Below are 57,671 nucleotides of genomic sequence, written 5' to 3'. Positions count from 1 at the left end.
GAGTATATTCCGGGTATGAAAAGATTAACAGATGCAATCCATGCAGAAGGTGGTAAGGCCGGCGTTCAGTTGTGGCTTGGAGCTCTGGCAGTTTCTTCTGACCGTGCAGCGCAGATCATTATCCCAAGTGATATGCCGATCAGTGCAGAAATCACAATTCCGGGAATGCCTAAAGAATTGATTCCGGTTGTAGTAGATGCCTATGGAAAGGCTGCAAACCGCGCAGTTCAGGCAGGATATGACTGTATTGAATTCCATTGTGCACATACCTACCTGCCACACTCTTTCTTGTCCGGTGGAATTAACAGACGAACAGATGAGTATGGCGGATCTTTTGAAAACCGTGCAAAATTCCCATTAGAGTGTATTCGTGCAATCCGTGCTAATATGCCGGAGGGTATGCCATTGTTAATGAGAATCGATGCACATGATGATTATCTTGAAGGTGGACTTACAATCGAAGAAGTAATCAAATTCTGTAAACTTGCACAGGAAGCAGGTGTTGACGTTCTGGATGTTTCCAGAGGAAATATTTTGTCAAATGGATTGAAATTCGAAGTTCCTCCTGTAGATCTTCCACAGGGATTTAATGTTGACAATGCAGCTAAAATCCGCGAGGAAACAGGAATGTTGACAATTGGGGTTGGACGAATTAATACACCTGAACTTGCAGAAAAGATTCTGGAAGAAGACAAAGTAGATATGGTTGTTATGGGACGTGCACAGCTTGCAGACCCTGACTTCTGTAAGAAGGCAGAAGCAGGACAGACAGACGATATTGATTATTGTATCGGATGCAATCAGGGCTGTTATGATGGCTTTGAAAATATGGATATGGAATGTATTACCTGTCTTCGTAACCCGGCTCTTGGACGCGAAAAAGAATGTGAGATCCATCTGACAGAAAAACCAGAGACAGTACTTGTAGCCGGTGGAGGTATTGCAGGACTGGAAGCTGCAATTATCCTGAAGAAGAGAGGACATGATCCGATTCTCTGCGAAGCGACAGACACACTTGGTGGTCAGTTCTTAACAGCAGGTGAGGCACCGCGTAAGAAAGAAATGAAAGCGGCGGCAATCTCAATGGCTAAGAAGGCGGAACGACTGGGCGTTGATATTCGTATGAATACAAAAGTTACACCGGAAATGATTGAAGAAATCAAACCTCATACTGTTATGAACGCAATCGGTGCAGAGTCAATCATTCCTCCGATTCCGGGCGTAGATAAGGCATTTGTAAAAGATTCTCATGATGTATTAGACGGTAAAGCAGAAGCTACAGGAAATGTTGTTGTGATCGGTGGCGGTATGGTCGGCATGGAAACAGCAGAATATCTGGCAGAAAAGGGAGCGAAAGTAAGCGTTCTCGAAATGCTTCCGGATATCTGTTCTGATATGGGAACAACAAGAAAAATATGTATGGGTGAAGAAATCCAGAAATCCGGCATTATCCCGGTTACATCCGTAAAAGTAACTGAAATCGGTGACAATGTTGTGATCGGCGAAAAAGACGGAGAAAAAGTTGAATTCCCATGTGATACGGCAGTACTTGCAATCGGTGCTAAGAAACGTGACGGAAGTGCTCTTGCAGAGACATGTTATAAAAACGGAATTGGCTACTTTGAGATTGGTGATGCAGCAATGGCAAGACGTGCAATTAATGCAACCAGAGAAGCAATGGATGCAGCACTTACATTTGACCGTGAAGATGTGCACAGAGATGTATCAAAACCGAAAAAACTTGTTTTCATAACAGGTGCGAGCGGAATGATGGGAGGCCAGACACTGAAACAGTTGCTGGCAAGACCAAACAGATTCAAAGTACGTGCGCTGCTCAGACCATCCGATAAGAATCGTGTATTTGCAAAGAAACATATGTGTCCTGCACTTGAAGTTGTATGGGGAGACATGTCAGATTACGACACAATCAAAAAATGCGTAGATGGTTGTGATTATGTATTACATATTGGCGCAATGGTATCTCCGGCAGCGGATAAATATCCGGAAGAGACATTGTATACAAATATCGGATCAACATTAAATATCATAAAAGCAATTAAAGAGCAGCCAGATCCGGATAAAGTTCATTTGGCATATGTCGGAACAGTTGCTATGACAGGAAGCAGACTGGAACCTGTACATTTTGGTAGAGTTGGAGATCCGATGAACCCGTCTATTCACGATTACTATGCATTGTCAAAAGTATTTACTGAGGCAGCATTGTATGATTGCGGATTAAAATACTGGGTATCCATTCGCCAGACTGGTCAGCATCCAAGTGCAGAGACGGCAGCTCAGGAACCAATCATGTTCCATCAGCCACCGAACAATGTATTGGAGTGGAGCACACAGATTGAGTCTGGTATCTGTATGGCAAACTTATGTGAAGACTGGGTAGATGAAAGCTTTTGGAGAAAAGCATATAACTTAAGTAGTGGAAAAGAATTCCGTAAGACTACATGGGAATTCATGAATCTTAATCTGAATCCGATGGGTTATAATTTTGAAGATATTTATGAACCACAGCAGATGGCAAGATTTAACTTCCATGGACAGTACTATACAGATGCAGATGTTTTGGAAAATTATCTCCACTTCCGCTGCATTTCCGGAAAAGAGTATTGGGAAAAAGTTGAAAACACAGCAAGACGTCTCTTCAAGAACCCAATGGTTGCGGCAATGCTTCCGAATATTGAGCAGTTAAAGGAAAAAAATAAAGCGATAGCTTCAAAAGAAATGGGACCAAGATGGGCAGAAGAAAATAATAAAACCGAATGGATTCAGGCATTCTACGGATCTTTGGAAGAAAAACACAAATTGATCGGAACAAAATTCGAACTTCATCGTCCAAGCGAAGAAGAAACATTCCTTGATCACGGATATGATGAAAGCAAAGATCTTGAGAATCTGACAGCTGAAGATCTGCAGAAAGCGGCAGAATTCAGAGGAGGCGAGTATCTTGGCGGAGAAATCGAAGATATCTATACTCCTGTAAAATGGAAGTGTGCGTTCGGACACGAATTTGATTTATCTGTAAATGCGGCTCTTCAGGGAGGACACTGGTGTCCAGAATGTATGAAGAAGAGTTGGGCTTATCCAAAGATTGCAAGAAAGAACCCATTCTATGCACAGGTATGGGATCCACAGCACAGTAAAGATGAGACTTACGAAATTCCAATGAGATTCAGCGCATATGAGATTCGTGAAGAATTGAAGAAAAAACTTGATTTATAAACACAATAATAATCTTTTCTGATGAAAGGGCTGTCGTATGACAGCTCTTTTAATTTACGCGGGCAACGAGCCAAAGTCCGTGCTTGCACGAGACCTTGGCGACTGCCGCGATAACTTGAGAAACTCGCGGAGCGTGTTTCTCATAGTTGGTAAGAGCATTAGGGAAGAATATTATGCAATATGACAGAAAGAAGAGTCCATCCCTTTTTCAAGCAATCCACTTTCAGTAATTGTTTTATAAACAGCATCCGCAAGTGCTGCATGACCGGATTCATCCAGATGTTCCCGGTCAATTTCACTTGGAAGAGCGATTTTTGAAGCGTCCAGAAAACCGGCGTGATAATGAGTGGCAACTTTCCGATATTCCTGTGCAAGCTGTCTGGAAACCTGTTCAGACGCAAGATCGAATTCAGGATCAAAGCCGTCATCTCCGACTCCATTGCCAAGATGGATCGGAGAGATGATCAAGAGTTCAAAGGGCTGAGAACTATATTTCTTCGCCTTTTCAATAACCTGAATCAATCCTTTGGCAATCGTTTTGGAAGAAGCGTTAAAGCGCGTTTTACAGTCATTTGTTCCTAACATGAGAACCAGAAGATCTATAGGAGTGTGAGTCTCTATTGTGATTCCAATCTGGTCTAATCCGCGGCGGCCTTCGCGAAAAGCGTCCGAAAAAATAGTTGTGCGGCCGCACAATCCTTCTTCGATAATGCGATGTCCGTTGCCGAATTTCTTCTGAAGCAGGCAGGTCCATCTTGTTTTTTCATCAAAGCGTCCGGTTCCATCCGGGCGGTATCCGTAAGTATTCGAATCTCCAAAGCATAAGATATTCATAAGCAAATTCCTCACTCAAACAAAATAACATATTAAACAAGTATGAAAAGTATGATAAAGTATTTCAATGAGAAAGTCAATAGAAAAACCCAATAAACATATAAAAGTAGTAGGAAAATAGAAGACGATAGGGGAATGCTCGGGTTATTGGCATATTCATGCCAAAACACCTCGCGGGATAGTGGTGTGTGAACAGTAACTATTGTTCAGTAGTGAGATGTCACAGGCAGGAAGTAAGCATTGTTTTTGAGAAAATAATTTTGTATAATGAAGTGCAAAGCTGGTTACGATAAGAGATAGCAGTAAGAATGTCGAGGCATTCTTGAATATACGACTTGGGAAGTGAAAGACAAACTATGAAATGTAAATGGATAAAGAAGTTAACAGCAGGAATTATATTTCTTGCGGCAGTTGGAAGTCTGAGTGGCTGTCAGAAAGCAGCGACATCGGAGAATCTGTTCCGCGATATTGAGGTTAATATGACATCAGTAGAATCGGCAGAAGAGAATCAGATCGTAAAACTGCAGATGGGTGATGGTGACAGTGCGATCAGCCAGGAGAGCAATCTGGATATCGAGATGACACGGGATCCGGCAGCAGTACACAGAAAAGGTCAGCAGAAGACGAATATGGCCGGAACGAAAGAGACACAGGAGATGGAATCTTATCAGGTGGAAGAAGACGGGAAGACTGTGATCTATAGTGGAACGGATGAAGCCTGGGAGAAGAACGCTGTTGAGGAGAAAGAGACATCTTCACAGCAGACGGCATTGTTCGATGGACTTCAGAATCTGTCCGGAGCATTCAGCGTTTCACAGGATCTTGCGACCGTGAATAAGGAAGAGTGTTTTGAGCTGACAGGAACGATCAGTGGAACACAGTTCCAGGAGACATTTGCAGATACGCTGAAAGCTTTACTCGGAGAAGATTCCTCTGATCTGTCAGGCTGGAATCTACAGGCTTCCGAGGATGAGGAAAACAACGAGGAGCTTCAGCAGAAATTGAACAACATAAAAGTGGACTGTGTGATTGATATTTATAGAAGTAATATACTTCCGGCAAAGATTACCTTTGATCTGACAGATTATTTGAAGACAGCAGGAGAAGAGAATGCACAGGTGACATCCTATACACTGGAAGTGACATTTGTGTCCTATAATGATACAAAGAAGATTAAAGTGCCAAAGGCTGTAAAGGAATCTGCGAAGGATAATGGTGAGGACGAAGCGGAGAATAATACAGATGAAATGCTGGAAGAAGAGAATCAGGAAGCAGCGGCAGAAGCAGAAGCCACTAAGGGAATCCAGTCGGATATAGAAGGTGCCGCACCACAAAGTGAAGAACTTGGAGCAAGCTGGAATTCTTATACCGTTCAGATTAACGGTAAGGTACTGACGCTTCCGTGTACAATCGCAGACCTGGAAAGCACTGGACTTACACTGGATGAAAAAAGCCTTCCGCAGGAGTATGAGATTGAAGCAGGAGATTATCAGAATGCCTGGTTTAAAGATGCTTCCAAGAATACGATCATGGTGGATTTGATCAATACAGGGAATGCTGTAAAAGAAGCGAAGGATTGTCTGGTCGGAGGAATCTATGTGGAACAGTATTCACTGAGAAACGAAGACCTGACAGTAATATTCCCGGGAGGGATCCAGTTAGGAACGGCAATTGATGTCGTTCAGGCAGCATATGGAGAAGCATCCCAACATACAGAATCCGAGCTTGTAAATGTATATAACTGGTATGAAGACGGAAGTTTTTATAATAGTTGCGAGATCGATACGAACAGCACGGATGGAACAGTGAGCATGATGGGAATCAGCAGATTTGAAGTAAAAAATGGTGAGTAACTGTTGTGTTTTGAAGTGTGATGAAAAAAAGGTGAAAAAAATAAAAGAAAATTTGTAAAAACACTTGCATTCCACAAAAACATATGATATTATATAAAACGGTCACGCGAGAAAGTGATCGTTGAGGCCCCGTGGTCAAGCGGTTAAGACATCGCCCTTTCACGGCGGTAACACGGGTTCGATTCCCGTCGGGGTCATTTTACAGAAAGCATTGCTGGCTGTAATAAAATTTAAGATATGGCGCAGTAGCCAAGCGGTAAGGCGTGGGTCTGCAACACCCTGATTCACCGGTTCAAATCCGGTCTGCGCCTCTTAGAAAGTCTGGAAATGATTGTTTCCAGACTTTTTTCTTTATGTGAAAATAAGTATTAGATACAACAAAATCCCCCATGAGAAGAAGTAAAGATTCTGTCTTCCCATGGGGAATTTTGCGTGCAATATTATAGGGCTTATCAGTTAATAAACAAACTTATGAATTCGCAAGTGCTGTCTGTTTTACATCCGGAATTGCAATCAAAATCGGATAAAGCACTGCAGACAGAACCAGTCCACCGATTCCCTGGACCAGGTTCGCCGGAACGCTTGCGAATGCGCCGGCTCCGTAGATAAAGTACTCGCACAGGCAGTAACCGCCGGCAACGAGAATGATATCAGCAACACCGCCGAGGATGACTGCTGTGTAACGGCTCTTGGAATTCTTACCTACTTTACGGTAAAGAAGGGCGGAGCAAAGGGATACCAGTCCTTTGATCACAAATGTGATCGGAACATAGACAAAATATCCTCCGAGCAGGTCTGCCATAGCAGATCCGATACCGCCTGCGAGAAATCCCCATGTAGGTCCGAGAACAACACCAGCAAGGATAACAATCGCATCACCCGGGTGAATATATCCGCTTGTTCCGGGAGTAGGAATCTTGATTGACATCGTAGCAACACAGGCAAGCGCTGCGAACAGTGCAGCCATGACAAGTTTCTTTAATGTTACTGTTGACTTAGAATTCATAACAAAAACCTCTTTCCTTTAAGATTTACCATACTATACAACAGAAGTGGACTATAAAAAAGAGCCACTTTTACAAAAATAAACCATACCAGTTTTAAACGAAAAATAAATTTATAAAATCTTAAGAAATGTAGAGAGTATGCTTTAAGATGTTGATGAAATAATAAAAGAGATTTAAATCAGAACCGTTTGTACCTGTATAGATACGTTGCCAGGGAACACAGTTCACAAAAGAAGGAGAACTACAAAAGATGGGATATCATTCGATCATATATATCTTCTTATTTCTTCCGGTCTGTCTGTTCGTCTATCAGCTTGCACCGGAGAAATGGAGAGGAAGAGTCCTGCTGGGATTCAGCTGGATTTTCTTTTATCTGCTAAGTGGGAAATTACTGGTTTATCTTTTAGGAACAACGCTTCTGACCCATTGTATCGGCATCTGGCTGACTGTGATCCGGATGCAGGAAGCGAAGGCTGTAGAAGGTCTGGAACGGAAACAAAAGAAAGCAGTGAAGATGGAATATCAGAAAAAAGGACGAAGAGTTCTTGCACTTGGCATCTTCATTTTACTTGGAATTCTCGGCTATCTGAAATATTTTGATTTCTTTACGGTGAATTTAAGTCATCTGTTTGGACATCCGGTTCTGGAAGGATGGAGACCGGAAAATCTATTAATGCCAATTGGAATATCATTTTATACATTGCAGGCTATTGGTTATATGACAGATGTGTACTGGGGAACCATACAGGCAGAGACAGAAATCTGGAGAACCGCATTGTTTCTTGGATTCTTCCCACAGATCATGGAAGGACCAATCGCAAGATATTCTGATGTGGCAGACACATTGTATACAGGAAAATCATTGGAATATAGAAATGTGGTCGATGGTTATGTAAGAATCTTCTGGGGACTCTTTAAAAAGATGGTGATAGCTGACCGTATGGCACTGATGGTAAATCAGGTATTTGACCATTATGCAGACTATCATGGTGCAGTGATTCTTGCAGCAGCGATTGGTTACGTGATTCAGCTTTATATGGAATTCTCCGGCTGTATGGACATCATTATAGGAAGTGGAAAGTTGTTTGGTATCTGCCTTCCGGAAAACTTCCGACAGCCGTTCTGTGCGAAGAATCCTTCGGAATTCTGGCGCAGATGGCATATTACACTCGGCGCGTGGTTCAAGGCATATATTTTCTATCCGGTATCGGTATCCGGATTGGTTAAGAAATGGAACCAGTATGGAAGAAAGCATTGCGGAAAGCATATTACAAGACTGGTGACTTCTGCAATCGCCCTGTTCCCAGTGTGGGTTGCGAACGGAGTCTGGCATGGTGCGCAGTGGAATTATATTTTTTATGGAATGTATTACTTTGTTCTGATCATGCTTGGGATTGCTGTAGAACCGGTTCGAGACTGCATTTTGGAAACATGTCATATCAATCCAGAGACGAGGGTTTGGAGAATGATTCAGATCGCAAAGACGTTGGTGATCATTGTGGTCGGAGAATTATTTTTCCGTGCAAATGGATTGAAGGCCGGATGGTATATGTTCTGCAATATGATAAAACATTTTGATGCTGGACAATTAACAGATGGGACACTGTATACACTCGGGCTCGAGCGGGCAGATTATCTGGCAGTGATAGTGGGATGCCTGATCGTCGGAATTGTGGGTTCTATGAAAGAGCACGGAATCCCTGTGCAGAAGAAAATGGGAGAACTGGCTGTACCGGTGCGTTGGGGATTGTATTATGCTTTGATTATAAGTATTTTAATCTTCGCAGCGTATGGGGATGGATATCAGATTCAAGATCTGATCTACGCCGGTTTCTGAGGTGATAAGAATGAGTAAGATAAAAAGAGGAGTTCTCTTTATTGTAATACTGGCAGTATTTCTGTTGGCAAGTTCTGTCGGGATGGAATATTATGTGGTGCATCAGCTGAATGGAGAAGTGACCGGAAGAAACCGTCCGTTTGCGGCTCTTACAGTTGAGCCGGAAGGTACACTGGATCTGCTGGTGGCCGGTGACAGCGAAAGCTATAATTCCGTATCAACAATGCGATTGTGGGACGATAAAGGGATTACAACGTATGACTGTGGACAGGGAGCACAGAGAATTCCAGAGACTTATTACATGCTGAAACATGCATTTAAGAAACAGTCTCCAAAGATTGTGATACTTGAGACAAATACATTGTTCCGTGATATTGGAGCAGTAAAAAGTACACAGGAGATATTAACGCAGGCAGGACAGTATTATCTGCCGGTTTTCCGTTATCATAATCTGTGGAAGACAGTAGTAGATGAGCCGGAAATGCATACGAATTACAAGGGGTTTGTGATCAGGGATGAGGTTGATCCATATGAAGGAAAACCGGATTATATGAAGAAAAAGAAAAAATGTGAAACAATGCCTGAGTATGTAAAGGTTTATCTGGAGAAAATTGAAGAACTGTGTGAAAAGAATAATGCGCAGTTATTGCTTGTAAGTATGCCATCACCAAAGAACTGGAATCATAAACGGCATGCAGAGATACAGAAATATGCGGATGGAAAAGGAATCACATATCTGGATCTAAATAAGAAGGTGGAAGAATTAGGGCTGAACTGGACAGAAGATACACAGGATAAGGGCGATCATCTGAATGTTTATGGGGCAGAGAAGGTGACTTCGTATCTTGGAAATTATTTAGAAGAGAATTATGAACTGGAAGATCATAGAAATGATCCGACGTATGAAGCATGGAATCAGCTGGCCGAACAGTATAAGCAGAACCTTGCAAGAATACAAGGAAAAATAGAAGTGGCAAAAGAAACGGGTGTGGGAAAATGATAGCAAAAGAAGAGTTGAATATTTTGTGGAGCCTGGAGCAGACAGCGGAAAAGTATGAAGACAGGGTTGCTGTTTCGGATGTAAATCAGGAGATGACTTGGAAAGGACTTGTGAAGAAAGCTCAGGTGATAGGTGCAGAATTAAGTAAAAAAGTTCAACCGGGAAATCCGATTCCGGTTCTTTTAGAGAAAAGTTCAGAAACACTGGCAGTGATGCTTGGAATCGTTTATGCAGGATGTTTTTATGTTCCGGTGAATCCGATGAACCCGGCGGAACGTCTGCGAAAGATTATGGAGAAGCTGGAGCCGGAAGTGATCATTTCTGATGAGAAGGGAAAAGCGCAGCTGGCAGTAGTCGGAGTAGGACTCGAAGAGAAAGTGATCGGACCGGAGACACTTCTGCCGACAACAGGAACGGATTTGTCAGAAGAACAGCGCAGTAAACTTGAACAGATCCAGGGACAATGGAAAGAGACAGATGCTTTGTATGGAATTTTCACTTCTGGGTCTACAGGAACTCCGAAGGCGATTGTAGTAAGTCATGGTGCTGTTAGCCGGTTTGTCCGTCATTTTACAGAAATCTTTGAGATTACATCAGAAGATGTGATTGGAAATCAGGCACCATTTGATTTTGACGTGTCTGTGAAAGATATTTATTCCAGCATCATGACAGGGGCACAGCTTGTTTTGATACCGAAAGAATACTTCTCGACACCGCCGAGACTTCTGGATTATCTTTGCGATAAGAAAGTGACAAATCTGACCTGGGCTGTTTCTGCATTGACACTTGTTTCTGCACTGAAAGGACTGAATTACAGAGTGCCGGAATCAGTGAAAAGAGTTATGTTCAGCGGAGAAGCAATGCCGCCAAAACAGCTGCGTATCTGGCAGGAAAAGCTGCCGGATGCAAAATTTGTAAATTTATATGGACCAACTGAGATTACTTGTAACTGTACCTATTTCCCGATTGAGCGACAGTATGAGGACAGTGAGAAAATACCGGCCGGTAAGGCATTCCCGGGAAGAAGAGTAATCCTTGTAGACGAGGAAGGCAAACAGGTGACAGAACCTGGTGTACAGGGGGAAATCTGCTCGGCAGGAGAATCTCTGGCGAATGGCTATTATAAAGAACCTGAGCAGACAGCGGAGAAGTTTGTGCTGTATCCTGTAGATGGAATAGAACAGAGAATGTATCGAACCGGAGATCTTGGAAGTTATGACGAAGAAGGAAATATCGTATTTGCAGGAAGAAAAGATTTCCAGATCAAACATATGGGACACCGGATTGAGCTGGAGGAAATTGAGCGTTCTATGACAGCACTTGATGGAGTGGAGAAGAGCTGCTGTGTCTTTGATATGGAGAAAAATCGTATTATGGGATTTTATCTTGGAGAGAAAGAAGCCGCAGATGTCAGAAAACAGATGAAGGAAAAACTTCCGGTCTATATGGTTCCGACAAAATTGATTCAGGTAGATGAGATGCCGTTGAACAAGAATGGCAAGACAGACCGTAATTATTTTAAGAATTACGGAAAGAAATAGAGTGTGATGTCTTAAAATTAATCACAGGAAAAAGAATAAGGGGAAAGGATAAATGTTATGAGAGAAGAACTGCTTCAAGAGGCGTTTAGAAAGTATGGAACGCCCCTTTATGTGTTTGATCTGGATATCTTGAAAGAACAGACAGAGCGTATTCGTGCAGGCTTTGGTCCGGGGATCAGCCTTTGTTATGCGATGAAGGCGAATCCATTTCTGACAGGATATATGGCTCAGTGGGCAGACCGCATCGAAGTCTGCTCCATGGGAGAATTCCGGATCTGCCGGAGACTGCAGGTACCATTGGAAAAATTATTTATTTCAGGTGTTATGAAAAAACGGGATGATATCCGGGAGATACTTTCATATTGCGGAAATAAATGTGCATATACAGTGGAATCTCCACTGCATTTCCAATATTTTGCAGAATGGAGCGAGGAACATCCGGAGGATGGTGTGCTCCGGTTATACCCGCGGCTTACGAGTGGAAATCAGTTTGGAATGGACGAAGATACGGTATTAGAAATTCTGAAAAAGGCAAAGGAACTTCCGGGAATCGAGGCAGAAGGAATTCACTATTTCTCAGGAACACAAAAGAAGAATCTGAAGCGCCATCAGAAGGAACTGGCATATCTGGATGAATTTTTAAAGAAAGCGGCAGAAGAGCAGATCGATGTGAGATGTCTGGAATACGGCTCTGGAACGGCAGTTCCGTATTTCCGCGATAAAACGGCAGAGACCTTTGAAGAAGCTGGATTAAAGGGACTTCAGGACGCTGTGAAGGGCATGCAGTGGAAGGGACATGTAACAGTAGAGCTGGGACGCGCGCTGGCGGCGATGTGTGGCTACTATTTGACCAAAGTGGAAGATACAAAGACAAGTGATGGAATTCATTATTGTATTGTTGATGGAGGCTGTCATCAGCTCAATTATGACGGGCAAATCAAGGGAATGTATGAACCGTATGTGAAGGTACTTCCAAAGGAAGTTTCAGTGAAGGTTGCGGAAGTTTCCGAAAATAAGAATACAGAAGAAAAGACCTGGAAAGTCTGTGGATCCTTATGTACACTGAATGATGTTCTCTGCAATGAAATCACCCTGAAAGGTTTGGAAAAAGGCGCCATCCTTGTATTCGAGAGAACCGGTGCGTATTCAGCAATGGAAGGAATGGCATTGTTCTTGAGCCATGAACTTCCTGGGGTTGTACTTTACAGCGAGGAAGAGGGATGGATCCAGGCAAGAGTACAGCAGGAAACATACAAATTGAACATGGTAGAATAGTTACAGATTCAAAATGATAGGAAAAGAGGAAGAAAAAATGGAAGAATTATTAGAGATTTTAAATGAGATTGATGATAGTATTGACTATGAGAACGAGACAGCTCTGATCGATGATCAGCTTCTTGATTCTTTCGCGATCATCACACTTGTATCAGAGCTGGAGGATGCATTTGATATCAGCATTGAAGCCTCTGAGATGATGCCGGTGAACTTCAATTCAGCAAAGGCAATCTGGGCAATGGTACAGAGACTTCAGGAAGATTAAGATTTCAAAAGTCTGTCAATGATTCGGGAGGCTTCGCTTCTTGTCAGCGTAGCTGCATCCCAGTCAGGTATCAGTTCTTTCTGTTCCGTCAGACGTTCTAAGAGTGCAATCTGCTTTGGTGTGGCAGGCTGCACTTTTTTAATTTTATATTGAAGTTGGAGAGGCTGGAACACTTTCGGATCCTGTGGTTCAAAATAGTGTGCCAGTGTCTGATAAAGCTTTGCGGTTGCGAGTGCATCATAGTATGCGCGGTGAGCAGCAGGATTCTCAATATGGTAATAGTCGCATAACGCACCGAGACTTTTAGACTCAAAGTCTTTATGTACTTTGCGGGCAATTTTTAAAGTATCGATCCCCATTTTTTCAAATGTAAGACCTTCTCTGACTGCACTGCATTTTACAAAGCTATAGTCAAACATGACGTTGTGTCCGATCAGCACGTCATCTTCACAAAAGGAGAGAAAATCGTGGATGACTTCCGGGCAGGATCTTGCTCCTGCAACCATATCATTTGTGATATGTGTGATGTTGGTGATCATCGGTGTGATCGGTTTGTCTGGATGGACGAATTCCATAAAACGGTCAACGACCTTTCCTTCCCGGACTTTGAGGGCACCAATCTCTATAATTTCATGTTCCTGAGGACTTAGCCCGGTTGTCTCCAGGTCAAATGCAATATATGATTTCAGCATAGAATGCTCCTTATCTGTAATGTTAATAACTTAATATCACTATACTAACATTACAGATAAGAGAAAGCAAATTTTATAAAAATGATTCTAATTCTCGTATCATTTCTTCTTCTGTTTTGATAATTTTTCTTGCCAGCGCATCGGCAGATTTGTCAGCCCTGTTCAATGTATTGGCACGTTCTCCGAGTGTTTTAATTCCCATGCTGCATCCATCAATCAGAAGTTTTGCAATTTTGGAGTTATCATCATTCAGATTCAGTTTAAGTTCTGTGCTGAACCAGGAAAATGCGGAAGCCATCATTCCCGGAGCTTTAACTTCATTTCCCGAATCAATCAGGTGGTCTTTTGCATTACCGCCTAATCGAGAATGACGATCAATGTATTTTTCAATTAATTGGAATAAGGTTGTATCTTGGGTGAAATCTTTGATTTGCTGCATACTTTCGATTGCCATCTGACATCCTGTGTTGCATTCTTCATATAGTTTTCGTGTTTGTTCATCCATGATGAAATCCTCCTTTTTATGGTGCGTTATTTGTTACGAAATAATATCAAAGATGGAATACGTGCATCAGTTATAAGAAAAGAATGTGGGTTTCTTTATATAGAATGTGGATAAAATACAAAATTATACGGTATTTTGTGAAAAACATAACGGTAAAGGACTTTTCTAAGAATATTTGTTGTGCTAAACTAAAAAAGAGTTTAACAGAAAGGAAAAATGTACTCATGTTAAAGGGAAAAACTGTACTTCTTGGAGTGACAGGAAGTATTGCAGCATATAAAATTGCGTCACTTGCAAGTGCGCTGAAGAAATTGCATGCAGATGTGCATGTGCTTATGACAGAAAATGCGACAAATTTTATTAATCCGATCACATTTGAGACACTGACGGGAAATAAGTGTCTTGTAGATACATTTGACCGGAATTTTCAATATAGTGTAGAACACGTATCATTAGCGAAGAAAGCGGACGTAGTTATGTTGGCACCGGCAAGTGCGAATGTAATCGGGAAGATTGCTCATGGCATTGCGGATGACATGCTGACAACAACAATCATGGCGTGCAAATGTAAGAAGATCGTTGCTCCTGCAATGAATACGAATATGTTTGAGAATCCAATCGTTCAGGATAACCTGAAGGTACTGGAGCATTATAATTATGAAGTGATCAGCCCTGCGGTTGGTTATCTTGCCTGTGGAGATACAGGAGCAGGAAAAATGCCGGAACCGGAGCTTTTGCTTGAATATATTTTGCGGGAAATCGCAAGAGAAAAGGATATGAAAGGACTGCATGTTCTGGTTACAGCAGGTCCTACACAGGAGTCCGTTGATCCTGTACGCTATATTACGAATCATTCTACCGGAAAGATGGGGTATGCGATTGCAAAGGTATGTATGCAGCGTGGAGCGGATGTTACACTTGTCACAGGACCGACCTCTATTGAGAAGCCACATTTTGTAAATGTTGTTCCAATCACAACGGCGAGAGAAATGTTTGAAGAAGTGACAGGACGGGCCGAAGAACAGGATATTATTATTAAGGCAGCAGCAGTTGCGGATTATAGACCTCGCTATGTCAGTGATGAAAAGGTGAAGAAAAAGGATGACGATCTGGCACTTGAAATGGAACGCACAGATGATATTCTTGCGTATCTTGGAGCGCATAAAACAAAAGATCAATTTCTCTGTGGATTTTCTATGGAAACAGAAAATATGCTCGAGAATTCCAGAAAGAAGCTGAAGAAAAAGAACCTGGACATGATTATAGCAAACAGTTTGAAAATGGAAGGCGCCGGGTTTGGCGGGAATACGAATGTGGTTACAGTGATCACAGAAGATTTTGAAAAAGAGCTCGGCAAGCTGACAAAAGAGGAAACAGCAGATCGAATCCTCGATCAGATTCTTGCACAGAGAGGGGAAGTTTAAAAGATGATACTGACAATAGACATTGGAAATACAAATATTGTATTGGGCTGTATTGATGGAGATAAAACTCTTTTTGTAGAACGTTTGTCAACTGTTCGTACGAAGACAGAGTTAGAGTATGCAATCGATATTAAGAATGTACTTGATATTTATCATATTCATAGAGATGAAATCGAAGGCGGAATCATTTCTTCTGTCGTGCCGCAGATTACAACCATCGTGAAGCTGGCGGTAGAGAAGATCCTGAAGAAGAATGTTCTTGTTGTGGGAGCCGGAATTAAGACAGGATTGAACATTCGAATCGATAACCCTGCACAGTTGGGAAGTGATCTGGTGGTCGATTCTGTTGCGGCAATTGTTGAGTATCCGGCTCCACTTCTAATCTTTGATCTTGGGACAGCAAATACAGTCTGTGTGATTGATAAAAATAAGAATTATATCGGAGGCATGATTTATCCTGGAATCGGAGTTTCTCTGGATTCTCTGACAGCTCATGCATCTCAGCTTGGCGGAATCAGTATTGAAGCACCGGAGCATATGATTGGAAAGAATACTACAGAGTGTATGAAGAGCGGTCTGATCTACAGTAGCGCTGCCGCAATGGATGGAATTATTGATCGTCTGCAGGAACAGCTTGGCGGAGAGGCAACTGTGATCGCGACAGGCGGACTGGCGAAGAAGATTGTTTCTCATTGTAGAAGAGAGATTATCCTGGACGATGATCTGCTCCTGAAAGGACTTGCAATTATTTACAAAAAGAACCGTAAGTAAAAGATGACACAAATAAAAATGTAAATCAAATTTGAGTATAAACTGAAAAACCGGAAAGTAAAAGAATTTAAATTTATCTTTTACTTTCCGGTTTTTTATGTATATGTATTAACGACACATATTTATGGAAAAATTATTTTCCTATAAGATTCTGTAAAAATGATTTTAAGCTTACAGTCTGTCACCACGTTTGATGTATCCCGGTTTATCAGGGGATGCGATAATACGCTTACCACGAATCAGGCGTGCATGTTTGTCGATCACAAGGTTTTCAGCATGAACACCTTTTCCGATAACCACGTCTGCACCGATGACACAATTCTTAACAACTGCCCCTTCTTTGATTGTACAGCCACGTCCGATAACAGAATTCTCAACAGCACCTTCAATCAGGCATCCGTTAGAAATTACGGAGGATGTTACCTTGCTGCCTTCAAAATACTGTGTCGGGCAGGAGTCATTTGTACGTGTATAAATTGGCCAGTTATCATGGAACAGATCTGTTGCTTTTTTCAGGTCGATCAGTTCAAGGTTTGCTTCATAGTAACTATTGAAGTCTGAGATTGTTGCAAAGTATCCACGATGTGGATATGCGCGAACATCAAGTTCCTCACAAGACTCATTCACGATATCAGCCAGTGTGTACATGGAGGAAAGTTTGTGTGCCTTCTGAACCAGGTCAAGGAACAGATCTTTCTTCATTACATAAGTATCCATGAAGATGTTTCTGTTCTTAGCATTTCCAAGGTTTGGCTCCATGGAGAGAACACCTTTCTGTTTGTTGATGTTCAGTGTCTGACAGTTCGGGAAATGATCCTTCGCATTGTCAACAGAGTGATACATCAGAGTGATGTCTGCACCTGATTCAATATGTGTCTTGAGAAATGCACTGTAATCAGCTGTGTAAACCATGTAGCTAGGCGCGATCACAACATACTCAGAGTTGATCTCATCGAAGCAGTCAAGGTTTTCCATGTAAGCAGCGATATCTGTGTTGTAAATACCGTTGTCAATGTTGCTCTCCTGGAAGAGAGTAATCAGTTTACCACGTTTGGAGTTGATATTGTAATGACGTCCTGTTCCGATGTGTTCTACGAGAGAACGGGGTTTTCTGCGAACATAAACCTGCATTACATCAATTCCACTGTTACTCATGTTAGAAATCGGAAAGTCGATCACACGATATCTTCCGAGGAAGGAGAAGGCACCGATCGGACGGTATGCCTGCATGTCATTTACCTGTATGTTGTTTCCTGCAAAGTTGATAATTCCAAAAGCTTTACTCATTTTATTCGTCCCCCTTTACTCGTTTTGCAACGAGCTCGATATTCTCGCTGGCTGCGTCTCCGACAACAGCGTTCTTTCCAATCTTAATGCCATCGGCAACAAGGGCACGTGTAACAACGGCACCTTCTGCAACCTCAGCACCCGGCATGAGGACACTATCAATGACTTTTGCACCGGCAGCAACTTTCGCACCAGTGAACAGAACAGAATTCTTAACTGTACCATTAACGACACATCCCTGTGTAATGAAGGCTCTTTCTACAACTGCATCAGCTCCGATATACTGTGGAAGTGCAGTTGCATCTTCTGTATAGATCTTCCAGTTTGGGTCATTCAGATCAAGCTTATTGTTCTTATCAAGAAGGTCCATATTAGCTTCCCAGAGTGAATCAATTGTTCCAACATCTTTCCAATATCCTTTGAACTTGTATGCATACAGACTCTTTCCGTCATTAAGCATAGTAGGAATGATATCTTTACCAAAGTCATGGCTGGAATCTGCATTCTTCATATCTGCGAGAAGCATCTTACGAAGAAGTTTCCAGTTAAAGATATAAATACCCATGGAAGCGAGGTTGCTCTTTGGATGCTCAGGCTTCTCTTCAAATTCAACGATATGTCCTGTCTCATCTGTATTCATAATGCCAAAACGGCTTGCTTCCTTCATAGGAACTTCGATAACGGCAATCGTTGCATCTGCGTTGTTCTGTTTATGATATTCGAGCATCTTGTCGTAATTCATCTTATAAATGTGGTCTCCAGAGAGGATCAGCAGATAGTCTGGGGAGTATGTATCTATAAAGTCAATATTCTGGGAAATAGCGTCAGCTGTTCCTCTGTATACATCAAGGTTCGCATCAGCTTTCTCACGTGGTGGGAGCACATAAACTCCACTGTCCTTCGCATCAAGTCCCCATCTTCTTCCTGCTGCTGCATAGCTGTTCAGAAGTACGGATTCGTACTGTGTCAGAACACCTACAATGTCAATTCCGCTGTTTGCGCAGTTACTAAGTGGGAAATCAATAATGCGGTATTTTCCGCCATATGAAACGGCTGGTTTAGCCACTTTTTTTGTCAAATCATGGAGGCGGGTTCCTCGACCTCCGGCTAAGATCATAGCCAACATATTATCGTGTTTCATAAAAAGCCCTCTCTTTCATAATACTACTTCTTTAGTATACTCTTTTTTGTGCGATATTGCTAGGATTTTACATAGAAAAAATAAAAAAATAGCAAAAATAATGGAAAAATTTATCGAAAATCATTTGTCATTTTTCACAAAAAAAGAAAATAAGGAAAATCAGACAGATTTTTAGGCATTATTATATACAAGTGAAAAGGAACATTAAAAAAATTCCTTTAATATAGAAAGAATTGATTGATTTCAAAGCAGGAGTGTGGCAAAATACAAATCACAGTATTCATGAAAATGGTAGGTGTGAGATGAAAGCAAATGTGAAATCAGTTTTAATGAAAAAATATTGCAGAGTATATCAGGCGGGGGCGAAGCTTTTGATGGCTGCACTTCCGTGGCGTTCACCGAAAATGCTCAGTGGATCAGGAGCAGTGAAGAAGCTGCCAGAGGCGGTTCGAGATAGAGGATTTCATAAAGTATTAATTGTAACAGGACCGAAGATCCGTGCGAGGGGGCTTCTTAATGAACTGCTGGAAGAGATGAAAGAGAAGAAGTTGAAATATGTTATCTTTGATGGCATTTCTCAGAATCCTACGGATGAAGAAGTTGAAAATGGAGTAGGAATATTTCTTGGAGAAAAGTGTGACTGCATGATCGCATTTGGTGGCGGAAGTGTGATGGATTGTGCAAAAGGGATCGGAGCCAGAGTTGCGAGACCGAAGAAAGCAGTTCGGAACTTACAGGGACTTTTCCGTGTGCTACGTCCGATTCCTGTAATCTTTGCCGTGCCTACAACTTCAGGCAGCGGGTCTGAGGCAACGATTGCAGCGGTGATCACCGAGGTTCAGACACATCATAAAGCATCAATCAATGATTTGCAATTGATGCCACGCTTTGCAGTACTTGATCCGCGCCTTACAGTAGGACTGCCACCACAGGTAACAGCACAGACAGGAATGGATGCGCTGTGTCATGCAGTGGAAGCATACACGAATGATACATATAACAGTGATTTTGAGCGTCTGATGTGTAGTAAGGCAGTACGATTGATTCATGAAAGTCTTCTGACAGCATATGAAGACGGGACAAATCTGCAAGCGAGACAGGATATGCAGGAGGCTGCATTTCATGCGGGACGCGCATTTACAAGAGGGAGTGTGGGTTATGTTCATGCAATTGGCCATGCGCTCAGCGGGCTCTATGGAGTGCCTCACGGGCTTGTGATGGCAATTCTGCTTCCGCATGTGATGCGTGCCTATGGATCTTCTGTGTATGATAAGCTTGCGGATTTGTGTGATATCTGTGCGATGGAAGTAGATACACCGGACGGTATGATCTCAGCCGAAGTTCGTGCCGAAACATTTCTCCAGTGGATGGAAGAGTTAAAAGAGAAACTTGGAATTCCGAAATATCCGGATATGATCCGGGAAGAAGACGTGAACCAGATTGTAAAATGGGCACAGAAAGAGGCGAATCCGGTTTATCCGGTTCCGGAGATCTGGGATGCGCAGGAGATGAAAGAGTTTGTTCTGGCCATGATGGAAGGTGCGAGACTTGAAGGTGCAGAAAAGAATGAATAACCGACAAAAATCGGTGATGGATGTAATGAATTGGAGGAAATAATGACAGTATGAGTGACAATGCAACAATGAAAAACACAACGATTCATGACATGACGACCGGAAGTCCGGCCCGCCTGATCATGCAGTTTATGATACCAATGTTTTTGGGAAATATATTTCAGCAGTTTTACAACATTGCTGATTCAATCATAGCAGGACAGTTTCTTGGTGTAAGAGCACTGGCTGCAATTGGAAGTACGGGATCCTTGATGTTCTTTGTGACAGGCTGGCTGAACGGTCTGAGTAGTGGATTTGCTATTTTGGTGTCACAGTGGTTTGGCGCGAAAGAATATGAGAGGATGCGGCATTATGTGGCGATGTCTATTTACCTTTCTGCTGGCTGGGCTGTGCTTATGACGATTGGTCTTGGAATTGCAAATGAGCCAATCTTACGTTTGATGAATTATAAGGATAGCATTATGCCGGACGTAAAGGCATATATGGGAATTATTTATGCGGGTCTGATTGTAACGGCAGCGTATAATGCGCTGGCTGCATTTCTGCGTGCACTGGGTGATTCGAAATCCCCATTGTATTTTTTGATCATTTCAGCAGTAATCAATGTAGGACTTGATGTGGCGTTCATTATTTATGGCGGCATGGGTGTAGAAGGATGTGCCTATGCGACAGTTATCGCACAGGGAATCTCAGCAGTACTCTGCTTTATATATATCGTGAAGAAGTTCCCTATTCTGCATCTTAAAAAAGAGAATTTCAGATTTTCTCTTCCAGCTTGCGGAAAATTGATGGCTCTTGGAGTTCCGATGGCATTACAGTTTTCTATTACAGCGATCGGAACAATTATTGTACAGGGTGCTGTAAATGTTTACGGGGAAGATTATATGGCAGGTTTCTCTGCGGCAGCAAAGATTCAGAATGTAATCTGCACAGTATTCGTTGCTTTCGGTGCAACGATTGCAACTTATGTGGGACAGAACTGGGGAGCTGGAAAAGTAGACCGTGTACGACAAGGTGTGCGCTGTACACAGATTATGATTCTGGCTTACAGTGTAATTGCGATGATATTGGTGTTTTTCTTTAGTAAATATCTGACCTACCTTTTTATCAGCCCATCAGAGACGAAAGTTATTGAAGTATCAGTGCTGTATTTCCATACAGTATTCTGGTGTTATCCATTCCTGGGAAGTATCTTCCTATATAGGAATACCCTGCAAGGACTTGGATATGGACTTGTGCCGATGCTCGGAGGAGTGTTTGAACTTGCGGCGAGATCTGCAATTGTAGTTCTTGTGGCAGGAAAAGCAAGCTTTGCAGGAGTGTGTCTGTCAGACCCGGCAGCATGGATCTCCGCATTGATTCCACTGATCCCGTATTATATCTATGTGACACGGAAGTGGAAGAAACAAGGGAAGATAGCGATGTAAAAGTGAAAGCAAAAAACAGGCGCAGGGAATCAATTATGAAGCTCTGCGCCTGTCGCTTGTTAAGTTAAAATTATTCTGCGGCTTCTTCTTCCTCTTCATCTGAAGTAAGATCAGAAGCTTTTACGTGTACTTCTGTGATAGTAACTACTGTTGCATCAAGATCTGTCATAAGATCAACATCTTTGTCTTTAGCAATTGGAAGATCAGCAACACGAATTGTGTCCCCGATTTTCAGAGGTCCAACATCAACTTCGACTTTCTCTACCAATGCGGCAGGAAGAGCCTTGAAGGAAATCTCCTGAAGCATCTGCTGTGGTACTCCTGAAGACAGTTTCTCGAGGTTTACAAGGTGAATCTCTGCTACAGAGTGAACCTTCTCATTGCTTACCAGTGCCTGGAAATCTATTTCATCTATATACCCCTTCAAAGGATTGTAATCAACTTCCTTGATCAGAGCGTCATAAGTCTCACCGGCAACTTCCAGCATAACCTGGCCACCTTTGTTTTCGACTTTCAGAAGTCTTTCTATTTCAGCTTTATCAAATTTCAGTGGAATAGAATCTTCCAGTTCACGACCAAACAGGTTTCCTGTTACAAATCCTTCGCGTCTTAATTTTTTTGCTTTGATTGACATGTCTCTTTTTTCAGCTTTTAAAGTATTCATTTATCTTTTCCTCCAAATTACTGAATTCGCTTAGCAGCCTTCAACTTGTCAAAATAATAAGTAGGTTTTGTTAAGTGTTCTTTTTCTTTGCTACAGTTACACTATAGCACCCGGTGTCAAGGGGAAGGAAAAAGCAGGGAGAATTGTAGGGTGAAAAATTAAGGTTTTGAAAGTTTAAAAAGGTGTGATAAATGAAAAAATTAAGGTTGTATAACGGAAATATTCAGAGAATTATTGTGAAAATGGCTGAAATGTATGGGACGGGATATTTATTTAGAAGAAAAGTGACGAAATTAAAAAGGAATCAAAACATGTGTAACATTATTGAAAATGCAAATCCTTTATGATAAAATTTCAAACAGAAACTACTGATATTAGTCGAAATATCGGTATAGAAATGGGGAAGAAACAATATGGATTTACAGACATTGATCGTTTTGATCATCGAGTTGATCGGAACGATCGCATTTTCAATTTCGGGGGCAATGGTTGGTATCCGGCGAAAGATGGATATTTTCGGTGTGTTGGTGCTTGGTGTGGTGACCGCGGTAGGAGGTGGAATGATGCGTGATGTGATTTTGGGGAAGACACCGAGCGCATTTGTGAAGCCGATTTATGTAGAAGTGGCAGTGATTTCTGCATTAGCGCCATTTCTCTTACTTTCTATTAATAAGAGACTGTTGCATAGTAAATACCAGGCACTCTATGCAGGACTAATGTTCCTGATGGATTCGGTCGGACTTGGGATTTTTACAGCAGTCGGAGTATCCACAGGATGGACAGCAGGATATCATGATAATATGTTTTTCTTAAGTTTCCTTGGAGTGCTGACCGGTGTTGGAGGAGGACTTCTACGAGATGTGATGGCAGGGGTTCCACCATATATTTTTGTAAAGCATGTGTATGCCTGTGCATCGATCGCGGGGGCAATCTGTTGTGTACTGGCATATAGAAGCTGGGGACAGATTCCGGCGCTTGTGATCGGAACAGTAGTTGTGCTTGTGATTCGTATCGGAGCAGCGCATTACAGATGGAATCTGCCGTGCGTGAAGCTGGAGGATGAAGAATAACGAATAGGAAAATTCAATTTGGTGACAAGACACTGATAGAAGTAGTGGTATAGTGTAATAATTTAGAGACACCCGTTATTTTATCTTGAGAAGGATGAAAATAGCGGGTGTTTTTATAGTCTTATTTATAAAAACAGTTCATTTTCTTTTCGTCCGGAACAAGCTTTTTTTAACTTCTGGGAAGCAGCAGCCAGCATTAGTGGATTCAGCTTGCGGGAATGCGTTGGACAGACGCTGATACAGCGCATACAGGAAATACATTTGTCCTTATCAGTCTGCGTAGGATTGTCAGATGGAATTGCTCCTGACGGGCATTTCGCTGCACACAATCCACAGGAACCACAGGTATGTGAAGCACCAGGGATAAGCGGAATCGTACCGTATTCGCGGTAAGGTCTGTTACCCGGAACATGTACTGGCGGAAAATCAGTTTTTACAGTGTTGTTTGTTTTCTCTTTTATCTTCTGTGCAAAGGAAGCGAGTTCTGTAAGATCATTCTGATCAGGTCTTCCAGTTGCAAACTGATGCATGATGGAATGTTCTGCGATAGCCGCAATAGCTGCCTGGCAGGTGAAGTTCTTTTCAATCAGAGTATCTTCAAGTTCGATCAATGTATCTTCATAAGCACGGTTTCCGTAAACGGTGATTAGAATCGCAGTTGCATTATTTCCGCTCAGGGCTTTGATTCTCTCTAATGCAATGGCAGGAACACGTCCACCGAAGGAAGGAACTCCGATGATACAGAGATCTTCTTCGGAAAAATTATTTGTTAGATCAGAAGTCTTTTCGCATAAATCAATGCTCTGATATTCACCAAATTGTTCAGCTATAAATGTAACTATTTTTTCAGTTCCCCCGGTTGGACTGAAGTAAATTGCGTATATACTCATAAATTTTCTCCCTTAATTAAATGTTTTGGCAGATACAATAATTTTAGAGGTTTTAGAGTTATTTTGCAAGTGCCTGGTTGATATTAAAAGATAAAAGTGATATGATTCAAATAGATAAAATATTATCTAAAAATGCATAAAATAGTTAAAAATAGATAAAATATTATCCATAGAGTGAGGTGTATGAATGCAACAGTTAGTATGGGAAACAGCAGAAGAACTGGATCAAAAGCTTGCGCAAAGAGTGCGCAATATTAGAAAGAGACGTTCAATTTCACAGGAAAAATTAGCATCTATGAGTGGTGTGAGTTATGGTTCGATTAAAAGGTTTGAGACGACAGGAATGATTTCATTACTTTCCTTAACGAAGATTGCGATGGCATTGGATATGGCAGATGAACTTAGAGATATTTTTACAAGTGTGCCGTATAGGGATATCCAAGAAGTTATAAATGAGACAAGGTCTCAAAGTAAAAGAAGAGATAGATTTAGATGAGAGTTTATGGAATTATATTAAAGAGAGTAGGAGTTTATTATGAGTTACATCACAACATACACAGGAAACCATTTTGATCCGATCAATCCAGATCCGGAGCTGATCAACATCGTAGATATCGCCCATGCACTTCCGATGATCTGCCGAGGAAACGGTCAGGTCAGTACGTTCTGGTCGGTGGGAGAACATTGCATTCTGTGTGCGAAGGAAGCCGTAGCCAGAGGATACAGCAATCGTGTGATCGAGGGTGCACTTTTGCATGATGCAAGTGAGTGTTACATGTCAGACGTGCCGCGTCCGCTGAAGCAATTTATGACAGTATATAAAGAGCAGGAGAATCATTTGCTTGATGTTTTGTATACCAAGTTCCTGGGTTCACCACTTGATGAGCAGGAAGAGAAGCTGATCAAAGAGATTGATGATGCGGTATTGTGGTATGATATGAAATATTTACTGGGTGAAGACTCAGAAGGAGACAAGTCGGAGACGTGTATGGTACCTGATTATACGGTGAGAGCATTCAAGGATGTTGAGCAGGAGTACTTGGAAATATTTGAAAAATATAAGGTCTTATAAATGCTAAAATGGTGAAAAGGGGCGGGGAGTTCTGATTGAAAAAATGTCAGAACTCTCCGTTTTTGTAGATATCAGTATTGTGATCTTCGTTGCGTATTGTTTAGAACCATAGAGAGGTGTAGTGTTCCCAAAACTATTATCCATTTATTTTACAACAGCTGTCGCGTTCAATCAGCTGGTGCGGCACGATGATCTTTGTTGCAACAAGATTCGGATTCTCAATATGATTGATCATCTGTGATGCCGCCTCGATACCCAGCTGCTTGGAATTAATATCAATTGAAGTAAGCTGTGGAGATGTCGATCTTGCAAACAGAGAGTTGTTGAAAGAGATGATCGACAAATCTTCAGGGATGGAAACATGATTCTGTAGACACACTCTTTCAAGTGAAACGGCAAGAATATCATCACTTACAACGATTGCAGTTGGCGGTTCATCCTGCAGTAACAGAGAAGAAATTGCGTCTATGTTATCTCCTGATACATTCAGAACTTCCGCGCAGTATTCCGGACGGAAAGGGATTCCGTGTTTAGTCAATGCCATCTGGTAACCGGTTTTTCTGTCTGCGGCAAAAGTCAGTGAACTGTCGGAACCCAGATAAGCAATCTTGCGATGACCGAGCTGATAGAGATATTCGGTCGCGTCCTCTCCGGCAAGAAGATTATCATTGTCAATATATAATGTCTGATTTGTGTACTGTGTTGCTTTTCCAACCAAGATATAAAGAAGTCCTTCGCTGAAGAGATAATCAATAATCGGATCGTCCTTTCGAGAATAAAGAACGATGAACCCATCTACTTTTCCACTTCGTGACATAGACTGAATCGCTTTTAAGATCTCATCTTCATCTTGACCTGTCACAACAGTAGACATGTATTGTCTCTGGTTACAGTAGTGGCTGATGCCGCGAATTGCTTCAAGATAGAAAGCATTCTCATATACTTCACGGGCAGATGCCGGAAGGATAATCCCGATCGTGCGGGAATACTGAGAAGCAAGATTGCTGGCCTGAAAGTTTACTTCGTAACCAAGTTCGATCATCGCTTTACGAACTTTTTCTTTTGTTTCTGTGCTGATGGATGGGTTATTCTTACAAGTTCTGGAGACAGTGGAAGGTGATACACCTGCCAAAGCGGCCACATCTTTAATTGTTACTGCCATATTTTCCCTCCTGTGAGGAAATGAGGATGTCAGGAGTCTGATACCTATTTCCCTTTATTTTCACGTAACTGTTCAGAGCCAACCTCCAAAATGCTACGCATTTCGTCACCTACTATTTTAGTGAAAGAACGCAATGATGTCAAATCTGTTGCATAGTTTTTTGCATAGAAACTGTTGTGAGAATGTACAAAAACAGAGCATATAAATTGTGCAAAAGGCAGAAATAGAAAATAGATCTATAAATAGAATTGCATTTCGTACAAAACGTACATATAATTAATGCAAACGGTTGCATGGAATAATGCAACGAACAGAGGCGTGCCACAGGATGTGATGGTATGCAGGGAGATCTAAAGGAGAAATTATTTACAATAAATATTATAATTACCGCAAATTACCGGATGCATTATCTTTCTTCAATGGAAAACGCTTCGTACCAATGGTATGTATCGCATGGTCAGTAATTATTTCTCTGATCCTTGCAGTTGTATGGCCGGTTGTACAGTCAGGAATTAATGCCGGAAAGCAGGTATTTGGACAGGATCCGCTGTGGCTTGCATGGGTAACTGATCTGATCAATTACAAAGATGCAGGAAATATGGAAGCTTATAAAACTCTGCTCACAACAGTAACACCGGCCCGTTTCAAAGTCGGACAGATGATTGGAGCAACCGGCCTTCTGCTTGGTGTTGCACTTGCAATGTATAGAAGAGTTGATGCAGAACAGAAAGATTCCGGTGTTACAGTGGAAGAAGAAATCGATGGATGGCGCGATGGAGAAGGCGGTGGAGCAGTGAAAGATGCCAAACGTCTGGATTACATTTTCTGTAATACGCAGAAAAAAGTAAAGTCATCGAAAGTGGTATGTAATGGTAAGAATTACCCGGTAGTATCCGATCATTATGGAGTAATGATCGAGGTAGAAGATTAAGAGGAGGAAGATAAAATGAGCGAAAGAGCAGCAGGTATTTTAATGCCGATCAGTAGTTTACCGTCCGAGTATGGAATCGGTTGTTTTTCAAAAAGCGCATATGAATTTGTAGATTGGCTCAAAGGAGCAGGCCAGAGTTATTGGCAGATTCTCCCGCTTGGACCGACCAGTTATGGGGATTCTCCGTATCAGTCTTTTTCTACATTTGCAGGAAATCCGTACTTTATCAGTCTTGATGAACTGATTGAGGAAGGGGTCCTGACACGTGCAGAATGTGAGAAGGTAAACTGGGGAAAAGTAAAGGGTTCTATTGATTACGAGAAGATTTATAAAGGACGCTATCCACTGCTTCGAAAGGCTTATGAGAGAAGTAAGATCAGTGAGAATCCGGAGTATCAGAAATTCGTGAATGAGAATAGCTGGTGGCTGTCAGATTATGCACTGTTCATGGCTGTAAAAGGACGATTTGACAATGTAGAGTGGACAAAATGGGCAGAAGATATCCGTCTCCGTTGGAAATGGGCAATGGATTATTACAGAGAGGAACTGTATTATGATATTGAATTCCAGCAGTACATGCAGTTTAAATTCCACGAGCAATGGATGAAATTAAAGGCATATGCAAATGAAAAGGGAATCAAGATCATTGGAGATATCCCGATCTATGTTGCAATGGACAGTGCGGATACCTGGGCGCATCCAGAACTGTTTCAGTTAGATGAGGAAAATGTTCCGACAGCTGTAGCCGGATGCCCGCCGGATGGATTCTCTGCGACAGGACAGCTGTGGGGAAATCCGCTGTACCGTTGGGACTATCATAGAGAGACAGGATATTCATGGTGGATTTCAAGACTGCATTATGTATTCCAGATGTATGATGTTGTCAGAATCGATCATTTCCGTGGATTTGATGAATACTTTTCAATTCCGTATGGGGCAGAGAATGCGATCGGAGGACATTGGGAGAAAGGTCCTGGAATCGATCTGTTCCGCAAAGTGGAACAGGCACTTGGATGGAAGCAGGTTATTGCCGAAGATCTTGGTTATGTGACAGATTCTGTTCGTGAGCTGGTCCGCGAGAGTGGTTTTCCGGGAATGAAGGTTCTGGAATTTGCATTTGATTCCCGTGACTCAGGTTGTGCGAATGATTATCTTCCACATAACTACCCGGTGAACAGTGTGGCTTATACAGGAACTCATGACAACGAGACAATCGTTGGATGGTGGAGCAGTATCACAAAAGAGGAGCAGAAACTGGCGAGAGATTACATGTGTGACCAGTACACACCGGAAAGGGAACTGTATAAATCTCTGATCAGCCTGATTATGCGAAGCAGTGCAAAGCTGTGTGTTATTCCGATGCAGGACTATTTAGGGTTAGGAAATAATTGTCGTATCAACACTCCGTCTACGGTAGGAAAGAACTGGAAGTGGAGAGTGAATACAAGACAGTTGTCATTGAAATTGCAGAAGGAAATCCAGGAGATGACACTTAGATATGGAAGAATGAACTGGGAGACAGTCGAGTAGGATTCTAAAAGATAAAATTTCATGAAAAAGAGACGGAGGTTTCTAATTACAAAATGTCAGAAACCTCCGTCTTTTAGTCTTCTTTAACATAGTTGGGTTAAACTACTGTCTTTTTTCTCAACGTCCAAAGAGCAACAATCAGTGTCAATATCTCAGCTGCCGGTACTGCCAGCCAGATTCCATTTAATTCCAAGAACCTCGGAAGAACTGTCAGGAAAAGAAGTAGCAGAGCAAAGGAACGAAGGAAAGTAATCATACCTGAGATATATCCTTTGCCATATGTCATCATACGGATTGCTGCGAAGATATTGATTCCTGAAAATAAGAATCCGAGTCCATATAAGCGCAGTCCGGAAACTGCCATGTCGAAGACTGTGCTGTCGGGAGATGCAAAGAAACGTACCCCAATTGGTGACAGCAGATAAGTGCATCCGTAGAGAATGATCGGTGCAATCGCAAAGAAGCGATAAGCGTACTTTTCTAAAACACGACAGACAGAGAAATTTCTGTCTCCGTAAGCATATCCTAGTGGCGTTGATAGTCCCATAGAAAATCCAAAATAAATTCCGATACATAAGAACTGTAAATACATGATGATTGAAACAGCAGCAACGCCGTCTTCTCCGGCGAAAAGTAGGGTACTTCGGTTAAAGACAACGGTTGTGATCGCAATTGCAAGCTGGTTTACGAATTCAGAAGTTCCGTTGATCATGCTATGAAATGCTTCCTTTATGGACAGTCCGCGGAATGTAAAATGAAGGAAGTTTGGATGTGTTACAAAGTAAACCACTCCCATTACGAAAGAAAGCAGAAGGCCGAGGAAGGTTGCAAGTGCGGCACCTGTAATTCCCATATGGAGCTGTCCGATAAAAATGTAATCGAAAACAATATTAAAAATCCCTCCGGAAAGTGCTGTCAGAAAACTGTACGTTGGAGAACCGTCAACACGGATGAAATAAGTGAACATCTCTTTTCCAACCACGATCGGAGCACCGAACAGCCACCAGTAGATATAAGCTTTACAATCTGCCATCAGCAGTGAGGTTGCACCAAGCATCTGCAGGATGACCGGCAACCGGAAAAGAATAAGTGCAGAAACAAGAGCGCCAATGACAATGGCAGCAGTCATGCTTATAGAGAAAGTCCGGCTGGCTTCATCATTTCTCTTTCCACCGATATGAAGAGCGGCAAGTGTACTTCCTCCTGTAGCGAAAGCAAGTGCAATACCATATAGAATATTTACAAGTGGATAGACAACATTGATCGCGGCAAGTGCATTTGTTCCAACATAAGCAGAAACAAAGATTCCATCAACGATCGTATAAACTGTAGTAAATAATGAGGTCAGATAAGTTGGAATGATAAAGCGTAATAATTTCTTTAATCGAATCTCATCTACCGAACGAAATATAAGAGTTTTTTCCATAAGGAAGCCTCCTTGTTAAAAAAATATCTTAGTATAGGATAAACCTTAAAGGTACTTGAAGGTCAATAAAAAGATTGCTAAAATACCAGTAGCAAGATGTCGGTATCTTCATGAACGATGAAGAGAAAAAGATCATCTAATCATCAAGAGGAGGTGGAAAATATAGCTTTGGAATTTCAAATAGGAGAGATATCCCATTTCTTTGACATTCCCGCATCTACATTGCGCTATTGGGAAGAGATGCAGGTTCTATCTCCGAACAAAGGGGAGACAAGTCATTATCGGGAGTATGCGGTAGAAGATCTGATGACAATTTCTGATGTGATCTTTTATAAAAATCTCGGATTTCAGTTAAAGCAGATCCGAGAGATGAAATCCAATACACCGAAACAACAGGCAAATCTGTTTGAACAGAAGTTATCGGAGCTTGAACAGGAACAGGAATTGATAAGACTTCGGATGAAAAAATTACAAAGGCATATTGAGGCGGTGAAGACGTTGGAAGAACTGAGAAGAATGCCTTATCAGGAAACAGAGATCGATACGGAGTGCATTGTCTCTTTTGAGTTGATTGAGCAGGAGAAGTTACTTCAATATATTGAAGATCCGTATCTTTATTCCCGCGTACAGCATACGGACACGCTGCAGCAGGAACAACGTGGTCTGACTGTCTTGCCGGACGCGAGCAATGTGTTTGACGAGTCACATATTATCTGGCGTAAGCATGGCGGCAGATATATGACATTTCTTATGAAAGAAGAAGTTGCCGAGAATTATCCAAATGACTTGCAGAAACATATAGAATATCTACAGCAATATCATAAAACAGGGGATGTGATCAGTCGATTCCTACTCTGCGCACAGGAAGACGGTAAGGTATATGATTTCTATAAGACTTTTGTAGAGATTTACTGATCATTATGAATAAGAAGAAACGATACTAGCGTGGAAAAATATGCAAAACATAGAATTCACAAATAAATCAAAAAATGGGATTGATATTCGCAGAAACAGTGACTATAATTTTTTAATTGGTAAGAGAAGTAATGAGTGGATGAAAGATGTCTAAGGAGGAGTTAGATATGAGCAATCAGGAGAATGTATTTGAAACAATTTTAGCACCTATGACCGGTACAGCAGTAGCAATCACAGAAGTGCCGGATCCTATTTTTATAGAGAAGATTCTTGGAGATGGAATCGCAATCGTTCCGACAGAAGGTAAGGTTGTAAGCCCGGTTGATGGAACTGTATCAAAAGTAGCAGAGACAGGTCACATTTATGCTGTTACTTCCGATAACGGAGTAGAAGTTGTGATACATGTCGGACTTGAGACAGTCGCACTGAATGGAAAATGTTTCCAGATCCATGTAAAAGAAGGAGACAAGGTAAAAGCAGGAGATCTTCTTGCAGATGCAGACCTTGAGTTTATCAAAGAAACAGGACGTAATTCCATCACACCGATCGTCATCGGTTCAAGCCTTGAAGGGAAAGAGCTTGTATGTGAAGAGGGAGAAGTTCAGGCCGGAAAAACTGTTATTATGGAAATCAAGCAGAAATAAGAAGTCTGAAGATATTGTTCCAGAATTGGTTTAGCTTAGAAGGAAGGTTATAGTATGAAGGAAGAAAGATACTCAATCATATTCAGCAGCAAAACAGGAAATACAGCAGAGCTGGCAAATGCGATCCGTGATGCATTGCCGCAGGAGAATTGTGATTATTTCGGAACAAGCGAAATCGAAGAAACGATATCAGAAATGCTTTATATTGGTTTCTGGACAGATCAGGGAAATGCAGATAAGTCCGCATTGGAATTATTGCAGAAGATAAAGAATAAAAAAGTCTTTCTGTTTGGAACAGCCGGGTTTGGTGAGAATGAAGCATATTTCCAGAAGGTTCTGAATAACGTTAAGAGTTCTATGGATAAAAGCAATCAGGTGGTTGGTGAATATATGTGTCAGGGAAAGATGCCGCAAGCGGTGAGAGACCGTTATGTGAAAATGAAAGAGCAGCCGGATCATATGCCAAATCTTGATCTGCTGATCGCAAACTTTGACCGTGCTTTATCACATCCGGATAAGGAAGATCTGGATAAACTCAGAGAGTTGGTTAGAGGGTAGAAAAGTAAAGAAAATTTTGTTTGACTTTTAATAAAACAGGAAATATAATAACTACAAACGAGTAGCAAGTAAGCGTAAATCCAGTTTACCGGCTGCTCGTTTTCTTATTAAAATAGAAGTAACTGTTCAGAGGCAACCTCCAAAATGCTACGCATTTCGTCGGTGTGGCGTATCCGCCAAATAAAATTTCAAAAACAGTCTTAAAAATGCAAGCATTTTACACCTGTTTTATGAAATTTTGCTTGGCTCTGAACAGTTACAAATAGAATATCGCCATGAAAAAGTGTGTAGCCTGTCAGCGTAAGTCCAGCTTATAAGACAAGGTGCGCACTTTTTTTGTGCAGAAAAGAGAGGAGTTAAAACAAAATGGTGGAAAGCAACAAAATGAAGGATATGCCGGTGAATAAGCTGATGGTCCAGATGGGAATCCCGATGATCTTATCTATGGCATTGCAGGCGGTCTACAATATTGTAGACAGTGCATTTGTAGGAAATATGAGAGTGGGCAGTGAGGCAGCATTAAATGCATTGACACTGGTATTCCCGGTTCAGATGCTTATGGTAGCAGTGGGAATCGGAACAGGTGTCGGAACCAATGCACTTCTGGCAAGAACGCTTGGCCAGGGGAATAGTAAAAAAGCAGCAAAGGTGGCCGGAAACAGTCTGTTCCTGGGAGTGATCATTTATGTGGTTTGTTTATTGTTTGGCATCTTTGAAGTGAAAGCATACATTTCATCCCAGACAGTAGATGCAGAAGTTTTTCAGATGGGTGTCAGTTATCTGCGGATATGCTGCGTGATTTCTTTTGGAATTATTTTCTTCTCTTTATTCGAAAAGTTATTACAGGCAACAGGACGATCCCTTTATTCCACAATCGGTCAGGTGGTCGGAGCAGTTGTAAATATTATTCTTGATCCGATCATGATCTATGGTATTGGACCTTGCCCGGAAATGGGAGTGAAAGGCGCGGCCTATGCAACGGTAATTGGTCAGGTAGCGTCCGCAGTATTGCTGTTCATTTTCCATATAAAATTGAATAAAGAGTTTGAGCATGGGGTGAAATATATGAAGCCGGATGGCGGTGTTATAAAAGAAATCTATGCAATCGGACTTCCGGCGATCATTGCACAGGCATTGATGTCGATTATGGTTTATGTAATGAATCTGATCCTGAAGTTCAATCCGTCAGCACAGACAGCATATGGTTTGTTCTATAAGGTGCAGCAGTTTGTTCTCTTCCTTGCATTTGGTCTGCGTGACGCGATCACTCCGATCCTTGCATTTGCTTATGGAATGAGAAGTAAGAAGAGAATAAAGGATGGAATCAAATATGGTCTGATCTATACGATTGCATTAATGATTCTTGGAATTGCTATTACAGAGATTTTCCCTGGGGCGTTCGCGACACTGTTTAATGCAGGACAGTCAAGAGAATATTTTATCGGAGCAATGAGGGTAATCTCAGTCAGCTTTCTGTTTGCCGGAATTAATGTTGCTTATCAGGGTATTTATCAGGCATTGGACGGTGGTGTGGAATCATTGGTAATTTCGCTTTTGAGACAGCTTATCATTATTCTGCCACTGGCCGGAATTTTTTCGATATTTGTCAGAAATGGCCAGATGGGAGTTACATTAATCTGGTGGGCATTTCCGATTACTGAAATAGTGTCATGTTTTGTGGGATATATGTTCTTAAAGAAAATCAGAAAAAATAAAGTTGATGTTTTAAGTTAAGGAGGAAGCGGAGATGAAAAAAAGAATTATTACAATCAGCAGAGAATTCGGAAGCGGCGGACGTTTTATCGGAGAAGAAGTAGCAAAGAAACTTGGAATTGCTTATTATGATAAAAATATCATTAATGACATTGCAGAGAAGTCCGGTTTGTCACCGGAGTATGTTCAGAAAAATGCGGAATTATCTCCGAAAAAAGGCTTGTTTGCATATGCATTTGCTGGACGTGATATCACAGGAAAATCAGTAGAAGACATGGTGTATGAGGCACAGAGGAAAGTTATTTTAGAACTGGCTGAAAAGGAGCCTTGCGTGATCATTGGAAGAAATGCAGATTATATTCTGAAAGACCGGGATGATGTACTGAATGTATTTATCCATGGGGATATGCCGGAAAAAACACAGCGAATTATGGGGTTATATAATGTAGAAGAAAAGGAAGCTGTCAAAATGATGGCAGATACAGATAAAAGGCGTATGGCGAATTACAATTTTTATACGGATCAGAAATGGGGAAAAGCCAGCAATTATACGTTGTGTCTGAATAGTTCCAAGCTTGGGTACGACAGATGCGAGAAGATAATTATGGAATGTATATGACTGTGAAAATACATTCCGAAAATAGTTTGTTATAAAAAGGTAAAACATGAGCAAGAAAGGATGTGAGTCATAGAAATGTGACTTACGTCTTTTCTTATATTGTGCTGGAGAGGAATTTTTGAAAAAGCTTACTATTTGTGAAATGGGAAATACATTTTATGAAATAAAAAAATGACATTACATATTTTGTGATAAGATGTGTTCAGTAAAGAAACTATAATATAATGATACAAGGAGATGATAGGAATGAAACAGCAGGTATTTAATCCATATCTGCCAAGCTGGGAATATATCCCGGATGGAGAACCCTATGTGTTTGGAGATCGAGTATATGTCTATGGCTCTCATGATTCCTTTGGAGCGCCGATTTTCTGTGTGAAGGATTATGTTTGTTGGTCTGCACCTGTGACAGATCTTTCTGATTGGAGATATGAAGGTGTTATATACAGAAAAAATCAGGATCCTTCTAATAAATTAGGAATTCGCTGTTTGTATGCACCAGATGTTACACAGGGACCAGATGGAAGATACTATCTCTATTATGCCTTCGACTTCATGGGTGAGATGGGAGTTGCTGTCTGTGATACTCCGGCAGGCAAGTACGAATTTTACGGACATGTTCATTTTAAAGATGGACATGTATGGGGAAAAAAGAGTGGGGAACCATTTCCGTTTGATCCGGGGATATTGGTAGATGATGATAAGCGAGTATATCTTTATTCCGGATTTGCTACTAAGGTTCCGGCTGTTGCTTCCAGAGGACGTAATCTGACCAATGAAGGCGGAGTTGTTCTGGAACTGGAACAGGATATGATTACAATCAAATCCGGCCCAGAACTTCTATTTCCTACAAAAGGAAAAAAGGGTGCTTTTCAGGATCATGCTTTTTTTGAAGCAAGTTCTATACGAAAAGTGGATGGAAAATATTGTTTTGTATATTCATCAGAACACAATCATGATCTTTGCTACGCAATGGCAGATTCACCTAAAGGTCCATTTACTTATGGAGGCGTTCTGGTAGATATTGGTGATCTTTATTTGAATGGAAATGAAGATGAGACACATGCCTCTAATTATTTAGGAAATACACATGGGGGAATGCTTCAGATAGAAGATCAATGGTATATCTTTTATCATCGACAGACAAATCGTAGTTCTTATGCAAGACAGGCATGTGCAGAAAAACTGGAACGTAGAAATGACGGAGGCTTTCAGCAGGCAGAAATTACAAGCTGTGGCTTAAATCAAGGAGCGTTGAAAGGGATAGGAGCTTATGAAGCAAGAATAGCTTGCAATTTGTGGTCGATAAATGGAACAGGACGATATGATGGAAAGTCATCGAAACAAAAATTGAAAGATCATCCTTATTTCACGCAGAGTGGAAAAGATCGAGAAAATAATGGAGATCAGTACATTGCAAATATGAAGAATGGGTCGGTCGCTGGTTTTAAATATTTCGAAATGGGAGAGGCAAATCAGATCGGAATTACTATACAGGGGAATGCAAAGGGAACAATGCAGGTTTCTGACAAATCTGATTTTGAAAATATTTGTGCAGAGATTGAAGTGAGTAACAGAGAGAAAGAAATGCATACTTATAAAGGTGCCTTAAACATCCCAAGAGGAAAAAGAGCATTATTCTCCAGATTTCAGGGAAAAGGTACAGTAGACTTTCATTTTTTTGAACTGATGAAAGATTAAAACTGGAAGAAGGAGAAATGACATGAAGAAGTGGATAGAAAAACATCCGGATTTATCTTTAAAGCTTTAAGCAATAGACCATTTAAATTTTTTGTAAGTATCGGTATTCCGACAGGATTGAATAAATAAAAGGGCATGAATCTATAGGTGGATTCATGCCCTTTTATTTTAGCAATTTATGTGACATACAATAACTGTAAATACATGCAATGATTTCTGCAATCTAGAAGGCATACCAGCCATGTGAAATGCCAGAGATTTTTATAAAAATCCAAAGGCATGGAACCAGTAAAATAAGCTGACGGATGGCAGCACCAACCATGTTAATAATGCCATTTCCAAGCCCGGAGGAAAAGTATCCGCAAAGAATCGTAATTGCAGACATCACAAAGGAAATGGAAATAATCCTCAGTGCCGGAATGCCGAGCAGCAGCATTTCTGAACTTGCAGAAAATAATTGCAGCAACTGTCCGGGGAAACACCAGAATATAACAGTTCCGCGCAAGGCAATGATTGCTCCGGTAGGAAGTAGAAAAAGTTTTCAGCATTTTCTGAATGCGCAGAGTGTATATCAGGTTGTGAAGGAACCGGGGCCTGTAAAGCAGGATAATCAGGAGAGTATGGAGACAAAAGAATATATTTCCCGATCAGAGGCAGCGGCTCTTGCAGGAGTTACAAGCGGAACAATCACAAAATGGATGCAGATGGCATGGAGCACCAGAAGTCGGAAGGCTATACCACGCTGAAAGAAGCCGAAAAGCGAAAAAAGGAGATTGAGTATAAGCAGTCCCTGGGAACATTTGTTGTACCAAAATGCACCAAGGTAAAAGAACTTATAAAGGAATATGTCAGAATCTACGGACATAATGAGTGGGGAGTTGCTACTTATGATGGAAATATAGGACTGATCAATAACTATATTATTCCCACGATCGGAGAGGTGCAGCTGTCTGAGATCAACAACCATTTTATGGAGAAGTATTATACGGATCTTCTGAAAATGCCGGCTGTAAAGAGTTCAAGGAATCCGGATGGGGACAAGCTGATCACAGCTGCGACAGTTCATCAGATACATAAGGTACTAAGGAGCTGTTTCAGGCGGTAAAGTGGGATATGATGGACAAGAATCCGGCAACAGATGCGACACTGCCGAAGTATAAAGCTGAGGAGCGTGAAATCTGGACTGCGGAAATGCTGATGCAGGCAATCGATGCGTGTGAGAATAAATGGCTCAAAGTAGCATTTCATCTGGCATTCGCAGCAACGGTCCGAATAGGAGAGCTGCTTGGGCTGACATGGGACTGTGTGGATATATCAGAAGAAGCTATTTCAGAGAACAGGGCATATGTCTTTATTAACAAACAGGTGGAGCGTGTATCAAAGGAAGCTGTTGAGGAGCTGGATTCAAAAGAAGTCTTCTGATCTTCCCATCCCAAAGGAAGAATAATAAGACGGTCAGGGTGCTGAAAACACCAAAGACCGATGCCAGCGAGCGCAAAGTCTATATACTAGGGTTTGTTGCACAGTGCCTTATTGATATAAAAAAGGAACAGGATGAGATAAAGGAGGCACTTGGCAGTGAGTATACCGATTACAACCTGATAATGGCGACTACTTTTGGAATGCCGATCAATGGCAGCTATATTCGGGATCAGATGCAGAAAGTAATTGATAAAGAAGGTCTTCCGGATGTGGTTTTTCATAGTCTGCGCCATACAAGTGTCACATACAAACTGAAACTGAGCGGTGGAGATATCAAAGCAGTCCAGGGGGATTCCAGACATGCACAGGCGGACATGGTAACGGAAGTGTATGGTCATATCATTGATGAGGACCGGCGGAAGAATGCAGAGAGAATGGAGAATGCCTTTTATAATAAGGAAAATCTTAATCCGCAGATGAAGGGTGCAGATGCTGATCAGGCAGCAAACATGATGGCTGTTCCGGAAGGTGTGGACGCCGAACTTTTGATGAAAGTTCTGGGAAATCCGGAGATGGCGGCTTTGCTGACTAGCCTGGCAAGACAATAAAAGTATAATGAAGAAAATATGGGTATCGCGTGGATAAGATATATCTGTGCGATATCTTTTTTGTGGTATTCTATATTATAGCAATAAATAAAAAAAGGTGGAATGAAAGATAGTGATTGAGTTAATTCGTAAAAGATGTGTAGCAATAGACAGTGTAATCATGGATTTAAACATGGAATACCATGCAATTAAAAGTAAAATATTAAGAGAAGAATATAAAAAGTGGAAAAAGGAACTTACAAGAGAAGAAGTTAAGGAAATACGAAAATATAGGATAGGAACAGTTACTCCGGGAAAGAGGAATATCAATGCATATTTAAGAAATAGTACACAAAATGATTGCAAAAAAAATGATAAAGTTAAAATACTGAAAAATGCAATTTCCAGAGCAAAAATAAATAATAACATTGTAACGTACAGAACAATTAACAGGATAGAATGTGATTATATAAAAAAATTTAGTAAAAATGAAATTTTTGAAAATAAGGATTTTAAGGGAACTCATGTGTCAAAATATATATTCAAAAATACAACTACAGCATATGTAATATATCTAATTCCAAAAGGATATGCATGCGCATATATAAATTATTGGGTTCCTATTTTTATGCATGAAAAAGAGCTATTATTAAATTGTGGTTCAAAATGCAGAATAGTAGATGTGAAAAAAGTATTTGAAAAGGACTGCTATGTAGTTGAAGTATTAAATTAACTATATGATAAGAGAACAGTGAAAAATACGAGCTGATGCAGCTACATCACGCATTGCAATTAGTAGCGGATGATAATGTATCGCAGAAGGCAACAAGGTCAGATGTTTCATCATGGTAGAATTGCTATAGAAAATATTGTAATTGGCAAGGTAGACGAATTGATAGTATTTGTTGAAAATCGCTATCCTAAGAATATTTTTGGCAGTAAGTTTAATTTGGGAAGCATTACAAATAATAGGCTTTGGTAGTTAGATGATCTAGTAATCATTGGGTTATAGTAAATATGATTTTTCATGCAATAGACATGATGGGTATAGGAATTTTGTAAAAAGATATAAGGAAAAGTAGGTTATGCTACAGATAAAGATGATTTGTTGGGTAATCGAGGAGAAAATAAAAGATGATAAATGAACACTTGAAAAAAGAAAACATTTTTTTGGATGATTGGGCAGTAAAGTTTTCGGGCTTTATAAGGGATGGCATAGTCAATCATGAATTTTACTGGAAAAGCGGGATAAAAATTCTATTTTTACTAAAAGAGGTAAATGGTGGAGAAGACTGGGATTTAAGAGAATTTCTTCGTGAAGGTGGAAGAAAGCAAACATGGGACAATGTTACCAGGTGGGTGATAGGAATAAATCATTTAGAGCGAGATATACCATGGAAAGAGTTAGAAAGTATAACTGAAGAACAAAGAATAGAAAATCTGCAAAGGATAGCAGTTGTGAATGTGAAAAAGACCCCTGGTAGCCATACCTCTGCAGTTGAACAGATAACAGAGGCAGCTATAAATAATGGAGAGATGTTATGTAATCAAATAAATATGTGTCAGCCAGATATCATAATCTGTGGAGGCACTTCGGGAAATTATTTTAATAGTATTTCGGAGTATTCAAATCCTACTTGGAAGCAGACAAAACATGGTATATGGTATGTTGTTGAGCCAACAGGTCGGATTATTGTTGAATATTCGCATCCGGAAGCGAGGGTTAAAGATTGCCTGCTTTATTATGGTTTGGTAGATGCGGTAAGAGAAATCATATATAAGCCGATAACACAGAAAATACAGTCATGGATAGATTATAATCGGAATAAGCCTAAAGGTAATTATGCTGCTCATAAACAAGAGCATGATGAATACAGGAAGAATAATGATCTGGATTGTATTTTAACAGATGGAAATTTATATGCGGATACAATTTTCTCGTTGTGGCTACCACTACGATTCGTATTAGTTCGTATTAACGATTATAAGGTATTAAATCAATATGGAGATATAAACAATAAAGATAAAAAAGGGGAATTCTTAAGGGCAATAGCTGGAAACATACCACAACTGCTTCCATTGGAAAATAGTATTGTAATGAAATTGATTAGGCTGTTCGATTTAGGACAGAAAAGATGCAATGTTATGATATTAAAGGATAGAAGCATGCAGCGTAGGGGTGATAAACCATATTATGATTATATGCCTTATTTTTTGTCTGAATGTTTTGAGAATGGAGATTTTAGTTTTTATTTTACCGGTGGGGATGAAGAACTCAAAGAGTGGATTCGAGAAGAAAATCTTGAAATGTTCTTTAAAGACAGGATAGAAAAAGAGGCAATAAAAGATTTGGCAGGAACGGGCAACATAAAAAAAGGAGTACCCCAAGATATGAATTTTTTGTTGGATAATTATATTGCGATATTGGAGCAAAGAGAAAGGCTTATAAAGTAGAAGATTATAAGAGTAAATTAGAGTAAAATATGGTCAAAAACCCATCGACATCCGACCCTGTACACGTTATAATATATGTAATCTAATAAGAAAATCAAGTGATCATTGTTACAAGCTGAATCGTAATGGTGGCCAACCGAGTGAACTCAATGGAACGGAATGGTTATATCCTCCGGGTGCTCCGAGCACCGAAAGGTGTTTTACAGAGATGAAAACAGGTTTTCTTATTTTGGCAGTGAGCAACAGAATAGTTAGGAAAATCAAGGATTTCCTTGACTTAACTTTACTAAGAATTATATATGTTTTCAGTGGTATCTTGAACTCCTAAGCACTAGATGTGGGTTCGATTCCCGCACGGGACGTTGCGGAATGATTAGCAGAAATCGCGAAATCATTCCGTTTTTTATTGCAAATGAATAGCTGAAAAAGGACAATGTCATTAACTTAAAAGCAGATCAGACGATGAACACCGACTATTCGATCCTGCCGTTGAGAAAGTTGTAGAGATCGGTCTGGAGCGTCTGAGGCCATTCGAGAATCATCCGTTCAAGGTAAAGGAGGATGAAGCAATGGCACGGCTCATGGAAAGCATCAAGACAAATGGAGTTCTTTCACCGGTCCTGATCCGACCGGAATGGACACTTATGAAATGATCTCCGGTCACAGAAGACTCCATGCTGCACAGCTGGCAGGGCTTACTGCGATTCCTTCAATTATCCGGGAAATGACAGATGATGAATCGGTAATCGCGATGGTGGATGCGAATATTCAGAGAGAGGAGTTATTGCCGAGTGAGAAGGCATGGGCTTATAAGATGAAATTGAATGCGATGAAACGACAAGCCGGAAGACCATCAAAAGAAAATGCTGGTCAAAATGACCAGAATTGAGAGTGAAATCATAAAGCTGAAAAGCGTAGCAATTAGCTGACACCAAAAATAAAAAATGGTGTCAAATCAAGAAAAAGTGATGATTATAAGGAAGAAAAAGTGTTGCAAACCGTAAAATCAAGGTTTGCAAAAAAAATCTTAAAAAATTAGCACTCGCCTCTTGACTTGGCTAAAAACTGCGTGCTATATAATAAGTAGAACAAAGGAAGACAGAGAAAAAAGAAAAGAAATGAACTTCTGAATCCTCCGAATGTTCTGACAACAACTGCGAAAGCAGCTTATATAAATTGTGAGATCTTCTCACAAAAGGCAACAAAGTTAGTTAGCATTGAAAGGAGAAATGACTTATGATGATGCCTAGTATTTTTGGAGAAAACTTATTTGATGATGATTGGATGAATTTCCCATTTGAGCAGGATTTCTGGGGAAAGAAGAATCCGTTATACGGTAAACACGCTAAGAATTTGATGAAGACAGATATCCGTGAGCATGACGCAGGATATGAAGTAGATATCGATCTTCCTGGATTCAAGAAAGATGAGATCAGCATTGAGCTTGAGAATGGTTATTTGACTGTATCAGCTGCTAAGGGTCTTGATAAGGATGAGGAAGACAAGAAAGGTAAATACATCCGTAAGGAGCGTTATGCCGGAGCAATGCAGAGAAGCTTCTATGTAGGTGAGAACCTTACACAGGAAGATATCAAAGCAAAATACGAGAATGGTATTCTGAGACTGTCAGTGCCGAAGAAAGAGGCAAAACCAGTTGAGACAAAGAAAACAATCGCAATTGAAGGATGATTTGAACACTGATGTGAGTCAGGTGTCAAATGTCGAAGGGGCTTATGTAAGCCCCTTCTTTTTGTATATAAATAAGATAAATATGAATCATAAACGCACAAAAAATCAGCCGTAAATATTTACGACTGATTTTTTGACTTTATAATACATTTGTAATTTATTCAGTTTCCGCTTTGATTCCCTGATCGAAGATTTCAACAGCTTTTTTATTTGGCTCAGCAGTAAGTTTTGCTACAATAACAGCAATCAGAAAACTTGCAAAGAATCCAGGGACAATCTCGAAGATACCTGTGGCATCTGTCATTCCTGTGAGCAGCCATCCGAGATCTACAACGAATCCGGAGATTACACCTGCTACAGCACCCTGGTAATTAAAGCGTTTCCAGAACAGTGACAACAGAATCGTAGGTCCGAAAGAAGCACCGAAAGCGCCCCATGCATTTTCAACCATATCCATGATAGCCTGAGCACCGCTTCCCTTAGAGTTTGCGATACCGAAAGCAATCAGGGAGAGGATCAGTACGAGGATACGTCCAACCATCAGCGTCTCTTTTTCAGAAGCATTTTTTCTGAAGAAAGGCTTGTACAGATCTGCTGTGAAGGAGCTGGATGCTACCAACAGCTGAGAGTCTGCAGTGGAGATCGAAGCGGCGATGATCGCTGCAAGCAGAAGTCCACAGATGCCTGCCGGGAAGAATCTTCGCGCCATAGCAATGAATACAAGTTTCTGATTTCCCTGAGTGAGCAGTTCAGCGCCCATAACCATTCTGCCTAAGTAAGCAATCAGGACAGCAGAGAACAGTGAGATGATTACCCATACAATTGCTACGATAGAAGATTTCTTGATCATGGATGGTTTCTCGATAGACATAAAACGCACCAGAATATGTGGCATACCGAAGTATCCTAACCCCCAGCCAAGTCCGCTGACGATATCCTGCCAGCTGGCATCAAAGATACCGCCTCCGAAAGCACACTGTGTTACAGCTCCTGTAGCAGCATCAGTATACGTATATACTGTAGTAAGAGCAGTAGGATCCAACAGATCACTGTGACCGATGCAGACTACGAGAGGTACAAGCATCAGTGCAAGCATCATCAGTAATCCTTGGAAAAAGTCTGTCCAGCAAACTGCCGCAAAGCCACCAAAGAATGTGTAGGCAACAATGATCAGCAAGAATGCGAACATAGCAATCTTAGGAGAAACTGTCGGGAACAGTGTTGTGAATACAGAAGTACCGGCTACCAGTGCAGATGCTACATAAATTGTATAAGCAAACAGGAAGATCAGTGCACATGTCAACTGCAGTGATCTGGAGTCTGTTGCAAAACGATTTGTCAGATACTGTGGTAATGTGATTGCATCATCTGCAGCTTTAGAGAATGTACGCAGACGTTTTGCGCACAGAATCCAGTTAGCAGCTGTTCCTAATGCAAGACCGATACCGATCCACATCTGTCCGAAACCGAAAGCTAAGATCGATCCCGGAAGTCCCATCAGCAGCCACGCAGACATATCGGACGCTTGTGCGGACAGTGCTGTTACCCATGGTCCCATAGATCTTCCACCAAGGAAGAAGTCCTCAGAGTTCTTATTGGTACCGTTAAAGTAAAATACTAATGCTACGCCAAGCAAAATGACGAAATACGCAATAAAAGTAATGATTTCCCAATTCATAATTTTTTATCCTTTCCTTATATTGATATGATGATATCGGGCAGGATCGTCAAAGTGCGTAGCACAGATACAATCCGTAGGTATCATAATTGAAGGCATTTTTAACCCACAATAACATTTAATTTACCGCAATTAGGCGGATATTGTCAATAGTTTGGGGGAAACTACTATTGTTTCAGGTGTTTCTTATAGTTCTGCGGTTAGTAGAAACGGACAGAGATTTTTTCATAAATTATGAAATATTGATGGAATCTCACCTTGTATTGTGAGATAATAGAAAAGTAAGAGTTCTATTGCTGCTCGTAGGTAACTGCGAACAGTAATAGATCCGTATCTGTTCAGTATCTTCACAGATACCAGTATTCTAAAAAGTAGAAAACGAGGTAGAACAACATGAAACTGATCAAGGAGAAGAAGATTTATACTGGGAACGGTGTAATCGAAAATGGCTATATCCGCTTTGATGAGAAGATTGAAGAAGTCGGTGATATGGCGGGGTTCGAGCCGAAAGAAGGGGATCTTGAGGTAAGTTGTGCAGGAACAATGGTTGTTCCTGGATTTATTGACATTCATAGTCATGGTGGTTATGGGAAAGATAACATGGATGCTACACCGGATGAGATTGATGAGATGGTTAAGCAGATGACAAAGCAGGAGGGAATCACAACTTATTTCTGTACAACTATGACTCAGACCTATGAGAACATCGAGAAAGCAATGCAGAATATTCATGATGCGGCACAGAAGAACCCGGTGATTAAAGGGATTCACTTAGAGGGACCATTTATTTCAACGGTGTTCAAGGGGGCACAAGATCCTTCTTATATTAAGAAGCCGGATGAAAAAACACTGGCAAAATGGAATGAGATCAGCGGCGGTCTCCTGCGTATTGTTACTTATGCGCCGGAAGAGGCAGATCCATCATTTGAGACATGGTGCAAGGAAAAAGGAGTTGTCTTAAGTGCAGGACATTCGAATGCATTATACGGGGAATTGAATGCAAGCGGAGCAACACATGTGACTCATCTTTACAATGCACAGAGAGGACTGAATCACAGAGAGCCTGGTGTGACAGGATATGGTATGCTGGCAGAAGGGGTACATGCAGAGCTAATCTGTGACGGAAAGCATATCGTACCGGATATGGTGAAACTTGCATGCAAAGTAAGAGGGTATGATGGAATCGAGCTGATCACAGATTCCATGCGTGCGAAAGGAATGCCGGAAGGAAAGAGCGAACTGGGCGGACAGGTCGTAATCGTAAAAGATGGTATGGCAAAACTGGAAGACGGAACGATCGCAGGAAGTATCCTTACATATATTCAGGCATTTAAAAATGTTATGGAATTTACAGGTGCTACGGTTGAAGATGCAGTAAAGATGACCTCTGGAAATCAGGCGAAAGAGTTCGGACTTGATTCTAAGGGTGCTATTGCAGCAGGAAAAGATGCAGACATGGTTGTATTAAATGATGTGTTTGATTTAGTACAGACAATCAGCTACGGTAAACTCGCATAAGGAATAAGAAGTTATAAAATATATCTACAGAAGCAGGAAGCAAATAGATTTGATCTATGAAAATATGGGGTGGCTTCCAAAGCACTCGATATAAATATAATGAAATGAGAGGGTATTAAACATGGAAGTAATTGTAAAGAAGAATTATGAAGAGATGAGCAAGGCAGCAGCAACACTGTTTGCAGCAGAGATTATGGAGAATCCGAAAACAATCCTTGGTATGGCAACAGGATCTACACCGGTTGGTCTGTACAAAGAGCTTGTTAAAATGTATGAGGCTGGAGATCTTGATTTCTCTCAGGTTACTACATTTAATCTTGACGAGTATATTGGACTGGCACCGGAGCATGATCAGAGCTATCATTATTTCATGAATGACAATCTTTTCAATCATGTAAATATCAACAAAGAGAATGTACATGTACCGGATGGGGTTGGATTTGAAGCTGGAGAGGCAGGAAAAGCTTACGAAGAACTGATGGCAAAGACAGGACAGGTAGAAATCCAGCTGCTTGGACTTGGATGCAATGGACATATCGGATTCAACGAGCCGGCAGATGAGTTTACAAAAGTAACAGGTGAGATCGATCTGACAGATAGCACAATTGAAGCGAATAAGCGTTTCTTTGAGAAGAAAGAAGATGTGCCGAGAAAAGCAGTTTCTATGGGGATCGGAACAATTATGCGTGCAAAGAAGATCGTACTTCTTGTAAACGGAGAGAATAAAGCAGAGATTCTGAAAGAAGTAGTAAACGGACCGGTTACACCAAAGGTACCTGGAAGTATCTTACAGTTCCATCCACATGTAACAGTGATCTGTGATGAAGAGGCAGCAAAGTACCTGTAAAATGCCTGCAAGAGGTCATCAACTGACATACGGTTAAAGCTTATAGTAGCTTGTGTCTAGAGAGACTTCTTAGTAAACGATAAGAACCATGAAGAAGCTGCCAACGGCAGCTTCTTCTAATATATAAAAATTATTGAAGGAAAATAGAACATATGAAAACAATAATATTAGAAGCATGCACAGATTGTGTACAATCAGCGATCAATGCGCAGAAAGGTGGCGCAGACCGAATCGAATTATGCAGCAATCTTGTGATCGGAGGACTTACTCCGGGGAAGGCATTATTTGATCTTGTCAAGAAATATACAGACATCAAGACGAGAGTTCTTCTTCGTCCGAGATATGGAGATTATTGCTATAACCAATATGAATTTGAACAGCTAAAAGAGGAAGTTCAGATGTACTGTGAGATGGGAGCTGATGGAGTTGTCATCGGAATGCTTAATCCGGATGGTACATTGGATACAGAGCGAATGGCAGAACTTATCAAGGCAGCAGGAAATAAAGAAAAAGCGCTTCACCGTGCATTTGATGTCTGTATAGACCCGATGAAAGCACTCGAAGAAGCGATTGATCTTGGGTTCGATACGATTCTGACAAGTGGACAGAAAGAAACTGCGTGGGAAGGGAAAGAGATGCTGAAAGCACTTCAGGAGAAAAGTGCAGGAAGGATTGAGATCCTTGCGGCAAGCGGAATTGGTGCAGAATCAATAGAAAAATTACTTCCGTATACAGGAATTACTTCTTATCATATGTCTGGAAAGATTGTAGTGGACAGTATGATGAAATATAGAAAAGAAGGAATCGGACTTGGATTGTCGGAACGTGGAGATTATGCGCTTTGGCAGACTTCGGAAGAAGAAATCGTGAAAGCAGTAAAGGTTTTAAAAACAACAGGTTAACTTCAACAGACATGTCTTGCACAGCTTCACAAAAACAGTTATACTCATAGGCAAAGGCAAAAAATATATTTATAAGACAAGAAAGTTTTAACAGGAGAAAGCGGATTATGATCAAAGTAATAGCAAGTGATATGGATGGAACACTACTTGGAGACAATCACAAAGTAGCACCGGAGACAGTAGAAGCGATCCGTGAAGCACAGGCGGCGGGAATCCGCTTTATGATAGCAACCGGAAGAAGTTATAATGGAGCAATGGAAGAATTAAAAGGTCTGGATCTTGGCTGTGATTTCATTGTGGGCTCAGGCGCAGAGATACGCAACCCAAAGGGTGAAATTCTAAAAAGCATAGGATTTACATATGAGCTCTGCAATGAGGTGGCAAAGGTATTGGAAGAATATCCAATCTCGGTATTGTATTGCGCCGGACCTTATGAGTATCGTGTGGGAACACCGGAGGAAGTAGAGGAGAGTATTGTTCGTCAGATTCAGCTGTTCCATTTATCTGAGTGCAGAGACCAAATAGAGCAGTCAGAACTTTATAAGCGAGTGAAGGCAAGTTCAAGACGAATCGATTCTGTGGACGAATTAGAGAAACAGGGAATTATGATCCATAAGATTTTCCTTTTTACAGGCGATCTGGAGATGCTTGATAAGATCAAGCGAAGACTGATGCAGAATCCGGAACTCGCAGTTGCGTCTTCCTTCTATAATAATCTGGAAATCACGGTAAAAGGAGCGGAGAAAGGACCTGCGATTCAGGAATATATTGAATCCTTAGGTTATACAAAAGAGGAAGTGATGGTGTTTGGGGACAGTCTGAACGATTACTCTATGTTGTCTATGGATTTTGGCGCAACTGTCGCGATGGAAAATGCAGATGAGGAAGTGAAGCGGGTTTCAAAATATGTTACAAAGTCAAATGAAGACTTAGGGGTGGCATATACCATTCATGAACTGTTGAAAAAGCAGGGGAAAATCAATTCAAATTGGTAACTGTTCAGAGCCAACCTCCAAAATGCTACGCATTTCGTCGGTGTGGCGTATCCGCCAAATAAAATTTCAAAAAACAGTCTTAAAAATGCAAGCATTTTACACCTGTTTTTTGAAATTTTGCTTGGCTCTGAACAGTTACTCAAATTGTGAATAACTTTTCAAAAAATGAAAATGCATGTTGATAACACAAAATAAAAGCGAGGCAATTAAGATGGATGTAAGACAGAAAAGAAACAAAGTACTTGGAGAACGTGTGGTGAAAGCACTTGAATCCAGAAATATGGATGCTTATTATGCTGAGACAAAGGAAGAAGCAGTGCAGAAAGCACTGGAGTGGATTCCGGAAGGAAGTACGATCAATATGGGAGGTGCCTCTTCCGTACACGAATGCGGTCTGATTGATGCGATAAAATCCGGAAACTATAATTTCTGTGACAGAGATAAAGCAGCTACACCGGAAGAGAAGCAGGAAATCGCGAGAGCAGCATTTTCCTGTGACTGGTTTCTTGGAAGTGTGAATGCGATGAGTGAAGATGGAGTGTTCATCAATATTGACGGAAATGCAAACCGTGTAGCAGCATATGCATTTGGACCAAAGAATGTACTTCTAATTGTTGGTATGAACAAAGTTGTAAAGACACAGGAAGATGCAATGAGCAGGGCAAGAAATGAAGCTGCACCTGTAAATGCACAGCGTTTTGGAATTGATACACCATGTTCCAAGGCTGGAAGCTGCTTTGACTGCAAGAGCCCGGAATGTATCTGTTGTCAGATTCTGGTAACAAGATTCAGCCGTCAGAAAGGTCGTTTCAAAATTATTCTTGTAGATGAGAATCTTGGTTTCTAGTAGCCGGAGAAGGGAAAAAGAATGGGAAAAAATAGAAAGAAGCCGGTGCGCCACAGATTAGAAAAGCGACAGAAACGAAGCAGACAAAAGAAAAAAAGCGGTTTATTTGACAAAGTAACAATGGTGGTCCTGGTTGTGGCAGTCTGTGTTTTTGCATTTTCGCTTTATCAGCTGGTACGCACAATGGTGCCATATTATTCTGGTGGAAAAGAGTATGATAAGCTCAAAAATAAAGCAATCACTGTACAGGAGCAAACAGATGATCCGGGAGATGTATCGGGAGACACATTTAAAGTAGATTTTGATGTGCTTTTGCAGGAAAATCCAGATACGGTAGCCTGGATCCGGTTTGATGAACCATCAATCATCAGTTATCCGGTTGTAAAAAGTGCAGATAACAAAGAATATCTGACAAAGACGTTTTCCGCAAATGATAATAAACTGGGTGCAATTTTCATGGACATGAAAAATAAGAGTGATTTTTCAGATAGAAATACAATGATTTATGGACATAACCTGAAAGTTGGCGGAGAAATGTTTTCGCAGCTGAAAGAGTATGAGGAAGAATCTTTCTATAAAGAACATCCGAATTTCTATATTTATACACCGGATGGAAAAACAAGGACTTATACCGTGTTTTCAGCAGCTGTCGTGAAGGATACTGCAGATCAGTATAATCTGACTTATGCGACAGACGAAGCGTTTGAGAGTTATTTGAAAATGTGTAAAGAAGATTCAGCATATGACACAGGAACAGAAGTGAATGCGCAGTCTCAGATTGTCAGTCTTTCAACTTGTACCAATGTAAGAGAAGATGAGAGATTCCTTTTGCAGGGAGTGTTGACAGCGACAGACGGAGGAGAAAATTAGAATGGCAGACAGATTTGATGTAGGCGACATTATTAAGATGAAGAAACCGCATCCATGCGGAAGTCAGGAGTGGGAGATTCTCCGGGTCGGAGCGGATTTCCGTCTCAAATGTATGGGCTGCGGGCACCAGATTATGGTGCCAAGAAAATTGGTAGAAAAAAATACAAGACAAATTACAAAAAAGGCTTGAAACAACAAATTCTTTATGGTATTATAAGAAACTGTGACATGCTGATGGAACAATTCCACTCAGTCATTCAATTTCCTTGTTCCCGGGAGGAACCGGGGGCCAAGAGACCATAAGGAGGTAAAATAAGATGAATAAGTATGAATTAGCTGTTGTTGTAAGCGCAAAACTCGAAGACGAAGCAAGAGCGGAAGTAATCGAGAAAGTGAAAGCAATGATCACTCGTTTCGGCGGTAATGTAACAGACGTTGATGAGTGGGGCAAGAGAAGATTCGCTTACGAGATCCAGAAAATGAAAGAAGGATTTTATTACTTCATCCACTTCGAGGCTGAAAGTACAGTTCCAGCTGAAGTAGAGCAGCGTATCCGCATTATGGACAATGTACTCAGATATTTATGCGTGAAACAGGAAGCATAAGCGGAAAGAGGTATATATGAATAAAGTAGTTTTAGTAGGACGGTTAACAAGAGACCCAGAAGTGAGATATTCACAGGGAGACAATGCTACAGCGGTTGCAAGATATACACTTGCTGTAGATCGCAGATTCAGAAGAGACGGTGAGCCGACAGCGGATTTTATTCCGTGTGTTATATTCGGACGTTCCGCAGAGTTTGCTGAGAAGTATTTTCATCAGGGAATGCGTGTCTCTATTTCCGGACGTATCCAGACAGGAAGCTACACGAACAAAGATGGTGTGAAAGTATACACAACAGAAGTGATCGTGGAAGAGCAGGAGTTTGCAGAGAGCAGAGCCGAGGCAGAAGCTAACAGAGCAAGTTTCCAGCGTCAGTCTGCACCGAGTCCGGCACCTAGCGCAGATGCAGGTGATGGCTTCATGAATATCCCGGATGGTATCGATGAGGAGTTACCGTTTAACTAAGTCGGAAAGGAGATAACCATCATGGCTTACGAAAAAGGAAGCAGACCAGAGGGTGGATTCAAAAGAAGAGGCCCAGCTCGTAGAAGAAAAAAAGTTTGCGTGTTCTGTGGTAAAGAGAACAACGAAATCGATTACAAGGACGTTGCAAAATTAAAAAAATATGTTTCTGAAAGAGGAAAAATTCTTCCTAGAAGAATTACAGGAAACTGTGCTAAGCACCAGAGAGCTCTTACAGTAGCAATCAAGAGAGCTAGACACATTTCTCTTATGCCTTACGTTCAGGACTAATTGAGATAATTAGCTAATAGCAAGATCGAATTTTTGGAGAAATTCAGAAATTCGATCTTTTTGCTTTTTCTAATTCATTTTTGCGTGTTTTTTGCATAATACAACCTATAGCATCTTAGGGGAAAAGATGCTATAATAGATTAGCTATATTGTAATTAGTCACAGATGATGGTGATTGATAGTAGTCCCAGGTGAGGTATTAGTTATGAAAAGGAATAAAATGCAGCTGAAGGGACAGCTCAGAATGTACATGCGATGGCCGCTGATCATGACACTTCTCTTGATTGGCATGGATGTATGGATGTACATGGTGGACAAGAAAGCCGGACTTTTGATGTCAGTGATCATAATTATATATGTAGGAATCGCTTTTTCGCTGTATTTCTATAACAGATCTTTGATCCTGGCAGATCTGATCCAGTTTTCAGTACAGTATAAAGGTATTGAAAACCGGTTGCTCAAAGAACTGGCAATTCCCTATGCGATTGCGCTGGAGGATGGGAGGATTCTGTGGAAGAATGATTGCTTTTTGAATCTGACAGAGGGTCAGAGAAAAGAACGTTATCTGAACCGTATGATTCCAGAATTACATCCGGGTGTGTTTCCAAAAAATGATGTGGATCATGTAGAATTGGAAGTAACTTATCGTGAAAGAAGTTATCAGGCAGAGCTTCGAAAAGTATCATTGGAGGGATTCAGTGAGAAAGAAGAGTTGCTTCAGATTCCGGAAGAGCAGGAATATTTTGTTGCAGTTTCTTTAAGAGATGTAACAGAACTGAATGCCTACATCCGAGAGAACGAAGATCAGCGAATGATTGCCGGATTGATTTATATTGATAACTATGATGAAGTTATGGAGAGTGTTGAGGAAGTCAGACAATCCCTTCTTGTGGCATTGATCGACCGTAAGATCAATAAGTATATCGGAGATGTAGATGGTATCGTAAAGAAACTGGAGAAGGATAAATACTTTATCGTACTTCGAAAGGATGCTTATAAAAAACTGAAAGAAGACAAGTTTTCTCTTTTGGAAGAGGTAAAACAGGTTAATATCGGTAATTCAAGATCAGCAACACTGAGTATTGGTTTGGGATTGAATACGGCAACGTATGCGTTGAGCTACCAGTATGCGCGTGTGGCAATCGATCTTGCACTTGCCAGAGGCGGAGATCAGGCAGTTATTAAGGATTGTAACGGAATAACTTATTTTGGTGGTAAGAAGGAGCAGACAGCGAAGAATACACGAGTGAAGGCGCGTGTTAAGGCTGAGGCACTTCGAGAGTTTATTGTGACCAGAGACAAAGTTATTGTTATGGGTCATAAGATTGCTGATCCGGATTCTTTTGGTGCATGTATGGGTATTTACCGTGCTGCAGTAAGTCTGGAGAAAAAGGCACATATTGTGATCAATGAAGTTACAGGATCTGTTCGTCCGTTGTATGATGAGATTCTGGAGAGCCCTGCATATGAGGATGATATTTTTATTACGTCAGAACAGGCATTGGATTATGTGGATGACAATGCAATGGTCATTGTAGTAGATACGAACAAGCCACAGATGACAGAGTGTCCGGAACTCTTGAAGAAATCAAAGATGATTGCAGTGCTGGATCATCACAGGCAGAGTAGTAATATTATTGAGAACGCGGTACTTTCTTATGTGGAGCCGTATTCTTCTTCCACTTGCGAGATGATCGCAGAAGTTCTACAGTATATGGTAGATGACATCAAATTCCCGGCACTTGAAGCAGAGTGCATGTATGCCGGAATTATGATCGATACGAGAAACTTTATGAACCGTACAGGTGTGAGAACCTTTGAAGCAGCAGCATTTTTGAGAAGATGCGGTGCAGATATTACACGGGTACGCAAGATGTTCCGTGATGATATGGCATCTTATCAGGCAAAGGCTGAGGCAGTCCGCAATGCAGAAGTTTATCGTAAAGAGTATGCGATTGCGGTATGTCCAAGCGATATTGACAGTCCTACAGTGCTTGCAGCACAAGCGGCGAATGAATTGCTGGATATTAGCGGAATAAAGGCTTCTTTTGTATTGACAGAATATGAAAATAAGATTTATATGAGTGCGCGTTCCATTGATGAAGTGAATGTTCAGATTATCGCGGAGAAGCTCGGTGGAGGCGGTCATATTAATTCTGCGGGAGCACAGTTTGACCACACGAATATGCATGAAGCAGTCAGTGCATTGAAAGAAACCATTGATAAAATGATAGAAGAAGGAGATATTTGACAATGAAAGTTATTTTATTACAGGATGTAAAATCTCTTGGAAAAAAAGGAGAGATCGTAAACGTAAATGATGGATATGCAAGAAACTTTATCCTTCCAAAGAAGCTTGGACTGGAAGCAACAGGAAAGAATCTGAATGATCTGAAGCTTCAGAAGAATAACGAGAAAAAAGTTGCGGAGGAGAACCTGGAGGCAGCGAAAGAACTTGCAGCTAAGATCGCAGAAGCTAAAATTGTAACACACATCAAAGTTGGAGAAGGCGGAAGAACTTTCGGTTCTGTATCAAGCAAAGAGATTGCAGAGGAAGTAAAAGCACAGTTGAATCTTAATGTTGATAAAAAGAAGATCCAGTTAAAAGAAGCGATCAAGACACTCGGAACACACAACGTGTCTGTAAAGCTTCATCCACAGGTTACAGCAGAACTGAAAGTAGTTGTACAGGAAGAAGCATAAGGAGACGAAATCTTTATGGATATGGAAGCAGCAATGAAACGAATTCCTCCGCACAGTGCGGAGGCAGAGCAGGCAGTGCTCGGTGCGATGCTGATGAACAAGGAGGCCATCACGGTGGCCTCCGAGATATTATCAGGGGATGATTTTTATCAGACAGCATATGGAATCTTGTTTAATTCTATGGTGGAACTGTTTCATGCGGGAAAACCGGTCGATCTGATCACCTTGCAGGAATATCTGAAAGAAAAGGATGTCCCGCCAGAGATCAGCAGCATGGAGTTTGCAAGAGATTTGCTGATGGGAACACAGACTTCTGCGAATATCAAGAGCTATGCTGAAATTGTACGTGAAAAATCAATCATGCGTCGCCTGATCAAAGTAAATGAAGAGACGGCAAATGCCTGTTATCTGCAGAATCAGCCATTAGAGGAGATTCTGGAAGATGCACAGAAGCAGGTTTTTGCACTTGCAGAGACTGGGAATTCAGAAGAGTATGTACCGATCAAGCAGGTTGTACTCAATGCATTGGATGTAATCGAGCGTGCGTCTAAGACAAAAGGAACAGTAACAGGAATTCCGACAGGATTCATTGATCTTGATTATAAGTTGTCCGGTCTGCAACGCTCAGACCTTGTACTGATCGCAGCCCGTCCTTCCATGGGTAAGACGGCGTTTGTATTGAATATCGCACAGCATGTGGCGTTTCGTCAGAATAAAGCAGTAGCAATCTTCAGTCTTGAGATGTCCAAAGAGCAGTTGGTAAACCGTCTGTTCTCATTGGAGTCTCATGTGGATGCACAGATACTAAGAACCGGTAATCTGTCAGATACGGATTGGGAGAAGTTGATCGAAGGAGCCGGAACAATAGGATCATCAAGAATGATCATTGATGATACGTCAGGTATTACGATTTCAGAGATGCGCTCAAAATGTAGAAAATACAAGCTGGAGATGGGACTTGACCTGATCATTATCGACTACTTACAGTTGATGAGCGGAAGCAATTCAAGAAAGAATGAGAGCCGTCAGCAGGAGATTTCTGAGATCTCACGTTCTTTGAAAGGTCTTGCCAGAGAATTGAATGTGCCGGTGCTTGCACTGTCACAGCTGAGCCGTGCAGTTGAGCAGAGAACAGATAAGCGTCCGATGCTTTCAGACCTCCGAGAGTCCGGAGCAATCGAGCAGGATGCCGATGTCTGTATGTTTATCTATCGTGATGATTATTATAATCCTGACACGGAAGATAAGAACATTGCAGAAATTATTATCGCAAAACAGAGAAACGGCCCGATCGGTACAGTGCGTCTTGCGTGGATGCCACAGTACACTCGTTTTGGAAACGAGCTGCGTCAGCAGGATCAGGAGATATAAAAAAGAAAAGGACAGGCACTTGTTGGAGAGCGCCTGTCTTTTTTCGGTATACAAATCCAATAAATCTACCGGTATGTGCAGTGTGCAATTAGAAATCGCAGAAATGCTATGTAAATCTTTTTTTGAATCTCAGCACCGGACTATTCTTCACACTTTCTCTTCGGGTCGCCTGTTGCTGGCGAATCAGGCTGTCCAGTTTACGGAAATGTTCTTCTTCCTGCCGTTCTTTCGCCTGGAAAAGAAAATCCATCTCACGTATGACATCTGCGGTGACCTGAGTGCTGATTTCTTTTTCTAATGCTTTGTTATTTTCAGAAACGACTTCCGTAAGTACCTCTCCGATGAGTGAACGTACATGTTCCAGCTGGGTCTTTGTGATGACTTCGATCGGAGTAGTGGTAGTGGCCGGTTTGCACTCAGATGTCAGGTCAGGTGCGGGTGTTTTGGTAAGGGCATTCTTTTCCTTGTTTTCAGTGTGTCTCATTATCTGACGTGTAGATTTCAACTCTGGGATCAATGGCTTCAGATCGCGAAGCAGAACCCCTTCATTCTTAAGTTTTTTAATACAGCAAAAGAGCTGGATATCATCCTGGGTATAATATCGATGTCCCATCTCTGTGCGGCCGATCGGAATATGAAGTTCCTCTTCCCAGTACCTTAAGACATGGGATTCTACCTGAACTTTCTTGGCGGCTTCAGAGATCATAAATCTGACTTCACCCATTGATTTTCTATCCTCCTGTTAGAATCATTGCGATTACTGTTCTGATTTCGCTACATTTATTATAGCATAGAGAAATTATGAAAGAAGTGCTAATCGTTCGTCAAATTATGGCAAAAAATGGTAATTAAAGAAAGGTATGGAATACAAGGAAAAAAGTTGTAAAAAAAGAAATCCTGCCGCATCTGAATCAATCAGACGGGCAGGACTTCTGCGTTTTGTGATCACTTAGCGCTTATAAATTATGCTTCAGAGATAGCGCCTGTAGGACAAGCAGCCTCACAAGCTCCGCAATCTACACAAGCATCAGCATCGATCTCATATTTGCCATCTCCTTCAGAAATAGCGCCTACTGGACATTCGCCTTCGCAAGTACCACAGCTTACACATTCATCACTAATTACGTGTGCCATTGTATGTACCCTCCTTTTTTGGATTACGATAGGTTTTTCCCTTTTCGTTATCCTCATTTTAATACAAGACGGGGAAATATACAAGAGTTCCTGATGTATTTATTTGAGTAATTTATAAGTTAGTCTTATAGAACTTATGAGCGTGGAAAATAGAAGATTTCTATCATAAATTAGTAAAAAAACGAAAATTCACGAGATTTTAAGAAATTATCTCTTCCATTTTTCAAGGATTCGTGTATCATAATGGATTGAGAGTTAAAAAGTAGAAAACATAGAGATAAAATTGTGTAAATGAAAAGAAGGAGAAAGTTATGCGGAAACGAAATGTAAGAGCAGCGATTGCGGCAGCACTTTGTATGACGGTACTTGCAGCCGGCTGCGGAAAGAAGGCAGATGATCCGGTTTTTACAGGGGATAAGACAGAAGCACCGGTATATCAGGCGAATCTGGATGCAATTAAATCTTCTGTATATGCATCGGCAGACAATCTGGATCTGGAACCTGGAACTTATATTTCTGTAATCGGAAGGGGATCTTCAACACCATATTGGAATCAGGTAAAGGCAGGGGTAGAGCAGGCAGCAACTGACTTGAATACAGCACTTGGCTATTCCGGAAATGATAAGGTGAAAGTATTATACAGTGCACCGGATGAGAATGATAATATCGATCAGCAGGTGAATATTCTGGATGAAGAGCTTGCACGTTATCCGGATGTGATCGCAATTTCCAGTGT

The 57,671-nt window shown here is 41.1% G+C and carries 55 protein-coding genes, 2 tRNA genes and 2 pseudogenes (2 of these 59 cut by a window edge); 46 read left to right on the top strand and 13 right to left on the bottom strand.

Annotation, left to right across the window (positions count from 1 at the left end; genetic code table 11):
• Positions 1–3,234, top strand: partial view of a bile acid Fe-S flavoenzyme BaiCD gene (gene baiCD, locus LI162_RS02140; RefSeq protein ID WP_227155635.1) — the 3' portion only. It extends 231 nt beyond the left edge of the window; the window shows 3,234 of its 3,465 coding nt (coding positions 232–3,465); its start codon lies beyond the left edge, outside the window; it ends in the stop codon at positions 3,232–3,234.
• A 171-nt stretch (positions 3,235–3,405) separates the two neighbouring features.
• Here baiCD and LI162_RS02135 read toward each other — a convergent pair whose 3' ends face one another.
• The gene (locus tag LI162_RS02135) at positions 3,406–4,068 is read right to left on the bottom strand and encodes a GDSL-type esterase/lipase family protein (RefSeq protein ID WP_227155633.1); all 663 of its coding nucleotides are present in this window, start codon (positions 4,066–4,068) and stop codon (positions 3,406–3,408) included.
• Positions 4,069–4,424: 356 nt separating this feature from the next.
• On the opposite strand from LI162_RS02135, the gene LI162_RS02130 reads away from it, so the two are divergent.
• The 3 genes from LI162_RS02130 (at position 4,425) to LI162_RS02120 (ending at position 6,232) form a co-directional block, all read left to right on the top strand.
• Positions 4,425–5,921, top strand: a complete 1,497-nt coding sequence (locus LI162_RS02130; RefSeq protein ID WP_227155631.1) for a DUF6612 family protein — start codon at positions 4,425–4,427, stop codon at positions 5,919–5,921.
• A 125-nt stretch (positions 5,922–6,046) separates the two neighbouring features.
• Positions 6,047–6,118 (top strand) — tRNA-Glu (locus LI162_RS02125).
• A gap of 42 nt (positions 6,119–6,160) precedes the next feature.
• A tRNA-Cys gene (locus LI162_RS02120) sits at positions 6,161–6,232 on the top strand.
• A 158-nt stretch (positions 6,233–6,390) separates the two neighbouring features.
• Here the strand turns inward: LI162_RS02120 and LI162_RS02115 are convergent.
• Complete coding sequence (locus LI162_RS02115) at positions 6,391–6,927, bottom strand: ECF transporter S component (RefSeq protein WP_227155629.1); 537 nt, start codon at positions 6,925–6,927, stop codon at positions 6,391–6,393.
• 251 nt (positions 6,928–7,178) lie between these two features.
• Between LI162_RS02115 and LI162_RS02110 the strand changes: the two genes are divergently transcribed.
• The 5 genes from LI162_RS02110 to LI162_RS02090 are packed head-to-tail and all read left to right on the top strand — an operon-like array spanning position 7,179 to position 12,846.
• Positions 7,179–8,765: an MBOAT family O-acyltransferase gene (locus LI162_RS02110; protein ID WP_227155627.1), complete on the top strand. Its 1,587-nt coding sequence runs from the start codon at positions 7,179–7,181 to the stop codon at positions 8,763–8,765.
• Positions 8,766–8,775: 10 nt separating this feature from the next.
• Positions 8,776–9,765 carry an SGNH/GDSL hydrolase family protein gene (locus tag LI162_RS02105; RefSeq protein WP_227155625.1) on the top strand — a complete coding sequence of 330 codons (990 nt, stop codon included), beginning with the start codon at positions 8,776–8,778 and terminating at the stop codon, positions 9,763–9,765.
• Positions 9,762–11,306: an amino acid adenylation domain-containing protein gene (locus LI162_RS02100; RefSeq protein ID WP_227155623.1), complete on the top strand. Its 1,545-nt coding sequence runs from the start codon at positions 9,762–9,764 to the stop codon at positions 11,304–11,306. Before LI162_RS02105 ends, LI162_RS02100 begins: the two co-directional genes overlap by 4 nt.
• A gap of 57 nt (positions 11,307–11,363) precedes the next feature.
• Entirely contained in the window at positions 11,364–12,581 is a 1,218-nt protein-coding gene (locus tag LI162_RS02095; RefSeq protein WP_196020237.1) for an alanine racemase, read from the top strand.
• Positions 12,582–12,618: 37 nt separating this feature from the next.
• Positions 12,619–12,846 (top strand): phosphopantetheine-binding protein, encoded by a 228-nt coding sequence (locus LI162_RS02090; RefSeq protein ID WP_015527752.1) that lies wholly within the window; start codon positions 12,619–12,621, stop codon positions 12,844–12,846.
• Here the strand turns inward: LI162_RS02090 and LI162_RS02085 are convergent.
• Together LI162_RS02085 and LI162_RS02080 are read right to left on the bottom strand one after the other, a co-directional pair.
• Entirely contained in the window at positions 12,843–13,538 is a 696-nt protein-coding gene (locus tag LI162_RS02085; protein WP_020435948.1) for a 3'-5' exonuclease, read from the bottom strand. The genes LI162_RS02090 and LI162_RS02085 overlap by 4 nt on opposite strands.
• A gap of 73 nt (positions 13,539–13,611) precedes the next feature.
• Complete coding sequence (locus tag LI162_RS02080; RefSeq protein ID WP_020435949.1) at positions 13,612–14,043, bottom strand: hypothetical protein; 432 nt, start codon at positions 14,041–14,043, stop codon at positions 13,612–13,614.
• 224 nt (positions 14,044–14,267) lie between these two features.
• Here LI162_RS02080 and coaBC point away from each other — a divergent pair, with 224 nt between their 5' ends.
• Both coaBC and LI162_RS02070 read left to right on the top strand, forming a co-directional pair.
• Positions 14,268–15,467, top strand: coding sequence for a bifunctional phosphopantothenoylcysteine decarboxylase/phosphopantothenate--cysteine ligase CoaBC (gene coaBC, locus LI162_RS02075; protein WP_015527755.1), 1,200 nt, complete (start codon positions 14,268–14,270; stop codon positions 15,465–15,467).
• Between the two features lie 3 nt (positions 15,468–15,470).
• Positions 15,471–16,238, top strand: a complete 768-nt coding sequence (locus LI162_RS02070) for a type III pantothenate kinase (protein WP_020435950.1) — start codon at positions 15,471–15,473, stop codon at positions 16,236–16,238.
• A 171-nt stretch (positions 16,239–16,409) separates the two neighbouring features.
• Here the strand turns inward: LI162_RS02070 and glgD are convergent, their stop codons facing one another.
• Together glgD and LI162_RS02060 are read right to left on the bottom strand one after the other, a co-directional pair.
• Entirely contained in the window at positions 16,410–17,525 is a 1,116-nt protein-coding gene (glgD, locus tag LI162_RS02065; RefSeq protein ID WP_020435951.1) for a glucose-1-phosphate adenylyltransferase subunit GlgD, read from the bottom strand.
• Between the two features lies 1 nt (position 17,526).
• Positions 17,527–18,666 (bottom strand): glucose-1-phosphate adenylyltransferase, encoded by a 1,140-nt coding sequence (locus tag LI162_RS02060; RefSeq protein WP_020435952.1) that lies wholly within the window; start codon positions 18,664–18,666, stop codon positions 17,527–17,529.
• A gap of 233 nt (positions 18,667–18,899) precedes the next feature.
• On the opposite strand from LI162_RS02060, the gene LI162_RS02055 reads away from it, so the two are divergent.
• Both LI162_RS02055 and LI162_RS02050 read left to right on the top strand, forming a co-directional pair.
• Positions 18,900–20,240 (top strand): iron-containing alcohol dehydrogenase, encoded by a 1,341-nt coding sequence (locus LI162_RS02055; protein ID WP_227155621.1) that lies wholly within the window; start codon positions 18,900–18,902, stop codon positions 20,238–20,240.
• Between the two features lie 50 nt (positions 20,241–20,290).
• Complete coding sequence (locus LI162_RS02050) at positions 20,291–21,667, top strand: MATE family efflux transporter (protein ID WP_227155619.1); 1,377 nt, start codon at positions 20,291–20,293, stop codon at positions 21,665–21,667.
• A gap of 70 nt (positions 21,668–21,737) precedes the next feature.
• Here the strand turns inward: LI162_RS02050 and LI162_RS02045 are convergent, their stop codons facing one another.
• The gene (locus LI162_RS02045) at positions 21,738–22,331 is read right to left on the bottom strand and encodes a 50S ribosomal protein L25 (RefSeq protein ID WP_155203500.1); all 594 of its coding nucleotides are present in this window, start codon (positions 22,329–22,331) and stop codon (positions 21,738–21,740) included.
• A gap of 413 nt (positions 22,332–22,744) precedes the next feature.
• Between LI162_RS02045 and LI162_RS02040 the strand changes: the two genes are divergently transcribed.
• Positions 22,745–23,401, top strand: coding sequence for a trimeric intracellular cation channel family protein (locus LI162_RS02040; protein ID WP_055147200.1), 657 nt, complete (start codon positions 22,745–22,747; stop codon positions 23,399–23,401).
• Between the two features lie 125 nt (positions 23,402–23,526).
• Here the strand turns inward: LI162_RS02040 and LI162_RS02035 are convergent, their stop codons facing one another.
• A complete protein-coding gene (locus LI162_RS02035) occupies positions 23,527–24,291 on the bottom strand; it encodes a 4Fe-4S binding protein (RefSeq protein ID WP_227155617.1) in 765 nt (254 codons plus the stop codon).
• 187 nt (positions 24,292–24,478) lie between these two features.
• On the opposite strand from LI162_RS02035, the gene LI162_RS02030 reads away from it, so the two are divergent.
• Positions 24,479–24,787 carry a helix-turn-helix domain-containing protein gene (locus LI162_RS02030; protein WP_020435958.1) on the top strand — a complete coding sequence of 103 codons (309 nt, stop codon included), beginning with the start codon at positions 24,479–24,481 and terminating at the stop codon, positions 24,785–24,787.
• Positions 24,788–24,826: 39 nt separating this feature from the next.
• Positions 24,827–25,363, top strand: a complete 537-nt coding sequence (locus LI162_RS02025) for a hypothetical protein (RefSeq protein WP_227155615.1) — start codon at positions 24,827–24,829, stop codon at positions 25,361–25,363.
• A 136-nt stretch (positions 25,364–25,499) separates the two neighbouring features.
• On the opposite strand, the gene LI162_RS02020 is transcribed toward LI162_RS02025, so the two are convergent.
• A complete protein-coding gene (locus LI162_RS02020; RefSeq protein ID WP_020435960.1) occupies positions 25,500–26,525 on the bottom strand; it encodes a LacI family DNA-binding transcriptional regulator in 1,026 nt (341 codons plus the stop codon).
• A gap of 355 nt (positions 26,526–26,880) precedes the next feature.
• On the opposite strand from LI162_RS02020, the pseudogene LI162_RS15870 reads away from it, so the two are divergent.
• Together LI162_RS15870 and malQ are read left to right on the top strand one after the other, a co-directional pair.
• Positions 26,881–27,255 (top strand): annotated as a pseudogene (locus LI162_RS15870) (PTS transporter subunit EIIC); the annotation flags it as partial.
• A gap of 216 nt (positions 27,256–27,471) precedes the next feature.
• Positions 27,472–28,986, top strand: a complete 1,515-nt coding sequence (gene malQ, locus LI162_RS02010) for a 4-alpha-glucanotransferase (RefSeq protein ID WP_227155614.1) — start codon at positions 27,472–27,474, stop codon at positions 28,984–28,986.
• A gap of 97 nt (positions 28,987–29,083) precedes the next feature.
• Here the strand turns inward: malQ and LI162_RS02005 are convergent, their stop codons facing one another.
• Positions 29,084–30,412 (bottom strand): MATE family efflux transporter, encoded by a 1,329-nt coding sequence (locus tag LI162_RS02005; protein WP_227155612.1) that lies wholly within the window; start codon positions 30,410–30,412, stop codon positions 29,084–29,086.
• A 168-nt stretch (positions 30,413–30,580) separates the two neighbouring features.
• On the opposite strand from LI162_RS02005, the gene LI162_RS02000 reads away from it, so the two are divergent.
• The 14 genes and pseudogenes from LI162_RS02000 (at position 30,581) to LI162_RS01935 (ending at position 42,714) form a co-directional block, all read left to right on the top strand.
• Entirely contained in the window at positions 30,581–31,327 is a 747-nt protein-coding gene (locus tag LI162_RS02000; protein WP_227155610.1) for a MerR family transcriptional regulator, read from the top strand.
• A 167-nt stretch (positions 31,328–31,494) separates the two neighbouring features.
• The gene (locus LI162_RS01995; protein WP_055147167.1) at positions 31,495–31,971 is read left to right on the top strand and encodes a PTS sugar transporter subunit IIA; all 477 of its coding nucleotides are present in this window, start codon (positions 31,495–31,497) and stop codon (positions 31,969–31,971) included.
• Positions 31,972–32,025: 54 nt separating this feature from the next.
• A complete protein-coding gene (bilS, locus tag LI162_RS01990; RefSeq protein ID WP_196020265.1) occupies positions 32,026–32,529 on the top strand; it encodes a flavodoxin family protein BilS in 504 nt (167 codons plus the stop codon).
• Positions 32,530–32,895: 366 nt separating this feature from the next.
• Positions 32,896–34,263, top strand: a complete 1,368-nt coding sequence (locus LI162_RS01985) for an MATE family efflux transporter (protein ID WP_227155608.1) — start codon at positions 32,896–32,898, stop codon at positions 34,261–34,263.
• Between the two features lie 13 nt (positions 34,264–34,276).
• Entirely contained in the window at positions 34,277–34,861 is a 585-nt protein-coding gene (locus LI162_RS01980) for a cytidylate kinase-like family protein (protein ID WP_227155606.1), read from the top strand.
• Between the two features lie 246 nt (positions 34,862–35,107).
• On the top strand, positions 35,108–36,562 hold the full coding sequence (locus tag LI162_RS01975) for a family 43 glycosylhydrolase (RefSeq protein ID WP_227155604.1): 1,455 nt from the start codon (positions 35,108–35,110) through the stop codon (positions 36,560–36,562).
• A 305-nt stretch (positions 36,563–36,867) separates the two neighbouring features.
• Positions 36,868–37,308, top strand: coding sequence for a hypothetical protein (locus LI162_RS01970; RefSeq protein WP_227155602.1), 441 nt, complete (start codon positions 36,868–36,870; stop codon positions 37,306–37,308).
• Positions 37,272–37,667, top strand: a complete 396-nt coding sequence (locus tag LI162_RS01965) for a hypothetical protein (protein ID WP_227155600.1) — start codon at positions 37,272–37,274, stop codon at positions 37,665–37,667. The genes LI162_RS01970 and LI162_RS01965 overlap by 37 nt, the downstream gene beginning before the upstream one ends.
• 8 nt (positions 37,668–37,675) lie before the next feature.
• Positions 37,676–37,984: a hypothetical protein gene (locus tag LI162_RS01960; protein ID WP_227155598.1), complete on the top strand. Its 309-nt coding sequence runs from the start codon at positions 37,676–37,678 to the stop codon at positions 37,982–37,984.
• A gap of 38 nt (positions 37,985–38,022) precedes the next feature.
• Positions 38,023–38,592, top strand: coding sequence for a site-specific integrase (locus LI162_RS01955; RefSeq protein ID WP_227155596.1), 570 nt, complete (start codon positions 38,023–38,025; stop codon positions 38,590–38,592).
• A gap of 112 nt (positions 38,593–38,704) precedes the next feature.
• Positions 38,705–39,304 (top strand): ADP-ribosyltransferase, encoded by a 600-nt coding sequence (locus LI162_RS01950; RefSeq protein WP_227155594.1) that lies wholly within the window; start codon positions 38,705–38,707, stop codon positions 39,302–39,304.
• 401 nt (positions 39,305–39,705) lie between these two features.
• The gene (locus tag LI162_RS01945) at positions 39,706–41,025 is read left to right on the top strand and encodes a hypothetical protein (protein WP_227155592.1); all 1,320 of its coding nucleotides are present in this window, start codon (positions 39,706–39,708) and stop codon (positions 41,023–41,025) included.
• Positions 41,026–41,516: 491 nt separating this feature from the next.
• Positions 41,517–41,908 (top strand): annotated as a pseudogene (locus LI162_RS15865) (ParB/RepB/Spo0J family partition protein); the annotation flags it as partial.
• A gap of 353 nt (positions 41,909–42,261) precedes the next feature.
• Positions 42,262–42,714, top strand: a complete 453-nt coding sequence (locus tag LI162_RS01935) for an Hsp20/alpha crystallin family protein (protein ID WP_015527508.1) — start codon at positions 42,262–42,264, stop codon at positions 42,712–42,714.
• A 157-nt stretch (positions 42,715–42,871) separates the two neighbouring features.
• Here LI162_RS01935 and LI162_RS01930 read toward each other — a convergent pair whose 3' ends face one another.
• On the bottom strand, positions 42,872–44,392 hold the full coding sequence (locus LI162_RS01930) for a sodium/proline symporter (protein WP_227155590.1): 1,521 nt from the start codon (positions 44,390–44,392) through the stop codon (positions 42,872–42,874).
• Between the two features lie 393 nt (positions 44,393–44,785).
• Here LI162_RS01930 and nagA point away from each other — a divergent pair, with 393 nt between their 5' ends.
• The 13 genes from nagA (at position 44,786) to dnaB (ending at position 55,801) form a co-directional block, all read left to right on the top strand.
• Positions 44,786–45,910, top strand: coding sequence for an N-acetylglucosamine-6-phosphate deacetylase (nagA, locus tag LI162_RS01925; protein ID WP_227155588.1), 1,125 nt, complete (start codon positions 44,786–44,788; stop codon positions 45,908–45,910).
• Between the two features lie 121 nt (positions 45,911–46,031).
• Positions 46,032–46,757 carry a glucosamine-6-phosphate deaminase gene (gene nagB / locus LI162_RS01920; protein ID WP_020437018.1) on the top strand — a complete coding sequence of 242 codons (726 nt, stop codon included), beginning with the start codon at positions 46,032–46,034 and terminating at the stop codon, positions 46,755–46,757.
• A gap of 152 nt (positions 46,758–46,909) precedes the next feature.
• The gene (locus LI162_RS01915) at positions 46,910–47,659 is read left to right on the top strand and encodes a copper homeostasis protein CutC (protein WP_055163246.1); all 750 of its coding nucleotides are present in this window, start codon (positions 46,910–46,912) and stop codon (positions 47,657–47,659) included.
• 107 nt (positions 47,660–47,766) lie between these two features.
• The gene (locus LI162_RS01910; RefSeq protein WP_055163245.1) at positions 47,767–48,654 is read left to right on the top strand and encodes a Cof-type HAD-IIB family hydrolase; all 888 of its coding nucleotides are present in this window, start codon (positions 47,767–47,769) and stop codon (positions 48,652–48,654) included.
• Positions 48,655–48,865: 211 nt separating this feature from the next.
• Entirely contained in the window at positions 48,866–49,501 is a 636-nt protein-coding gene (locus tag LI162_RS01905; protein ID WP_054752766.1) for a lactate utilization protein, read from the top strand.
• Positions 49,502–49,522: 21 nt separating this feature from the next.
• Complete coding sequence (gene srtB / locus LI162_RS01900) at positions 49,523–50,371, top strand: class B sortase (protein WP_055163244.1); 849 nt, start codon at positions 49,523–49,525, stop codon at positions 50,369–50,371.
• A gap of 1 nt (position 50,372) precedes the next feature.
• Complete coding sequence (locus LI162_RS01895) at positions 50,373–50,561, top strand: DUF951 domain-containing protein (RefSeq protein WP_015527516.1); 189 nt, start codon at positions 50,373–50,375, stop codon at positions 50,559–50,561.
• A 127-nt stretch (positions 50,562–50,688) separates the two neighbouring features.
• A complete protein-coding gene (rpsF, locus tag LI162_RS01890; protein WP_015527517.1) occupies positions 50,689–50,976 on the top strand; it encodes a 30S ribosomal protein S6 in 288 nt (95 codons plus the stop codon).
• A gap of 16 nt (positions 50,977–50,992) precedes the next feature.
• Entirely contained in the window at positions 50,993–51,439 is a 447-nt protein-coding gene (locus LI162_RS01885; protein ID WP_015527518.1) for a single-stranded DNA-binding protein, read from the top strand.
• 21 nt (positions 51,440–51,460) lie between these two features.
• The gene (rpsR, locus tag LI162_RS01880) at positions 51,461–51,727 is read left to right on the top strand and encodes a 30S ribosomal protein S18 (RefSeq protein WP_015527519.1); all 267 of its coding nucleotides are present in this window, start codon (positions 51,461–51,463) and stop codon (positions 51,725–51,727) included.
• Between the two features lie 205 nt (positions 51,728–51,932).
• Complete coding sequence (locus LI162_RS01875) at positions 51,933–53,978, top strand: DHH family phosphoesterase (protein WP_054752773.1); 2,046 nt, start codon at positions 51,933–51,935, stop codon at positions 53,976–53,978.
• A 2-nt stretch (positions 53,979–53,980) separates the two neighbouring features.
• Positions 53,981–54,430 carry a 50S ribosomal protein L9 gene (gene rplI / locus LI162_RS01870; protein WP_020437012.1) on the top strand — a complete coding sequence of 150 codons (450 nt, stop codon included), beginning with the start codon at positions 53,981–53,983 and terminating at the stop codon, positions 54,428–54,430.
• A gap of 15 nt (positions 54,431–54,445) precedes the next feature.
• On the top strand, positions 54,446–55,801 hold the full coding sequence (gene dnaB, locus LI162_RS01865) for a replicative DNA helicase (protein ID WP_020437011.1): 1,356 nt from the start codon (positions 54,446–54,448) through the stop codon (positions 55,799–55,801).
• 106 nt (positions 55,802–55,907) lie between these two features.
• On the opposite strand, the gene LI162_RS01860 is transcribed toward dnaB, so the two are convergent.
• Positions 55,908–56,525, bottom strand: coding sequence for a helix-turn-helix domain-containing protein (locus tag LI162_RS01860; protein WP_055163243.1), 618 nt, complete (start codon positions 56,523–56,525; stop codon positions 55,908–55,910).
• A gap of 239 nt (positions 56,526–56,764) precedes the next feature.
• Positions 56,765–56,935 (bottom strand): DUF362 domain-containing protein, encoded by a 171-nt coding sequence (locus LI162_RS01855; RefSeq protein ID WP_015527524.1) that lies wholly within the window; start codon positions 56,933–56,935, stop codon positions 56,765–56,767.
• Between the two features lie 311 nt (positions 56,936–57,246).
• Between LI162_RS01855 and LI162_RS01850 the strand changes: the two genes are divergently transcribed.
• Positions 57,247–57,671: the beginning of a substrate-binding domain-containing protein gene (locus LI162_RS01850; protein ID WP_227155586.1), read on the top strand. Its footprint extends 907 nt past the window's final position; 425 of the gene's 1,332 nt are visible here — the first part of the coding sequence; it begins with the start codon at positions 57,247–57,249; its stop codon lies off the right edge, out of view.

It is taken from the genome of Mediterraneibacter sp. 210702-DFI.3.120, from assembly GCF_020561005.1.
Lineage (GTDB): Bacteria > Bacillota > Clostridia > Lachnospirales > Lachnospiraceae > Mediterraneibacter > Mediterraneibacter faecis.
This window is presented reverse-complemented; position numbering and strand designations above follow the sequence as displayed.

Coding starts and splice junctions, on each gene's coding strand:
- LI162_RS02050 (WP_227155619.1), top strand. CDS start 20,291: ATGAGTGACAATGCAACAATGAAAAACACAACGATTCATGACATGACG.
- rpsR (WP_015527519.1), top strand. CDS start 51,461: ATGGCTTACGAAAAAGGAAGCAGACCAGAGGGTGGATTCAAAAGAAGA.
- srtB (WP_055163244.1), top strand. CDS start 49,523: ATGGGAAAAAATAGAAAGAAGCCGGTGCGCCACAGATTAGAAAAGCGA.
- LI162_RS01970 (WP_227155602.1), top strand. CDS start 36,868: ATGGCAGCACCAACCATGTTAATAATGCCATTTCCAAGCCCGGAGGAA.
- LI162_RS01980 (WP_227155606.1), top strand. CDS start 34,277: ATGAAAAAAAGAATTATTACAATCAGCAGAGAATTCGGAAGCGGCGGA.
- rpsF (WP_015527517.1), top strand. CDS start 50,689: ATGAATAAGTATGAATTAGCTGTTGTTGTAAGCGCAAAACTCGAAGAC.
- LI162_RS02135 (WP_227155633.1), bottom strand. CDS start 4,068: ATGAATATCTTATGCTTTGGAGATTCGAATACTTACGGATACCGCCCG.
- LI162_RS01860 (WP_055163243.1), bottom strand. CDS start 56,525: ATGGGTGAAGTCAGATTTATGATCTCTGAAGCCGCCAAGAAAGTTCAG.
- glgD (WP_020435951.1), bottom strand. CDS start 17,525: ATGAGTAAAGCTTTTGGAATTATCAACTTTGCAGGAAACAACATACAG.
- LI162_RS01930 (WP_227155590.1), bottom strand. CDS start 44,392: ATGAATTGGGAAATCATTACTTTTATTGCGTATTTCGTCATTTTGCTT.
- LI162_RS02005 (WP_227155612.1), bottom strand. CDS start 30,412: ATGGAAAAAACTCTTATATTTCGTTCGGTAGATGAGATTCGATTAAAG.
- LI162_RS02045 (WP_155203500.1), bottom strand. CDS start 22,331: ATGAATACTTTAAAAGCTGAAAAAAGAGACATGTCAATCAAAGCAAAA.
- LI162_RS01855 (WP_015527524.1), bottom strand. CDS start 56,935: ATGGCACACGTAATTAGTGATGAATGTGTAAGCTGTGGTACTTGCGAA.
- LI162_RS01965 (WP_227155600.1), top strand. CDS start 37,272: ATGGAGCACCAGAAGTCGGAAGGCTATACCACGCTGAAAGAAGCCGAA.
- LI162_RS01910 (WP_055163245.1), top strand. CDS start 47,767: ATGATCAAAGTAATAGCAAGTGATATGGATGGAACACTACTTGGAGAC.
- LI162_RS02020 (WP_020435960.1), bottom strand. CDS start 26,525: ATGGCAGTAACAATTAAAGATGTGGCCGCTTTGGCAGGTGTATCACCT.
- coaBC (WP_015527755.1), top strand. CDS start 14,268: ATGTTAAAGGGAAAAACTGTACTTCTTGGAGTGACAGGAAGTATTGCA.
- LI162_RS01885 (WP_015527518.1), top strand. CDS start 50,993: ATGAATAAAGTAGTTTTAGTAGGACGGTTAACAAGAGACCCAGAAGTG.
- nagA (WP_227155588.1), top strand. CDS start 44,786: ATGAAACTGATCAAGGAGAAGAAGATTTATACTGGGAACGGTGTAATC.
- LI162_RS02080 (WP_020435949.1), bottom strand. CDS start 14,043: ATGGATGAACAAACACGAAAACTATATGAAGAATGCAACACAGGATGT.
- LI162_RS02085 (WP_020435948.1), bottom strand. CDS start 13,538: ATGCTGAAATCATATATTGCATTTGACCTGGAGACAACCGGGCTAAGT.
- LI162_RS02105 (WP_227155625.1), top strand. CDS start 8,776: ATGAGTAAGATAAAAAGAGGAGTTCTCTTTATTGTAATACTGGCAGTA.
- bilS (WP_196020265.1), top strand. CDS start 32,026: ATGAAGGAAGAAAGATACTCAATCATATTCAGCAGCAAAACAGGAAAT.
- LI162_RS02130 (WP_227155631.1), top strand. CDS start 4,425: ATGAAATGTAAATGGATAAAGAAGTTAACAGCAGGAATTATATTTCTT.
- LI162_RS01935 (WP_015527508.1), top strand. CDS start 42,262: ATGATGATGCCTAGTATTTTTGGAGAAAACTTATTTGATGATGATTGG.
- LI162_RS02070 (WP_020435950.1), top strand. CDS start 15,471: ATGATACTGACAATAGACATTGGAAATACAAATATTGTATTGGGCTGT.
- nagB (WP_020437018.1), top strand. CDS start 46,032: ATGGAAGTAATTGTAAAGAAGAATTATGAAGAGATGAGCAAGGCAGCA.
- LI162_RS01905 (WP_054752766.1), top strand. CDS start 48,866: ATGGATGTAAGACAGAAAAGAAACAAAGTACTTGGAGAACGTGTGGTG.
- LI162_RS01985 (WP_227155608.1), top strand. CDS start 32,896: ATGGTGGAAAGCAACAAAATGAAGGATATGCCGGTGAATAAGCTGATG.
- LI162_RS02115 (WP_227155629.1), bottom strand. CDS start 6,927: ATGAATTCTAAGTCAACAGTAACATTAAAGAAACTTGTCATGGCTGCA.
- LI162_RS02095 (WP_196020237.1), top strand. CDS start 11,364: ATGAGAGAAGAACTGCTTCAAGAGGCGTTTAGAAAGTATGGAACGCCC.
- rplI (WP_020437012.1), top strand. CDS start 53,981: ATGAAAGTTATTTTATTACAGGATGTAAAATCTCTTGGAAAAAAAGGA.
- LI162_RS02040 (WP_055147200.1), top strand. CDS start 22,745: ATGGATTTACAGACATTGATCGTTTTGATCATCGAGTTGATCGGAACG.
- LI162_RS02025 (WP_227155615.1), top strand. CDS start 24,827: ATGAGTTACATCACAACATACACAGGAAACCATTTTGATCCGATCAAT.
- LI162_RS01875 (WP_054752773.1), top strand. CDS start 51,933: ATGAAAAGGAATAAAATGCAGCTGAAGGGACAGCTCAGAATGTACATG.
- malQ (WP_227155614.1), top strand. CDS start 27,472: ATGAGCGAAAGAGCAGCAGGTATTTTAATGCCGATCAGTAGTTTACCG.
- LI162_RS01945 (WP_227155592.1), top strand. CDS start 39,706: ATGATAAATGAACACTTGAAAAAAGAAAACATTTTTTTGGATGATTGG.
- LI162_RS01915 (WP_055163246.1), top strand. CDS start 46,910: ATGAAAACAATAATATTAGAAGCATGCACAGATTGTGTACAATCAGCG.
- LI162_RS01895 (WP_015527516.1), top strand. CDS start 50,373: ATGGCAGACAGATTTGATGTAGGCGACATTATTAAGATGAAGAAACCG.
- LI162_RS01975 (WP_227155604.1), top strand. CDS start 35,108: ATGAAACAGCAGGTATTTAATCCATATCTGCCAAGCTGGGAATATATC.
- LI162_RS01995 (WP_055147167.1), top strand. CDS start 31,495: ATGAGCAATCAGGAGAATGTATTTGAAACAATTTTAGCACCTATGACC.
- LI162_RS02035 (WP_227155617.1), bottom strand. CDS start 24,291: ATGAGTATATACGCAATTTACTTCAGTCCAACCGGGGGAACTGAAAAA.
- LI162_RS02110 (WP_227155627.1), top strand. CDS start 7,179: ATGGGATATCATTCGATCATATATATCTTCTTATTTCTTCCGGTCTGT.
- LI162_RS01960 (WP_227155598.1), top strand. CDS start 37,676: ATGATGGACAAGAATCCGGCAACAGATGCGACACTGCCGAAGTATAAA.
- LI162_RS02030 (WP_020435958.1), top strand. CDS start 24,479: ATGCAACAGTTAGTATGGGAAACAGCAGAAGAACTGGATCAAAAGCTT.
- LI162_RS02060 (WP_020435952.1), bottom strand. CDS start 18,666: ATGAAACACGATAATATGTTGGCTATGATCTTAGCCGGAGGTCGAGGA.
- LI162_RS02100 (WP_227155623.1), top strand. CDS start 9,762: ATGATAGCAAAAGAAGAGTTGAATATTTTGTGGAGCCTGGAGCAGACA.
- LI162_RS02090 (WP_015527752.1), top strand. CDS start 12,619: ATGGAAGAATTATTAGAGATTTTAAATGAGATTGATGATAGTATTGAC.
- dnaB (WP_020437011.1), top strand. CDS start 54,446: ATGGATATGGAAGCAGCAATGAAACGAATTCCTCCGCACAGTGCGGAG.